General features: G+C 67.2%; 46 protein-coding genes and 1 pseudogene (2 of these 47 running past the window's edge). 22 read left to right on the top strand and 25 right to left on the bottom strand.

All coding sequences use genetic code 11. The annotated features are described in order from the left end of the window. From ABE464_RS04635 to ABE464_RS04625, 3 genes are all read right to left on the bottom strand, one after another. On the bottom strand, positions 1 to 409 hold the start of the coding sequence (locus ABE464_RS04635) for a sorbosone dehydrogenase family protein (RefSeq protein ID WP_346470952.1). 899 nt of this gene lie to the left of the window's left edge; only the first 409 of its 1,308 coding nucleotides appear in the window; the start codon lies at positions 407 to 409; its stop codon lies beyond the left edge, outside the window. Next, positions 406 to 822 (bottom strand): DUF2231 domain-containing protein, encoded by a 417-nt coding sequence (locus ABE464_RS04630; protein ID WP_346470951.1) that lies wholly within the window; start codon positions 820 to 822, stop codon positions 406 to 408. Before ABE464_RS04630 ends, ABE464_RS04635 begins: the two co-directional genes overlap by 4 nt. A gap of 71 nt (positions 823 to 893) precedes the next feature. Further along, positions 894 to 1,823, bottom strand: a complete 930-nt coding sequence (locus tag ABE464_RS04625) for a LysR family transcriptional regulator (RefSeq protein WP_346470950.1) — start codon at positions 1,821 to 1,823, stop codon at positions 894 to 896. A gap of 147 nt (positions 1,824 to 1,970) precedes the next feature. On the opposite strand from ABE464_RS04625, the gene ABE464_RS04620 reads away from it, so the two are divergent. Next, entirely contained in the window at positions 1,971 to 3,128 is a 1,158-nt protein-coding gene (locus ABE464_RS04620; protein WP_346470949.1) for an alkene reductase, read from the top strand. Between the two features lie 20 nt (positions 3,129 to 3,148). On the opposite strand, the gene ABE464_RS04615 is transcribed toward ABE464_RS04620, so the two are convergent. Then, a complete protein-coding gene (locus ABE464_RS04615; RefSeq protein ID WP_346470948.1) occupies positions 3,149 to 7,927 on the bottom strand; it encodes an ATP-dependent helicase in 4,779 nt (1,592 codons plus the stop codon). Between the two features lie 249 nt (positions 7,928 to 8,176). Here ABE464_RS04615 and ABE464_RS04610 point away from each other — a divergent pair, with 249 nt between their 5' ends. After that, on the top strand, positions 8,177 to 9,964 hold the full coding sequence (locus tag ABE464_RS04610; RefSeq protein WP_346470947.1) for an FAD-binding protein: 1,788 nt from the start codon (positions 8,177 to 8,179) through the stop codon (positions 9,962 to 9,964). Between the two features lie 18 nt (positions 9,965 to 9,982). Here the strand turns inward: ABE464_RS04610 and ABE464_RS04605 are convergent, their stop codons facing one another. From ABE464_RS04605 to ABE464_RS04595, 3 genes are read right to left on the bottom strand one after another with little or no spacing between them, the layout of a single operon-like run. Next, complete coding sequence (locus ABE464_RS04605; RefSeq protein ID WP_346470946.1) at positions 9,983 to 11,191, bottom strand: histidinol-phosphate transaminase; 1,209 nt, start codon at positions 11,189 to 11,191, stop codon at positions 9,983 to 9,985. Continuing rightward, positions 11,188 to 11,997: a TonB-dependent receptor gene (locus ABE464_RS04600; RefSeq protein ID WP_346471128.1), complete on the bottom strand. Its 810-nt coding sequence runs from the start codon at positions 11,995 to 11,997 to the stop codon at positions 11,188 to 11,190. The genes ABE464_RS04605 and ABE464_RS04600 overlap by 4 nt, the downstream gene beginning before the upstream one ends. Positions 11,998 to 12,005: 8 nt before the next feature. Then, positions 12,006 to 13,862, bottom strand: coding sequence for a TonB-dependent receptor (locus ABE464_RS04595; protein ID WP_346470945.1), 1,857 nt, complete (start codon positions 13,860 to 13,862; stop codon positions 12,006 to 12,008). Between the two features lie 426 nt (positions 13,863 to 14,288). Here ABE464_RS04595 and ABE464_RS04590 point away from each other — a divergent pair, with 426 nt between their 5' ends. Next, on the top strand, positions 14,289 to 16,199 hold the full coding sequence (locus tag ABE464_RS04590; RefSeq protein ID WP_346470944.1) for a DUF885 domain-containing protein: 1,911 nt from the start codon (positions 14,289 to 14,291) through the stop codon (positions 16,197 to 16,199). Between the two features lie 182 nt (positions 16,200 to 16,381). Continuing rightward, the gene (locus ABE464_RS04585; RefSeq protein WP_346471127.1) at positions 16,382 to 16,879 is read left to right on the top strand and encodes a fasciclin domain-containing protein; all 498 of its coding nucleotides are present in this window, start codon (positions 16,382 to 16,384) and stop codon (positions 16,877 to 16,879) included. Positions 16,880 to 17,077: 198 nt separating this feature from the next. Here ABE464_RS04585 and ABE464_RS04580 read toward each other — a convergent pair whose 3' ends face one another. From ABE464_RS04580 to ABE464_RS04570, 3 genes are all read right to left on the bottom strand, one after another. Beyond that, positions 17,078 to 17,929, bottom strand: a complete 852-nt coding sequence (locus ABE464_RS04580; RefSeq protein ID WP_346470943.1) for an OmpA family protein — start codon at positions 17,927 to 17,929, stop codon at positions 17,078 to 17,080. A gap of 71 nt (positions 17,930 to 18,000) precedes the next feature. After that, on the bottom strand, positions 18,001 to 22,206 hold the full coding sequence (locus ABE464_RS04575; RefSeq protein WP_346470942.1) for a YadA-like family protein: 4,206 nt from the start codon (positions 22,204 to 22,206) through the stop codon (positions 18,001 to 18,003). Between the two features lie 228 nt (positions 22,207 to 22,434). Then, positions 22,435 to 23,424, bottom strand: a complete 990-nt coding sequence (locus ABE464_RS04570; RefSeq protein ID WP_346470941.1) for a helix-turn-helix domain-containing protein — start codon at positions 23,422 to 23,424, stop codon at positions 22,435 to 22,437. 800 nt (positions 23,425 to 24,224) lie between these two features. Here ABE464_RS04570 and ABE464_RS04565 point away from each other — a divergent pair. The 14 genes from ABE464_RS04565 to ABE464_RS04500 all read left to right on the top strand — a co-directional run bounded on the left by ABE464_RS04565 (position 24,225) and on the right by ABE464_RS04500 (position 38,379). Continuing rightward, positions 24,225 to 24,413, top strand: coding sequence for a Flp family type IVb pilin (locus ABE464_RS04565; protein ID WP_346470940.1), 189 nt, complete (start codon positions 24,225 to 24,227; stop codon positions 24,411 to 24,413). Positions 24,414 to 24,513: 100 nt separating this feature from the next. Beyond that, the gene (locus ABE464_RS04560; RefSeq protein WP_346470939.1) at positions 24,514 to 25,056 is read left to right on the top strand and encodes a prepilin peptidase; all 543 of its coding nucleotides are present in this window, start codon (positions 24,514 to 24,516) and stop codon (positions 25,054 to 25,056) included. Continuing rightward, entirely contained in the window at positions 25,053 to 25,541 is a 489-nt protein-coding gene (locus ABE464_RS04555) for a pilus assembly protein (protein ID WP_346470938.1), read from the top strand. Before ABE464_RS04560 ends, ABE464_RS04555 begins: the two co-directional genes overlap by 4 nt. 19 nt (positions 25,542 to 25,560) lie before the next feature. Further along, entirely contained in the window at positions 25,561 to 26,595 is a 1,035-nt protein-coding gene (cpaB, locus tag ABE464_RS04550) for a Flp pilus assembly protein CpaB (protein WP_346470937.1), read from the top strand. A gap of 19 nt (positions 26,596 to 26,614) precedes the next feature. After that, the gene (locus tag ABE464_RS04545; RefSeq protein ID WP_346470936.1) at positions 26,615 to 27,979 is read left to right on the top strand and encodes a type II and III secretion system protein family protein; all 1,365 of its coding nucleotides are present in this window, start codon (positions 26,615 to 26,617) and stop codon (positions 27,977 to 27,979) included. A gap of 25 nt (positions 27,980 to 28,004) precedes the next feature. Beyond that, complete coding sequence (locus ABE464_RS04540) at positions 28,005 to 29,282, top strand: fimbrial protein (RefSeq protein ID WP_346470935.1); 1,278 nt, start codon at positions 28,005 to 28,007, stop codon at positions 29,280 to 29,282. Further along, a complete protein-coding gene (locus tag ABE464_RS04535) occupies positions 29,267 to 30,619 on the top strand; it encodes a CpaF family protein (protein ID WP_346470934.1) in 1,353 nt (450 codons plus the stop codon). The genes ABE464_RS04540 and ABE464_RS04535 overlap by 16 nt, the downstream gene beginning before the upstream one ends. Positions 30,620 to 30,627: 8 nt before the next feature. After that, on the top strand, positions 30,628 to 31,563 hold the full coding sequence (locus ABE464_RS04530; RefSeq protein ID WP_346470933.1) for a type II secretion system F family protein: 936 nt from the start codon (positions 30,628 to 30,630) through the stop codon (positions 31,561 to 31,563). A gap of 37 nt (positions 31,564 to 31,600) precedes the next feature. Then, a complete protein-coding gene (locus tag ABE464_RS04525; protein WP_346470932.1) occupies positions 31,601 to 32,551 on the top strand; it encodes a type II secretion system F family protein in 951 nt (316 codons plus the stop codon). A 5-nt stretch (positions 32,552 to 32,556) separates the two neighbouring features. After that, entirely contained in the window at positions 32,557 to 33,447 is an 891-nt protein-coding gene (locus ABE464_RS04520; RefSeq protein WP_346470931.1) for a Flp pilus assembly protein TadD, read from the top strand. Then, positions 33,444 to 33,881, top strand: coding sequence for a DUF3613 domain-containing protein (locus tag ABE464_RS04515; protein WP_346470930.1), 438 nt, complete (start codon positions 33,444 to 33,446; stop codon positions 33,879 to 33,881). The genes ABE464_RS04520 and ABE464_RS04515 overlap by 4 nt, the downstream gene beginning before the upstream one ends. A 13-nt stretch (positions 33,882 to 33,894) precedes the next feature. Then, the gene (locus tag ABE464_RS04510) at positions 33,895 to 36,066 is read left to right on the top strand and encodes a TadG family pilus assembly protein (protein ID WP_346470929.1); all 2,172 of its coding nucleotides are present in this window, start codon (positions 33,895 to 33,897) and stop codon (positions 36,064 to 36,066) included. 93 nt (positions 36,067 to 36,159) lie between these two features. Beyond that, complete coding sequence (locus ABE464_RS04505) at positions 36,160 to 36,879, top strand: DUF2968 domain-containing protein (RefSeq protein WP_346470928.1); 720 nt, start codon at positions 36,160 to 36,162, stop codon at positions 36,877 to 36,879. Between the two features lie 120 nt (positions 36,880 to 36,999). Continuing rightward, a complete protein-coding gene (locus ABE464_RS04500; RefSeq protein WP_346470927.1) occupies positions 37,000 to 38,379 on the top strand; it encodes a serine hydrolase in 1,380 nt (459 codons plus the stop codon). Between the two features lie 75 nt (positions 38,380 to 38,454). On the opposite strand, the gene ABE464_RS04495 is transcribed toward ABE464_RS04500, so the two are convergent. The 3 genes and pseudogenes from ABE464_RS04495 to ABE464_RS04485 all read right to left on the bottom strand — a co-directional run bounded on the left by ABE464_RS04495 (position 38,455) and on the right by ABE464_RS04485 (position 42,315). Continuing rightward, positions 38,455 to 38,889: a hypothetical protein gene (locus ABE464_RS04495; RefSeq protein ID WP_346470926.1), complete on the bottom strand. Its 435-nt coding sequence runs from the start codon at positions 38,887 to 38,889 to the stop codon at positions 38,455 to 38,457. Positions 38,890 to 39,017: 128 nt separating this feature from the next. Further along, a pseudogene (locus ABE464_RS04490) lies at positions 39,018 to 39,485 on the bottom strand (GNAT family N-acetyltransferase). Positions 39,486 to 39,591: 106 nt separating this feature from the next. Then, positions 39,592 to 42,315, bottom strand: a complete 2,724-nt coding sequence (locus ABE464_RS04485; protein WP_346470925.1) for a TonB-dependent receptor — start codon at positions 42,313 to 42,315, stop codon at positions 39,592 to 39,594. A gap of 163 nt (positions 42,316 to 42,478) precedes the next feature. Here ABE464_RS04485 and ABE464_RS04480 point away from each other — a divergent pair, with 163 nt between their 5' ends. After that, a complete protein-coding gene (locus ABE464_RS04480; RefSeq protein ID WP_346470924.1) occupies positions 42,479 to 43,195 on the top strand; it encodes an MgtC/SapB family protein in 717 nt (238 codons plus the stop codon). Between the two features lie 74 nt (positions 43,196 to 43,269). Here ABE464_RS04480 and ABE464_RS04475 read toward each other — a convergent pair whose 3' ends face one another. The 4 genes from ABE464_RS04475 to ABE464_RS04460 form a co-directional block, all read right to left on the bottom strand. Beyond that, complete coding sequence (locus ABE464_RS04475; protein ID WP_346470923.1) at positions 43,270 to 44,037, bottom strand: SapC family protein; 768 nt, start codon at positions 44,035 to 44,037, stop codon at positions 43,270 to 43,272. 83 nt (positions 44,038 to 44,120) lie between these two features. Then, positions 44,121 to 44,897: a CDP-diacylglycerol diphosphatase gene (locus ABE464_RS04470; RefSeq protein ID WP_346470922.1), complete on the bottom strand. Its 777-nt coding sequence runs from the start codon at positions 44,895 to 44,897 to the stop codon at positions 44,121 to 44,123. Positions 44,898 to 44,996: 99 nt separating this feature from the next. After that, positions 44,997 to 45,623, bottom strand: a complete 627-nt coding sequence (locus ABE464_RS04465; protein ID WP_346470921.1) for a decarboxylase — start codon at positions 45,621 to 45,623, stop codon at positions 44,997 to 44,999. Between the two features lie 100 nt (positions 45,624 to 45,723). Further along, positions 45,724 to 46,203, bottom strand: coding sequence for a DUF1543 domain-containing protein (locus ABE464_RS04460; protein WP_346471126.1), 480 nt, complete (start codon positions 46,201 to 46,203; stop codon positions 45,724 to 45,726). 189 nt (positions 46,204 to 46,392) lie between these two features. On the opposite strand from ABE464_RS04460, the gene ABE464_RS04455 reads away from it, so the two are divergent. Continuing rightward, complete coding sequence (locus ABE464_RS04455) at positions 46,393 to 46,698, top strand: hypothetical protein (protein WP_346470920.1); 306 nt, start codon at positions 46,393 to 46,395, stop codon at positions 46,696 to 46,698. 39 nt (positions 46,699 to 46,737) lie between these two features. Here ABE464_RS04455 and lldD read toward each other — a convergent pair whose 3' ends face one another. The 4 genes from lldD to ABE464_RS04435 form a co-directional block, all read right to left on the bottom strand. Then, positions 46,738 to 47,937, bottom strand: a complete 1,200-nt coding sequence (lldD, locus tag ABE464_RS04450; RefSeq protein WP_346470919.1) for an FMN-dependent L-lactate dehydrogenase LldD — start codon at positions 47,935 to 47,937, stop codon at positions 46,738 to 46,740. A gap of 98 nt (positions 47,938 to 48,035) precedes the next feature. Beyond that, entirely contained in the window at positions 48,036 to 48,467 is a 432-nt protein-coding gene (locus ABE464_RS04445; protein WP_346470918.1) for a VOC family protein, read from the bottom strand. Next, entirely contained in the window at positions 48,464 to 48,925 is a 462-nt protein-coding gene (locus ABE464_RS04440; protein ID WP_346470917.1) for an MgtC/SapB family protein, read from the bottom strand. Before ABE464_RS04440 ends, ABE464_RS04445 begins: the two co-directional genes overlap by 4 nt. A 99-nt stretch (positions 48,926 to 49,024) precedes the next feature. Then, on the bottom strand, positions 49,025 to 49,783 hold the full coding sequence (locus ABE464_RS04435) for an SDR family NAD(P)-dependent oxidoreductase (RefSeq protein WP_346470916.1): 759 nt from the start codon (positions 49,781 to 49,783) through the stop codon (positions 49,025 to 49,027). 207 nt (positions 49,784 to 49,990) lie between these two features. Here ABE464_RS04435 and ABE464_RS04430 point away from each other — a divergent pair, with 207 nt between their 5' ends. After that, positions 49,991 to 51,085, top strand: a complete 1,095-nt coding sequence (locus ABE464_RS04430; protein ID WP_346470915.1) for an alkene reductase — start codon at positions 49,991 to 49,993, stop codon at positions 51,083 to 51,085. 11 nt (positions 51,086 to 51,096) lie between these two features. On the opposite strand, the gene ABE464_RS04425 is transcribed toward ABE464_RS04430, so the two are convergent. The 4 genes from ABE464_RS04425 to ABE464_RS04410 all read right to left on the bottom strand — a co-directional run bounded on the left by ABE464_RS04425 (position 51,097) and on the right by ABE464_RS04410 (position 56,834). Next, entirely contained in the window at positions 51,097 to 52,968 is a 1,872-nt protein-coding gene (locus ABE464_RS04425) for a hypothetical protein (RefSeq protein WP_346470914.1), read from the bottom strand. A gap of 123 nt (positions 52,969 to 53,091) precedes the next feature. Beyond that, positions 53,092 to 54,981 carry a CocE/NonD family hydrolase gene (locus ABE464_RS04420; RefSeq protein ID WP_346471125.1) on the bottom strand — a complete coding sequence of 630 codons (1,890 nt, stop codon included), beginning with the start codon at positions 54,979 to 54,981 and terminating at the stop codon, positions 53,092 to 53,094. 105 nt (positions 54,982 to 55,086) lie between these two features. Continuing rightward, positions 55,087 to 55,482, bottom strand: a complete 396-nt coding sequence (locus ABE464_RS04415) for a hypothetical protein (protein ID WP_346470913.1) — start codon at positions 55,480 to 55,482, stop codon at positions 55,087 to 55,089. Then, positions 55,479 to 56,834: an MFS transporter gene (locus tag ABE464_RS04410; protein WP_346470912.1), complete on the bottom strand. Its 1,356-nt coding sequence runs from the start codon at positions 56,832 to 56,834 to the stop codon at positions 55,479 to 55,481. The genes ABE464_RS04415 and ABE464_RS04410 overlap by 4 nt, the downstream gene beginning before the upstream one ends. A gap of 106 nt (positions 56,835 to 56,940) precedes the next feature. Here ABE464_RS04410 and ABE464_RS04405 point away from each other — a divergent pair, with 106 nt between their 5' ends. Next, positions 56,941 to 57,671, top strand: partial view of a LysR family transcriptional regulator gene (locus ABE464_RS04405; protein WP_346470911.1) — the 5' portion only. Its footprint extends 166 nt past the window's final position; only the first 731 of its 897 coding nucleotides appear in the window; its start codon is at positions 56,941 to 56,943; its stop codon lies beyond the right edge, outside the window.

Below are 57,671 nucleotides of genomic sequence, written 5' to 3'. Positions count from 1 at the left end.
CCCCATCGGCATCGCGCAGCAGCGTCAGGCGGTTGCCACTCTTGACCGAGGTGTTGCCCTTGGCCTTGATCTTGCCGGCGATGACATCCTTCGGCTTGAGCGCGGGCGCGCTGCCACCACGCCCTTCGGCCACCAGGATGTCGCCATTGGGCAGCATCAGGGTCTGCCGCGGAATATTCAGATCGGTGGCGATCGCCGAAATGCGGTAGCCCTTGGGCACCGTGGGAAGCGTATCGCCCCATTGCGCGGGCTTGGCGATGGTCATGTCCGGCATGAGACCACGATGCGGCTTGGGCATCTCCGGGCTGCCACCATATTGATCAAGCTGGGGCGCCTTGCCACTGCAGGCCGCCAGGGCAACCGCCAATGCGGACACCGAGAGAATCCGGAGCGTCGTCTGGCGGCTCATCGCACACCTCCCACGCGCAGGCTGGACAGACCCACCCAGGTGGCGATCAGCGCCAGCACCGTCAGGATCACCGAGAGCACCAGGCCCGCCGGCATCACCGCCCACGCATCGCGCGCATGGTGCAGGCAGTTGATGAAGCCCACGCCCCACGTCACGGCAAGGATCACCACATACGCCAGGTTGCGACTGCGACGAACCAGGCCGACGATCCCGCACAGCAGCGCCAATGTGGTCATCACCATCGCTCCGATCAGCAGCCAGGAGGCGAAGTTGGCCCATTGGATCTCATACGAGCTCCAGTAAGCGTAGTCCGCCAGCAGCGCGCCGAGGAACAGCGGCAGCACGCCACCCAGTACAGCGGCGTGGAACGGATGGATGACCCATGATCGGGTCAGGACAACGGTCGAAGCCATGGTGGTCTCCTGATGAGGGGGCGAATCTCTCTCGATCCTGCCACCCCCGGTGTGATGGGGGTGCCCATGGCTCACCGATCAGAAAGGTCCCAGTACGGCGGCGATCCGATCGCCTCGGTGAGGAAGGCCGACACCTCGCGGACCTTGCGTGAGCGCAGTCTGTTTTCCGGCGAGAGCAGCTGCAGATACACCCGTTCGGACTGTGGGGAGAACTCCCAGTCGCCGAGCAGCGTGACCATGCTGCCGCCCCTCAGCGTTTCCGCGTTGAACAGCCAGGTGGGGAACAGCACCACGCCACGCCCTGCAATGGCCGCCGCCAGCAGCGCTTCGGCATTGTTGCTGCGCAGGGGGCCGGTCACGTTCACCGCTTTGAACGGCACCTCCGGCGATGAACGGAAATACCACTTCTGGATGCCGAGCTGCCCTTTGTAGACCAGGCATTGATGCTGCAGCAGATCCTCCGGCACAACCGGCGTGCCATGCGCGGCAAGATAGGCCGGGCTGGCGGCGAGGATGTTGCGGTGGGGCGCGATGACCTTGCCGATCAGGCCCGAATCCATCAGCAGCCCGACGCGGATGATGATATCCACGCCTTCCTGGACGGGATCGATCAGCGTGTCGGTCAGGGTCAGCTCGACGATCAGCTCGGGATACCGCGCCTGCAACGTGTTGACGATGTGTGCGATGTGCAGCCGCCCCAGCGACTCGGGGGCGTTGATGCGGATCAGGCCCCGCAGCTCGGCGTCGCGGCCTTCCAACTGCCCGACCCCGTCATCGAGCAGGTCCACAGCGTCTCGCACCTGCTGATGGAACTGCTCCCCCGCTTCGGTCAACCGGACTGCCCGGGTGCTTCGGTAGAACAGCTGGTGCCCCACGTCCTGTTCAAGCGCCGCGATGAAGCGCGACACGGATGAGGCTGGCACCCGGTACTGGCGCGCCGTGGCCAGGAAGCTGCCGGTGGCGGCGACGGTAAGGAAATAGCGGAGGGCTTTGAGCTGCATCGTGGGCACCTTTGGAACCTGATTGCTGTTTCAGCAATAGTCATTTGCCGAATCACCGCATTGTGGCCGATATCGCACGCCGATACGATGAAGTGAAGCGCATGGCGGACCCGCCACGCCCTCCCCCTCGCACCCTCAGGAACCCCCATGAGCTCCCTGTTCAATACGTTCGACCTCGCGGGCATCCCGCTGCGCAACCGCGTGGTCATGGCCCCGCTGACCCGTGCACGCGCTCCGCAGGATGCCGCCGATGAGCGAACCGCCCTGTACTACGCCCAGCGTGCCACCGCCGGCCTGATCGTCAGCGAAGGCACGCCCATTTCCCGCGAGGGCCAGGGCTATCTGTTCAATCCCGGCATCTTCACGGCCGAGCAGATCGCCGGCTGGCGCCTGACCACCGATTCGGTCCATGCGCTGGGCAGCCGGATGTTCGCGCAGATCTGGCATGTCGGTCGCGTCTCGCACCCCACCATCCAGGCCAACGATGCGCGTCCGGTCAGTGCCAGTTCGAAGCTGCCGGTCGGCGCCCAGGCATTCGGCTACAACGAGCAGGGCCAACCCGCGCTGGTCGCCGCCCCGGCGCCGCGCCAGCTGGAGACCGAAGAGATTCCGCGCATCGTGGGAGAGTTCGCGCAGGCGGCAGCCAATGCCATCGAGGCCGGCTTCGACGGCGTGGAAATCCACGGGGCCAACGGCTACCTGCATGAGCAGTTCATCAATCCGCAGGTGAATGACCGCAGCGACCAGTACGGCCCGCAGTCGCTGGACAACCGCCTGCGCTTCACGCTGGAGGTGATCGACGCCGTGGTCGACCGTATCGGCGCCGCACGGACCGCCATCCGGCTCTCGCCCTATGGCCAGTTGTTCGACATGCCGCACTACCCGGAAATCGACGCCACCTATACCGCACTGATCCAGGCGATCGGGCAGCGTGGCCTGGCCTACGTGCACCTCATGGACCAGTCCGGTTTCAAGGTCGGCCAAAAATCGGTCGATGGCGCGGGCGATTCGGGCTTCGGTGGTCTGTTGCGCACGTTGAAGCCGCACCTGCCCGGGACCGCCCTCATCCTTGCCGGCGGCATGACCCGTGAGCGGGCCGAGCAGCTGATCGATGCGGGCCTGATCGACCTGGCGGCCTTCGGCACCCCGTTCATCAGCAACCCGGATCTGGTGGCGCGCCTGCAGAACGGCTGGCCGCTGGCGCCCGCCGATCGGGACACGTTCTATGGTGGTGGCGCCACCGGGTATATCGATTACCCGGCATACGCCCCGACCCACGAACAGGCAGCCTCCGAGGCCGCCTGACGGAATTCGCCTCCCCCTGCTCATCCCTCCCAGCTGATGCCTTTGGGCGCGCTGGAGAACCCGGCGGCCCGGAGCGCGTCCATCAGGCCATCGCGTCGCGCCGGCGCATCGTCGATCAGTTCCACGGTGAACGAGGTGCGCCGGCCCCGCCGCAGTGCGCCGGCCAGCGCCTTCGCCGCGGCAGCTGTCGTGCCAGCCAGGGACACATCGTCCGCATCGAAGAACGTCAGCAGCTGGCGCCCCCCCTGGCCCAGGTACATCAACAGACGCCCACCACCGATCACCACCACGGCGCCGGCACGTCGCACCGGCCGGACCGCAGAGCCGTGCACCGGCCAGGGCAGCACGGTGCCGAACGGATTGGCCGGGTCCACTGCGGACACCCCGACAGCGACCGCCACAGCCTCGGGGCGCAGGGCATCGGCGATCCCGCGCAGGTGATCCACGATCAGCCTATCGGCGAACTGCGCACCGCCCAGCCCGTCCACGAAACGGCCGCGGAGTACACGCCCGGCATCCTCCATGCCGCGATACACCTGCTGCAGTGCCGGGAAGCCGCCAGCGATTCCTTCGGACATGGCCGCACCACGGGTCACGATGCCATGCCGGTCCAGCAGACCGTCGGCCAGGGCCACCGCGCGTACCGTATCGCTGATCACTTCGCGTTGCAGCAGTGACCAGCGCCCGGCCAGGGCGGGCGCGGCGAAGCTGGCGATCACCGTCGGTGTGCCGTCCGCCAAGGGGGTGTCGTGCATGGGAATGCCACGGAAGCCCCGGCTGCGTCGTGATGCACGCGCCACCCGCGGCCGTGGCGCGCGGGTCGCGTGTATGCCGCGCAGCGGCGCCCACAGATCGGTAGTCAGATAGCCCGACCAGGCCAGGTCCCACAGCGCGACATGCAACTGTTCGGCGGTGATGTCGATCGCCGGACGCCCGGCACGGGCCCAATGACTGCCGATCGCGGTGACCAGCTGCCGCGCGAAATACGCACCGCCGTCGGCCAGGACCTGCAGCAGTGCCTCCTGCAGCGGCGACAACTCGGCCGCGGCCGGGAGAGCAGGCAGCGTCTCGGCGGCGACGTCCTGCAGGTGCAGCGACACCAGGCCATCCTCCTCGCCAAGCCGCCCGTGCCCGGCCCAGACCACGGTACCGGTCGCGAGCAGCTCATCGAGCAAGGCCGGTGCGTAGTCGACCACGCGTGCCGGCAGCACCTGCTGTTCCCAGATCGAGGCCGGCAGCGCCACCCCGGCCAGCAGTTCCACCACGCGCAGCACGCCGTCGATGCCTTCCAGTGCGCCTGGACCGCGGGTCGTGATGCCACGTGCGGCCTGCTCGGCGTCGGCGAGCAACCCATGGCGCTCCTGCAAAAGCAAGACATAGGTGGCGCGTGTGACTGGCCGGGTCGCCTCGCGTGCCTGCTGCAGCGAGCGCACCCGCAGCCGACGAAACACCGCCTCGCCCACCCATTCATGGCGTGCCAATGGCGCCGGTTCGGCAGCGGCGTCGACCGGCTCCGCGTCGCGGCGGGACACGCCGAAGCTGCCTTTGAGCAGCTTGCCCTGGACTTCCAGCTGCGCCAGTGCGGCATCAGCCACCGCCACGCCCAATCCGAACGCGGCGGCCACCTGTGCGGTGGTGAACGGCGCATGGGTCCGCGCGTACCGACCCAGCAGCTCGCCCAGCGGGTCCGACGAGGCCTGCAGGAAGGCGGCCGGCACGCCCGGCGGAAGGGGGACGCCCAAGGCATCACGCAGACGCGCAGCATCCTCGATGGCGGCCCAATGTACGCGGCCGGCGATCCGGACCTGGATCGCACGCCGCTCGGCGGTGAGTGAGGCCAGATCGCCAGCGGAATCGTCCTCCACGAGCCGTAGCGCAAGCGCGTCATCGGTGAGCGGCCCCAGCTCCCTCAGCAGGTCCGCGATCCCTTCTTTACCGTGCGCGCGACGGTCGGGCGCCAGGCGCTGCAGCTCGCGGTCCACCTGCTCCACCACGGCGGCGTCGAGCAGTTCGCCCAGATCGACCTGGCCAAGCAGATCGCCGAGCAGACCGCTGTCGAGCGAGAGGACCGAGGCGCGGCGTTCGGCCAGCGGTACATCGGTGCCGTACATGAACTCGGCCACATAGCCGAACAGCAGGTTCGCCGCGAAGGGCGATGGCACCTCGGTGGTGACGTCGGCGATCACCACGCGGCCCTGGGCCAGCCGCTGCATCAGCGCATTCAGTGCATCGAGATCATAGACGTCCTGCAGGCACTCACGGGCGGTCTCGATCAGGATGGGGAACTCTGGATACGCCTGGGCGATGGCCAGCAGCTCACCGGCCCGCAGGCGCTGCTGCCACAGCGGTGAGCGGCGGCCCGGCGTGCGCCGTGGCAGCAACAGCGCGCGTGCGGCACATTCGCGGAAGCGCGCGGCAAACAGGGCCGAGCCGCCCACGGCGCGCGTGACCTCACTGCGCAGCCGCGCCGGCTCGAACAGGAACAGCTCCGCGCCCGGCAAGCGCCCTTGCGCGTCGGGCAGCCGCGCGATGATGCCGTCGTCGCTGGCCACCACCGCCGGATCCACACCCCAGCGTTCGCGGATGCGCGCGGCCACCGCCAGCGCCCACGGATCGTGCACCCGGCGCCCATAGGGCGAATGCAGCATCAGCCGCCAATCACCCGCCTCGTCGCGGCAGCGCTCCAGCACCAGGGTGCGATCGGTGGGCAGCAGGCCGGTGGCCTCGCGCTGTTCGGCCAGCAGGCCGGCGATGTTGGTGATGGCGTTGTCCGCCAATCCGGCCGCCTGCAGGCGGTCGCGCAGTGCGGGCGACGGGCCCGCTTCGGCCGCGGCAGCATCCAGCGCGCCGATGAAGGCGCCGACCGCCTCACCCAGCTCCGCCGGCCGGCCGACGCCCTCGCCCCGCCAGAACGGCAAGCGCGCCGAGCGCCCCGGCGCCGGGGTCACCACGACCTGATCGTGGGTGATCTGTTCAATCCGCCAGGAGCTGGCGCCCAGCGTGATCACATCGTTGACCCGCGATTCGTGGACCATCTCCTCATCGAGCTCCCCGACCCGGCGCGAACCGGCGCGCTCCTCACCTTCGGGCAGGATCACGCTGAACATGCCGCGGTCCGGGATGGTGCCCCCGCTGGTAACGGCCAACTGCTTCGCACCTGGCCGGGCACTCAGTTCGCCGGTGTCGCGGTTCCAGACCAGCCGCGGCCGGAAGCCGGCGAAATCATCGGAGGGATAGCGCCCGGCCAGCATGTCCAACGTGGCATCGAATGCGTTGCGGGGCAGCGAGCGGTAGGGCGCCGCGCGGCGCACGCGCGCATACCACGCCTCCACGTCCAGCGTATCCATCGCGGCAGCGGCCACCGTCTGCTGGGCCAGCACGTCCAGCGGGTTGCGCGGCGGATCGATGGCTTCGATCTCACCAGCCAGCATGCGCTCCACCGCCACGGACGCATCGATCAGATCGCGCCGCGTGCGCGGGTAGACCAGGCCGGTGGAGATGCCCCCGACCTGATGGCTGGCCCGCCCCACCCGCTGCAGCGCGCTGGCGACCGAAGGCGGCGCGGCGACCTGGATCACCAGATCGACCAGCCCCATGTCGATGCCCAGCTCCAGGCTGGAGGTGGCCACGACACAGCGCAGCTCACCGGACTTGAGCGCCTGTTCGATCTCACGGCGCTGTTCCTTGGAGACGGAGCCATGGTGCGAGCGGGCGATCAGCGCTTCCGCGCCGGCCGCACGCCCTGTGGTGCCACCATTGAATGACCCATAGTGCTCGGGCGCGGGCGCAGCCGTTGGCGCCGATGCCGGGAGCTGGCCACGGGCGACACGGTCCGCATGCAGTTCATTCAACCGGGCAGTCAGCTTTTCGGCCACGCCCCGTGAGTTGGCGAACACGATCGTCGAACGCCGCGCCAGCACCTGGTCCAGGATGCTGGCCTCCACATGCGGCCAGATCGAGCCGAGCCGCGCGGAAGACGGCGGTGCATCGACCGCACCGGGATGCGGCGGAATGTCCGCCATGTCCTCCACCGGCACCACGATCCGGACATCCAGCGCCCGCTGCGCAGGCGGATGGACCACGGTGACCGGGCGGTCGCCGCCGAGGAACCGCGCGACCTCCTCCACCGGGCGCACCGTGGCCGAGAGCCCGATGCGCTGTGCGGGCACCTGCAGCAGGGCATCCAAGCGCTCCAGGCTCAACGCCAGGTGGGTGCCGCGCTTGCTGCCGGCCACCGCGTGGATCTCATCGATGATCACGGTATGCACGTCGCGCAACGTCTCGCGCGCCTGTGAGGTGAGCATCAGGAACAGCGATTCGGGCGTCGTGATCAGGATGTCGGGCGGACGCCGCAGCAGCCGCGCCCGCTCCGCCGGGGTGGTATCACCGGTACGGATCGCGACGGACAGGGTGACCGCTGGATCGCCACGACGCGCACGCTCGGCACTGACGCCCTCCAACGGGATCTGCAGGTTGCGCTCGACATCGGCGCCAAGCGCCTTGATCGGTGACAGGTACAGCACGCCGGTGCCGCGCCTCTTCGTTGTAGGCGCATCCACCGGCGCCTCGCCCGATCGCGCTCCGCTGCGGAACAGCTGGTCGATCGCGTGCAGGAACGCGGCAAGGGTCTTGCCCGAGCCGGTCGGCGCGATGACCAGCGTGTGCTGGCCAGCGCTGATCGCCGCCCAGGCGTGATCCTGCACTGGCGTGGGCGCTGTGAAGGCTGCCGTGAACCAGTCACGCGTGGCCGGGGTGAAGCTGGCCAGTGCGTCGGGAAGGAGATCGTTCGGGGTGGGCATGGATCCGGATGGGTTGGGACACTCGAAGGGCGTCGGCCGCGAGCGCAGGGGAACCAGACTAGGGTATGCCGCGTCGGGCATGCGTCAACCGCGCCGATACGCCTGGCATCTGCTTGGCGCCGGTCGCCCCCGCTTGGCCACCACTCGTCCCTCCTCCCCCGACATCCGGCCCCAGGCCAGTGCCGGCAGGCCTCTCCGGGGCCACACTCAGTGACATCGAACACAACGCCCGCCGCAGGAAGAACCTTCATGAAACGACGCGATTGCCTCAAGGCCGGTCTGGCCCTGCCGCTGCTGCCGATGCTGCTCAAGGCCGGCCCTGCCATCGCCGCCAATGGCGCACGGGTGCGACCGGGCAGCGCGGGGTGGCCCGTCGCCGCCGAATGGGATCAGCTGGCCCGTGCGGTCGGCGGTCGCCTGTCGGTACCGCAGTCACCCTTCCTTGGCGATGCCGCCACCCGTGCCGCCGCACTGGAGCAGTTGCAGAACCCCTTCTATATCGGCGACCAGCCCGCCCTGACCCAGACCAGCGGCTACTTCGGGGCGTGGCGTTCGGTACCCAGTGCGAAGGCGGTGGCCGCTGCCAACAGCGCCGATGTGGCCGCAGCGGTGAACTTCGCCCGCACCCATCGCCTGCGGCTGGTGGTCAAAGGCGGCGGCCACAGCTATCACGGCACCTCCTGCGCGCCGGATTCGCTGCTGGTCTGGACCCGCGCGATGAACCAGGTTGAGCTGCACGATGCGTTCGTCGCCCACAACGCCCGCCCGGGCACCGCACCGCAGCCGGCGGTCAGCGTGGGCGCCGGGGCAATGTGGATCGATGCCTACGACGCGGTCACCACCCGCGGCGGGCGCTACGTCCAGGGCGGTGGCTGCACCTCGGTGGGCGTGACCGGCCTGGTCACCGGCGGTGGCTTCGGCAGTTTCTCCAAGGCCCATGGCACCGCTGCGGCCAGTCTGCTCGAAGCCGAGATCGTCACCGCCGACGGGCAGATCCGCATCGTCAACGCCGACAACGACGCGGACCTGTTCTGGGCCTTGAAGGGCGGCTGCGCGGCAAGTTTCGGGATCGTCACTCGGATGACGCTGCGCACCCATGCCCTGCCCGACACCTTCGGCGGCGTGTCCTGCCAGATCCAGGCCAGCGACGACGCAAGCTGGCAGGCCCTGGCGGCGGAGATGCTGCGCTTCTACCGCGACACGCTGTGCAACCCGCACTGGGGCGAACAGTTCACCTTCAAGGACGAGCGCCGTCTGTCAGTCTCGATGGTGTTCCAAGGCCTGTCGCGCGACGCCGCCGAAGCGACGTGGGCGCCCTTCCTGGACTGGGTCCGCGCCCGGCCGGCCTATGCGATCATCGAGCCGCTGCAGGCGCTGGCAATGCCTGCCCGCGATTTCTGGGATGCGGATTTCTTCCGGCAGCATGCGCCTGGCCTGATCGCCGAGGACACCCGCGAGGGCGCGCCCTCCCGCCACATGCTGTGGAAGGGCGACCAGGGCCAGGTCGGCTGGTTCCTGCACGGTTATGCCTCGGCGTGGCTGCCCTCGTCCCTGCTGGACGATGCACAGCGTGACCGGGCTGCCGCGGCAATCTGCGCAGCGGCGGACCACATGGATGTCGGTATGCACTGCAACAAAGGCTTGTTCGGTGCGCCGGCAGCGGCGCTGGCGGCCAGCCGCGATACGGCCACCCATCCGGCGGTGCTCGATGCTTTCGCGCTGGCGATCATCGGCAACGCCAGCGGACCCGTGTATCCGGGCTTGGGCCTGAACGTGGATGAGCCCCGCGCACGCCGGGGCGCGCTGAACGTGGCGCGTGCGTACCAGGCACTGAGCGTGGTGGCGCCGTCTGCCCCGGCCTATGTCTCGGAGAGCGACTACTTCCAGAAAGACTGGCAGCAGGCGTTCTGGGGGCCGAACTATCCACGGCTGCAGGCTGCCAAGCGCCGCTACGATCCGCAGGGCCTGTTCGTGATCCATCACGGCGTGGGCAGCGAGGACTGGAGCGCGGACGGGTTCGAGCGCGTCGGCAGCTGACGGCGCGACGGGCAGCGTCTACGCCCCCACGTCGCCCCCGGCCTTGCCCGGCTGGCCCAGCACGCTGCGCAACGCCTGCTGCGCACGCCGGTTTTCCGCCGGCGCGCCGATGGTGATCCGCACCCAGGTGTCATACGGGGCGAACACCCGGGCGATGCGTACGCCCTGTTTCAGCAACCCGGCGGCGACGACTGCGTGCGGATGCCCCGTGTCGACGAACACGAAATTGCCGGCTGCCTCGGTGGACCGCAGGCGCAGCTCGGCCAGCAGCTGCTGCCAGCGCTGCCGCTCGGCCGCCACGGTGCGCCGGACCTGGGCCACGTGGCCGGTATCGGCAAGCGCGGCCGAGGCAGCGGCCAGCGACAGCTGGTTCTGCGCGTGGGCGCCGCCGACGCCGCGCTGGCGCAATGCGTCGGCCAGCTGCGTCGGCACCAGCGCGTAGCCGACCTGCAGTCCGGCCAGCGCATGGATCTTGCCCAGCGTACGAAACACCACCACGTTCTGGCCTTGCCGCAGCAGACGCACGGCGCTCAGGGCGGCGACATCCTCCCGGTAGTCCAGATAGGCTTCGTCCACGATCACGAGGGTGCGCGCCTGCGCGGCGGTCACGAAACGATCGAACTCCGCCCCGGGGCTGAGCGTGCCGGAGGGATTGTGCGGGTTGACCACGAACAGCGCGCGCGTGTCGGGTGCGATCGCGGCCAACAGCGCAGGCAGATCATTCTCCAGACGAGCGTTCAAGGGCACTTCCACCGCCCGACCGCCAAACGGCTTTGCCGCATCCACCAGGGCGCCATAGCCCGGCACCGAGTAGACGAAGTCGCCCGCCCCTTGGCTCAGCGCCAGATGCTGGCCGAGTGCTTCCAGCACTTCACCGACGATGACCTGCGCAGGCGTGACCCCTTCCAGCGTGGCGATCTGCACCTGCAGGGCCTGCAGCTGGCCGGCACTCACATAGCGTGGCGCCTCCACGAGCGCGCGCTGCACCGCGGGGCCGACCTGCGGCGCGGGGCCGAAGCTGCTTTCGTTGAGGTCCAGCCGCAGCAGATCAGTGGTGATGCCCGGAGCGGTCGCGGGCGAGGTCGGCGCAGACGGCGCGGCCGATCCTGCAACCGGTGCCAGCGCGGCCACCGCGGCACTGGCCAGCCCGGCGCGCAGCCAGAGGCGGCGCTGCGGATCGGCAGGCAATGTGACAGGCAGCGGGGATGGTTGGGCAGGATGGGTCATCGGAAACGGGTCTCCAGGCGCGCGTAGTAGTAGGTGCCACTCCAGCCAAACGGCGACAGCTCGCTGTACGGGAACACGCCAAAGGTATCCGCACCGGAGACCTGCGGGGTGGTCGCGATGTTGCGCGTCGGATAAGTGTTGAACAGATTGTTCGCGCCCAGCACGAGGGTGACCGTGTCGGTGGCGCGGAAGGCGAAGTCCAGATCGGTGACCCAGCGCGCCTCCAGCTTCTGGATCACGTCGACATTGCCAGCACTACCCGCTTCGGTCGGCAGCGTGCGGAAACGGGTCGAGCCCTGCGCAAAGGCGGCGACATTGGCCGCGCCCTGGTTGGTTGCCGCCACGCCTTCGATCTCACCGTAGCGGTGCGTGCCGAGGTGGATGCCCCAGCGGCCGACATCCCAGCCCAGCGCGAGCGTCAGGTTGTCGCGCGGCTGGCCTTTCTCCACGCGGGTGCGCTCGGTGACATCGAACAACGGCGTGCGCACGCCGAGCACGGTGAGCTGCGCCGGGGTCGAGGCGACATGGGTCAACTCGGTCTTGTTGCGGTTGTAGGCGACGGTCGCAGTGAGCCGGCCATAGTCCGCCAGCTCCCAGCGGTAGCGCGCCGAGGCGTCCACGCCGGTGGTACGGGTATCGGCGGCATTGCTGAAGTAGCGCACGCTGGTCACGCCCGGCGAGCCCAGGGCGGCCAGGTAAGAGCGGATGGCGGTCGACCCGGCCGCATCGACGAAGTTGCTGGAAAGGAATATCCGGTCATCGATGTCGATCCGGTACACATCCAGCGATGCGCTGAGCCCGCCAATACCCCAGGTCAGACCAGCGGTGAGGTTGGTGGCCTGCTCCGGCTCAGCGAGCGCGCCCCCAGTGCACGGGCCTCCACCGTATCCACCGGCGCGGTGCGTACCAGCACGTACTCGGGCACGCCGGTCACCGCGTTGTTGAGCGTGCGGCTGCTGGTCGAACTGAAGTACTGCTGGGCCAGCGCAGGCGCATGGAAGCCGGTGCTGACCGACGCGCGCAACGCCACACCGCCGTCGAGCTGGTAGCGCAATGCGAGTTTGCCATTGGTCGTGCTGCCGAAATCGCTGTAGTCCTCCCAGCGCCCGGCCAGCGAGACCAGGAAGCGGTCGGTGACGTCGGTTTCGGCTTCCGCATAGGCCGAGACGTTGTGACGGTGATGATTGCCGGCATCGGCCGGCTGGATACCGGCAAACCCCTGCGAGCCGATCGTGGGCACGGCGCCGGCGGAGGGGCCATCAAGCACGCGCGCCGGGCCCCACACGTATGAGTTCAGTTCACCGGGCGAGATGCCGTAGGTGTCGCGGCGGAACTCCGCCCCGATCGCCAGCCGCAGGGGCGCATGCCAACCCAGCTCGATACTGTTGTTGGCATCCAGATTGGTGGTCCACTGCGAGGCCTCCAGCGCACCGTTGTAGAAGGCTGTCGGGCTGTCCGCGCCCAGTGTGGCGTTGAGCGTGTTGCGGGTGCGGTAAACCAGCTTGTTGCGGCCGTACACGCTGCTCAGGTCCCAATGCCAGTCACCCAGCAGGCCTTTGATGCCCGCGCCAAGCGAGGCGTTGGTGCTCTGCGTATCCACCCACGGCAGAAACCCGTCCGGATAGATCGCCCGCACGTTTTCGACCTGGCCGGCGCGGCGCAGGGACGCATTGGAACTGCCCTCGCTCACCCCATAGCCACCAAACGCATACGCCTCCAGCCCCTCCGCCCAGACCAGCGGTTTACGCAGGTTGCCGAACACGGTTTTTTCCACGGTGTCGGCCGAGTCGGCGAAGCGCCACAGGGCATCGCGGTCGAGGGTGGCTTCGCGTGGGTCGGCCACGGCACCCGACGCCGCGCCGCCGATCGGTGCCAGTCCTGTGCCGGAGCCGAACGTGCCCGATGGCGCCACCGGCGCCCCGTTGCGGCCGATCCCGAAGTACTGCTGCCGGGTATCGGGCAAGGCGCGGTTGGCGGCCTTGCGGTCACGATAATCCCAGGTGAGGTGCAGGCCGCCGCCGTCGGCAAAGGCCACGCCGGTGTCCAGGGCGACGGCCGTAGTGCCACCACCGCCGTCGCGGGTGGTGCCGCGGCTGACCCGCCCTTCGAAGCCCGCATCCTCGCGCAGCACGATGTTGATCACCCCGGCAATCGCATCGGAACCGTACTGGGCTGACGCGCCATCACGCAGCACTTCGATCCGCTCGATCGCACTCACCGGAATCGCATTGAGATCGGTCGAGACCGCGCCCTTGCCCACCGTGCCGCCGGTGTTGACCCAGGCACTGGCATGCCGGCGCTTGCCGTTCACCAGCACCAGGGTCTGATCCGGCGAGAGCCCGCGCAATGTCGCCGAACGGATGTGGGTGTTGCCGTCCGGCGTGGTCGGGTGCGGGAAATTGAACGAGGGCAGCAGCGACTGCAGAATCTGGCTGATGTCGGTGTACCCACTGCTGCGGATGTCCTGCGCGCCCAGCACATCGATCGGCACCGGCGACTCCAGCACGGTGCGTGCCTGGGTGCGGTTGCCGAGGACGGTGAGCTGGTCGAGCTGGGTGACCGCCGGCGTACTTGCTGCGGTTTGAGCATGGACCGGAACGGCGGTGAGCAGACTGGCAAGCACGGCGACGGACAGGCGGCGACGTCGCAGCACGGTGGCGCGAGGATTCATGGTGGTTTCCGCAGAGGTCAGGCATTACGCCCGAAGAAGACGATGAGGCGGCGCAGGCGGTACGTCAGCGGCGACATCGCCGTGGCAGGTACGGAGCAGGCAAGGCAGGTTCCCCCAGGTGACCTGGAGGCACTTGTTGCAAACTTGTTGCAGAGCGTCAATCCACGGCGGGGCGTGCCCCCGCGCGGGTGGAATGGCGTGCAGGGCCGCCACCGATCAAGTGCTTGATTTGATTCACTGCGGACTGTCTTTTTACGGAGAGCGCCCCTACAAACGGGCATATCCACATAGCCAACGGTGCTCGGACAACGCACTGGAACGCAGGATGCATCCAGCCGGCTGCGCACGCGTGATGATCGGATACGTGCGCTGGCGTACGTGCTGGCGTAGCCTGCCCGCAGCCTGCCCGCCAACGGAGATCGCCCTGTGATTCCGACCACGCCCGCCCGCCGATTCCCCGCCCTGCTCGCACTCGCCATCGCCGGGACCCTCACGCTTGCATCCGCTGGGGCACATGCACAGGCGCCGACCACGGCAGATGCGCCCGCTGCCGCCGGTTTCAATGCGCTGCTCGATGCGCAGACGATGGAGGCCATCAATGCCGACCCGGAGCTGCGCACGATGCTTGGGATCAGCGGCGATGCCGCCGGTGATCTGTCCGGCCAACTGACCGACGTCTCGCTGGCCCGGCGCGAGATCAACCGCCGCTTTCTTGTCGACAACCTGGCACAGATCCGCGCATGGAAAGGCGCACCGCTGGATCCGCAGCAACGCCTCAGCGACGGGCTGGCGCGCTGGTTCTACCAGACCCAGATCGATCTGATGGCCGTGCCATGGGCCGCGGCCTGGTTGCCGGTGGGCGGCAGCACCTACGCCATCGATCAGCTGTTCAGCCTGCCGGTCAACCTGCCGCAGTTCATGGACAACCAGCATGCGGTAACCGACGAGACGAGCGCCCGCCGCTACATTGAACGGCTGCAGGCGATGGGCACCAAGCTGGACCAGGTCCGGGCGAACGTGGACATGCAGGCCCGCCAGGGCGTGGTGCCGCCGGAGGTGGCGCTGGAAGGCGCCGCCAACCAGTACCGTGCCCTGCTGAAGCCGGCGCCGCAGGACAGCCTATGGGTGCAGTCCTTGCAGCGCAAGCTGGACAACGTGCCGTCGATCCCGACGGCCCGGCGCGCGGAACTGGTCGCGCAGGCCACCGCTGCGGTGCGTGACGCGGTGAACCCGGGCTACCAACGCCTGCTCGACAACGTGCAGGCCACGCTGGCGACCCACCCCGGCAACAAAGGCGTCTGGGCGCTGCCGGAGGGCAAGGCGTACTACGACGCGGCACTGCGCTGGTACACCAGCACCGATCTGGATGCCGATGCGATCCACCAGATCGGGCTGCGCGAAGTGGCCCGGCTGGACAAGACGATGGATGAACGCCTGACGCAGCTGGGCCTGCGCGAGGGCGGCGTGGCCGCCCGTATCGAGCAACTGCGCAAGGACCCACGCTACCTTTACGCAGACAGCGACGCCGGCCGCAGGCAGTTGATCGGCGATATCCAACAGCGCCTGCGCGCTCTCGATCCGATCCTGCCAACCTACTTCGGCCATCTGCCGACGCAGAAGCTGCTGGTGCAGCCGGTACCCACGCACATGCAGGCCACCTCACCGGGCGGCTACTACTACCCACCGGCCATGGACGGCTCGCGGCCGGGTACGTTCTTCATCAACCTGGGCGACATCACCTCCAATACGCGCTGGAGCATTCCCACCCTCACCTATCACGAGGGATCGCCGGGCCATCACTTCCAGATTTCGATCGGCCAGACCCTGAACGATCTGCCGATGCTGCGCCGCAGTCTCAACCCGAGTGCCTTCAGCGAAGGCTGGGCGCTGTATGCCGAGCAGCTGATGGCCGAGACCGGTGTGTACCGCGATGACCCGGCCGGAGATCTGGGCCGTCTGCAGGCCGAGATGTTCCGCTCGGTGCGGCTGGTGGTCGACACCGGCCTGCATCGCAAACAGTGGACACCCGAGCAGGCCATCGCCTACATGCAGGACAAGACCGGCATGACCCCGGCCGATGTGCGCATCGAGGTCTACCGCTACCTGGTGCAGCCGGGTCAGGCCGCCTCCTACAAGATGGGCCAACTGCGGCTGCTGGAACTGCGTGAGCAGGCACGTCGGGAACTGGGCGAGCGTTTCGACATCCGTGCCTTCCACGACCTGATCCTGGGCAACGGGGCTCTGCCGATGACGGTGGTCACCCAGGCGGTGGAGGCATGGATCGCAGCGGGTGGGGCGTCTTCGCGCGGCATGGACGCCACCATCACCAAGCGCTGACAGGTAAAAATAAATGGATTGCACTGCATCCGCCGCCCCACTCCCGCCGTAATTGAAGGTGCGTCATACCGGCGCATCCATTTGGGAGTTTGGTCATGAAGATCCAGTTTGCAGGCCTTGTACTGATCGGCTGTCTTGCTGCTACCGCATCCCCGCTCGTCTTCGCGCAGGCCCCTGCCCCCATGATGGGCGCCCAGCACAGCAACCCGATGGTGGGCGGCGCAGCGATGTACGCCAACAAGGACATCATCGACAACGCCGTCAATTCGAAGGACCACACCACCTTGGTGGCTGCGGTCAAGGCAGCCGGCCTGGTTGAGACGCTCAAGGGCCCCGGCCCGTTCACGGTGTTTGCCCCGACCAATGCGGCATTTGCCGCCCTTCCCAAGGGCACGGTGGAAGGCTTGCTGAAGCCTGAGAAGAAGGCCGACCTGACCAAGATCCTGACCTATCACGTGGTGCCGGGCGCGGTCACCAGCACCGACCTGGTGGCCAAGATCAAGCAGGGCGGCGGTAAAGCCAGCCTCACCACCGTTGAAGGTGAAGCGCTGACGGCCCGTGTGGTCGGCAAGGGCATCACCCTGACCGACAGCAAGGGTCAGGTGGCCAACGTCACTATTGCCGATGTGAAGCAGAGCAACGGCGTGATCCACGTCATCAACAAAGTCCTGATGCCGTAACCGGATACGGCGGCCGCAGCATGCCTGCGGCCGCTCCGGGTGGGAGGAAAAGATGACCTGGCGCGCCGTCTTCAGAACGATGACGGGGGAGACATCACGCCGTGCGAACGGCGCGCCAGGTCAAGACGGTCCCTCGCCGGCGCACGTTTGCGCCGACGGGGTGGGCGGGAATGCGGTCGTCTGTCGTGACGCCGCAGGTCAGCGCGGCAGTGCCCTGCCCGATAGTTCGACACGGCGATTGGGTGCCAGGCAGACAATCAACGCTTGGCGCTGCGTCTGCTCGCACTGCACCAGCGGGTCTGCCTTGCCGCGTCCTTCGGCGACGATGGCCGTTGCCGGCACGCCGCCGGCGATCAGCGCATTGCGCACCGCTTCAGCGCGTCGCTGCGACAGCACGAGGTTGTAACGGTCGCTGCCGATCCGGTCGGTGTAGCCGATCACCTGGATGGTCTGCACCCGACTGGCATCACGCACCTGCTGCAGCAGTGCAGTGACGTTGTCGCGCCCTTCGGTTGTGAGCACGGCACTGTCGAAGGCAAACATCGCATCGGCGGACAGGCGCAGTGGCTCAGCGGGCATCGGTGCAGGCGCAGCAGGTGCGGGTGGGCGTGGCGGTTCAAGCACGGCCGCGCAGGCCTGCGGCTTCCAGTGCGCCGCCTGGGCGATGCCCTTGCTGTCGAAATCGACCTTGAACTGGCAGGTGAAGTAGTCGCCGCCCGGGCTGCTGCGGAAGTTGAACAGGTAATTCCATTCGCGCACGCCCCACATGCCCTCACCGAAGTGCGGCGTGCCCAGCAGTGCGTACAGCTGGCGTTTGCTCATGCCACGGGCGAACAGGCGCAGGTTGTCGACGTCCACGAACAGTCCCTCCTTCAAGCTGGCTTTGCCCGGATCCGGGAAGTTGGCTGCGTCGGCATCAACGGCCTTGCCGGGCGATGCGGGACGCGGGTCGCCGTGGCTGGCACAGGCACTCAGCAGCAGTGCGGCCAGGCTCAGGCCCAGTGAGCGCATCAGCGGCTGCTGGGCGGTGAATCCGGGTTGCGTGGACATGGTCTTCCCCCTGTAGGCGTTGAATGCGGACCACGCGTCCAGTGCCGGTGGCTGGCCGGCACCGGACGCGCTCACCACTGGATGCCGGCACCTACCGCGACGCCACCATCGCCGCGGCTGTTGGTTGAACCGCTGAACTTGTAGATCCAGCGGCCGCCCTCGGAGACTCCCGAAATGCCCACCGCGACGCCGGATTCACCGTTGAAGCTGCCTGCGGCAAGCGAGGCCATGCTGCGGCCAGCCTCATAGGGTTGCGGCAAGGCCGCCACCGCCATCGCCGAGGCGACGCCGGCCGAGGCGCGGTTGTCAGTCTTCTGCAGGTTGCGATCGAACGAATCCATGCGTTCGTCGGTGTAGGCCTTGGACCAGTCCAGGGTCTGGGCCATGCCGCTGCGCAGCTGGTCGACGTTGACGGCATCGGTACCGGCCGTGCCTGCGGCGACATTGCGCACCGTGGTCGGGCCGGTGGCGGTGCTGCCCAAGGTCACGCTGTTGAGGTTGGTGGTGCCGTTGATGTTGCTGTCATAGCGGATCGTGCCCTGCTGCGAGGCCTGCAGCTGGCGGACGTTGACCGCGTCGGTGGCCTGGCTGCCATCGGCAACGTTGGCGATCTGCCTCTCCGCGCCACTGCTGCCCACCGAAACCGTGTTGGCACGGTTGGCCACCGAACCGGCTCCCAGCGCGACGCTGTTGCTGCCCTGCGCGCTGGCACCGTTGCCCAGTGCGGTCGCGTTGCTGCCCGCCGCCGCAGCGCCGGCACCGCCGGCCACCGCGTTGTCACCGCTCGCCGCCGGCGCGGCCAGATTCTGCGTGTTGTTGACCTGGAACATGCCGGACGTGCCGTTGTTGATGTTGTTGATCTGCGTATCGGTGTAGGTCCTGGACTCGCTGATGGCGTAGTTCACGCCGTTCTGCAGCTGCCCGACATTGACCGCGTCATAGCGCTCCGAGCCATCGGCCACGTGGGTGACCTTGCGCTCAGCCCCGCTGCTGCCAACGGCCACTTCACCCACCGAGTTGCTGGCCCCGGCCTGGCCGTAAGCACCTGTGTAACCACTCTGCGCCCCCACGCTCGCCACCGAACCGGCGCCCAGGGCGACGCTGTTGTCCGCGCTGGCCGTGGCACCGTCGCCGATGGCCGCACTGCCGCTGCCCGCCGCGCTGGCCAGCGGCCCGATCGCGATGCTGTCGGCGCCGCCTGCGCTGGCCGCGCCCTTGGACGAGTTGACCTGCACGTACTGGCTGTTGCCGCCCGGCTGCATCTGGTCGATGCGGGTGTTGAGCGTGGTCAGCGAGGCATCCACCGCCGAGAACGCCACGGTGACGTCGCTGTAGTCGTTGGCGATCACGCTGCCATCGGTGGCGATGGAGGAGATGCGGAAGGTCGGCGCGGTCCAGATACCGGTGCTGCCGTCGAAGTTGGTGGTGCCACCAAAGTAGCCGACCAGCGCGTTGTTGGTCTGGAACAGCTGGTTGCCGTTGACCGCCTCGAGGCTGCCGGCCAGCACGCGGCCATCGGCCAGATTGGCCAGGGTCACGGCCGCACCGCTGGCGTCCCCAGCCAGGGTGATGGTGTTGGTAGCGTTGCCACTGAGGTCGGCGTCGTACTTCACCGCCAGCCGATCCACAGCGCCGGCCTGGTCAGCGACGTTGGCCAGCGAGCTGCTGACCGCATCGAAGGCACTGCCGACGTTGTCGTAGGTTCCCGACGTGACCTGGCCATCAGTGGCCACGCTGTTGAGGGTGTACGTCGGCGCGGTGACCTGGCCATTGGCATCCAGCGCGGCGCCGCCGCCGAGATGGGTGGCCACGGCCTGGTTCGCGCTGAGCAGCTGACCGAGGTTGACCGCGTCGGTCGCCAGGGTGCCGGCAGCAACGTTGACGATTTGGCGCTCTGCACCGATCGCACCCACGGACACCGTGTCCTCCCGATCGGCGATTGCGCCGGCACCGACCGCGACGCTGTTGGCCGCCACCGCACTTGCCCCGGTGCCCACCGCGATGCTGTCCAGTCCGGCAGCAGCGGCGTCTGTGCCGGTCGAATTGATCTTCAGAAAGCGGCTGCCGGCACCGTTGCGGATGTCGGTGATCTGCGTATTGAGGTTGACCAGCGAGCCGTCGACAGCGGAGAAGGCATCGCTTGCGTTGTCGTAGATGCCCTGGGCGACCGTACCGCCGGTGGACACCGTGGAGATCTGGAAGCTCGGCGCGGTCCACGCACCGGTACCCGGATCGTAGGCGGTGACACCCCCGAAGTAGTCGACGATCGCGCTGTTCGTATCGAACAGCTGGGCACCGTTGATCGCCTCGGTACTGGTCGCATCCACCGCGCCGCTGGCGAGGTTGGCGACGGTGGTGGTCCCGGTACCGCCGCCGAGGGTGATGCGCCGGAAGTCGGCCGCGCCCGTGCCGTCGTCGTCATAGGTCACCGCCAGCGTGCCGACCGCGTCGATCTGCGCGAGCGCGCCCTGCAACTGGGCGACATTCACCGCATCGTTGGCCGCGCTGCCCGCAGCAACATGGCTGATCTGGCGTTCGCCACCGGCGAAGCCGACCGAGACTTCACCGGCCGACACCTGCGTGCCACTCAGGCCGAAGGCGGTGTAGCTGGCCTGCGCACCACGGTTGGCCGCCGATCGGTAGCCCAAGGCGACGCTGTTGGCTTGGCTCGAGGTGGCCTCCGCGCCCAGGATGGTCTGGCCGTTGGCGGTGCCCAAGGCACTGTCACCGACGATCACGGAATGCCCCATGCGCGCGGCATAGTCCGCCGTCGGCACGCCCGTTGGATCACCGGCGTGGTTCAGACCCGCGCCCGGGAACGCCACATTCGCGTCCTGCCGGGGCAGCTCATGACGCGCATTGGCACCGATCACCACCTCCTTGGAACCATTGGCATACGCGCCGTCGCCTACCAGCACCTGATAGTCCTGGGCCGCATTGACCGCCCAGCAGTCAACGCTGGCAACGAGCGCATTGACGCAGGTGTTCGACCAGGCTGGCGAGCCATCGGGCAACAGCAGGCCCAGCAGGCCATTCGGGTTGCCGTTGTTGATGTTGTAGATGTAGCTGTCGGAGGTGACACCACCAATCAGGGTCAGGTGCGAGCTGCCCCCCGTGCTCGCGTTGCCCAGGCCATCCAGCAGCGTACCGACAGGCGTCAGGTTCACGGTCGGGATGCCCAGTACATTGGTCACCGCGTACGTCTGCATGACGTTGGCGCTGCTGACGGCCAGGTTACCGTTGCGCACATATCCATCGCCGCCCAGCAATCCCTGCCCGGTTGGGCCCACCAGCTGGGACAGGGAGCCGACCAGACCACCGGTGCCGATGATCAGCCCCGCATTTGGGTCGGCTGCCGCCGGGGCCTTGGGGTGTCCCGGCGGCAACGAGGTCGGCGGCGGAAGCACCGTGCCGATGATCGGCGTGGTGATCGTGCCCACCGCCCCGAGGACCGGCGAGGTGATCGCGCCCACCGTGCTGCCGACACCATCGAGCAGGCCGCCCACAGCGCCACCCACGCCATTGAGCAGGCCGCCCAGTGCGTTGCCCAGCCCATTGGGTGCCAGCGCCATTGAGCTGGTCTGCACGGCAGTGATGCCGGCATCGACCAGCTTGGGATTGCGGTCGGCCGCGTCGACCACATGGCCGAGCGCATCCACGCGCACACGGCCGGCGACGTTGCTGACCAGCGATGCGTTCACTGCGTCTGGTGCATCCGGCGTGACCGTCGCTTCGGCGATGAGCGCGGCCGTCGCGGCCACATCGACGTTGGTAGGCAGGGCAGCCTTGAGCGCGGACGGTGACGCCGCCACGGCGACGTTGGCGTTCGTGCGCACCTGCGCCCGCACCGCGGGTGCGGCAACGCGCTTTGGCGGCGCCACGCTTGCCTGCGCTGCAGTGTTCACCTGCAGCGCCGGTCGGCTGGCGGGCGGTGTGCCGAGCGTGAGGTTGATGTTGGCATCGGCACTCAGCAGCGGCGCGGTGCCACGGTCCCGTGCGGCCGCCGCTAGGGCAACCTCGGCGTCCAGCTTGACCGGCAACGGCGCGGTGTACTTCGCCGCCAGTGCCTGGAGGTCAGTGAGCGTCTGGTTTTCTCCCGCCCATGCACTGCCAGTGCACAGCGCCAGCGACAAGCCAAGCGACAGGACCGACATCGGCACCTTCAGGTGCACCACCACCGGACCGGCGGCCAGGCTGCCGCGCGCGGTGGCGATTTCGGAGACGACCACCAGGGCATTCAGCCGGTGGCTCCACACCAATCGAAAGATACGGTTCATCAGGTATTCCCCCGTGTACGAACGCATTGAACATCACCGGTGCCTGAGGGCACGTGGATGTCATTACAGACGAGGGGTCAAACCGCGGGCACTTCATTCCGGCAGCACGAACGTGCGTTCCGGCAAGACGACGGGTAAAACCGGCACCGGGATATGCAATTCCGGCAGGTTGCCGAATATGTGCACGCCCGTCTCGGCGCGGCGGAGGAAACAATCAAACGCAGGCGGTCAGGCCGGGCTGCCCATCTGCGCGGGCGCGCGCATCAAGGTATCCCGCGGCAGTTCACCGAATACCCGGCGATAGTTGTCGGCAAAGCGCGACAGATCCCACAGGCCGCAGCTCAGCGCGATGGCCTTGACCGATTTCCGGCTTGAATCGGCCATGGACAGGCCGCGACACGCAGCGCACAGGCGCAGCATCGACAGATAGCGGTTCGGCGAGGTTCCGAAAAGATCTTCGAATGCATAGCGCAGCGCCCGCTCACTGACACCGGCGGCATCGCAGATTTCATTCATGTAAATATAGCGACGCAGATTCAGTCGCATGAAATTCTCGGCGCGCTGCGCGATCAGATAGTGCGTCCGCCTGCCCCGGCTGCAGACGGGGTGGTCATCCCCACCGGCGCTAAGCAGTGCCTGGATGTGGTCGTGCAGCAGCGCGTCCACGGCATCGGTGGCGAGCGGTTCCTGCTGCACGGCCAGGGAGTGGTGAAGTGCTGTATACCGTTCCCGTAACCGGATACCGCCAGGCCCACCACCGGTCTGGAACAATGAGAGGCCTTGGCCGGAAGGCAATGTATTACGCAGGCTGAGTTCGGTCAGCTTGCGTTGCACGCGCTGCACCGGGGCCAACAGCAGGGTCAGATGGGTACCGGCACTGAGCGTGAACTCGCTGATGCCTTCCGGCAACACGGTCAAGGCCATGCCTGCCGCCAGCGGCATGCCGTGGCACCAGCTGATCGCCTCGTCGGTGTCATGGATCATGCCCAGCAGGCACCAGTCCTGGGGCAGCATGAAGCGGCCGCGGAAATGGAACCCGCTGGTTGCAGTGCAGAACAGCGCCTGATCGTGCACCTGCGATTCAATCGACGCGCGCGGTCCGTTCCCGTCCAGCAGCACCATTTCCAGATCGCAGACACGCAGCACGCCGCTGAGCGTGGCCAGGTCGAATGGCCTCAACTCGCGCTCGATCCGGTCGTCCACTACACCATCTACCATGACAGTGATGCCCCCTCTGGCCTGGATCCCCGGCGTCGCTGCTGCCCGCCCACCGGGTTCGCACTCCTGCGTTTCCTGTTGCGCATTGTGTTACGGCGCACCTGCCACGACGGTGCCCATCCGCACCGCCTTCTAAATCATTCAGCGACTCTGACTAAATGACCCGGTCTCGTTTCCGCCGGATGCCAGATAGATTATCCCTGCGCATTTCCGGCAAGTATGCCCGAACTGGACGCAGCATAAACAGAATCACGCTGCACGTCACAAATGTGGCCTGAAACCGCGAAACCCCGCGTTTATGCGGCTTATAACCCCGCCAATTAATTGACATCACGCAGCCATCACATTCTGTACACCTGACGTTTACTTTGCGGCGCTTACATGGAGCCACACCTATAGCGACAGTGCGGCGTGCAGATTCACTCAAGTTGATGCCACCACTGCCGATTTTGTGCATTGGATACCGCGTTATTCACCGAGCATCCCATCAGGACGCCCGGCTGCACCGAAGCGGTCACCGCGACGTAGAGAAACAAGGGGGAACGCCATGGACAGCAACCTTCACCGCGACTGCCTTCACTGCCGACGCAGCACGCCGGCACCAGTGACCGCACTGTCCAACGCGATCTGCCACCAATGACGTCGGCCGGGCATTGCCCGGGCGATAGCGCAGGCCAGTAATGGCCGCACCACGCAGGACGCGTGGTCGGGATGGCAGTCCTGGCGGAGCCAGGCAACACCATCGGCACAGGGGCTGTATCCGCCCGTTCGGGCTCTGATTGGGAAAGGGAGAAACCGTCATGAATGCATCCGTTCGCAAGTTCCTCGTGGAAGAAGATGGTGTGACCGCACTCGAGTACGGCCTGCTGGCCGCGGTGATCGCGGGCATTCTGGTCGCGGTGGGCAAAGACCAGATCACGGACTTCTTCGAGAATCTGTTCGATAAGCTCGGCAAAGTCGTCGACGACGCTACGGCGGAAGCCGCCTGATCCAGCGATGTTGACTGCGAGCCTGTCGCCCGGCGTTGCCGCGGCGACAGCGCGGCGTGGGCCGGAACGTCGCACGACCGATTCGGGGGACTCAACGCATATGGAACTTCTTCCCCTGGTGACACTGTTGCTCGGCGTGCAGGTAGTCATCAACGACCTGTACGCCCGGCGTGTGTCCAACCGCGGGTTGCTGATTGCTTCGGCGGTCGCGCTGATCGGCCTGGCCTGGCAGTGGCTTGGCGCTGCTCGCGGTTTTCCAGCCATGCACCTGATCGGCTTCGCGCTGGGCCTGCTGTCGCTGTTGCCGTTCTACGCGATCGGCTGGATGGGCGCGGGGGATGTGAAGTACTTCGCCGTGCTCGGGCTGCTGCTCGGGGCCGGCCCGTTGCTGCCAATCTGGATCGTCGCCAGTCTGCTCGCCGGTGCCCACGCGGTATGCGTGATCGTGGCGCGTCGCTGGGCCCCGCGCCTGGCGGGCCTGCCACTTGCCGATCCGAGCGGCCCGGTGACGCGTCGGCTGCAGCCGGTCATCGCCCAGTGGCGTCAGGCTCGCCAGGGACGCGTTGGCATTCCGTATGCCGCCTACCTTGCGCTTGGCAGCATGGGGTGGGTGGTGCAGCAGTACCTGGGAGCGCCCAGATGAAGACCGCCTTCGCGCGCACCGGAACGACTCGACGCCAACGCGGCATCGCCACGCTCGAGTTCGCCTTGATGCTGATGTTCGGCCTGTTGCCCTTGCTGCTGGTGATGTACTCCGGCGTGATGATCATGGCCGTGCAACAGACGCTCTCGGCGGCTTCCGCCGAGGGCGCACGTGCAGCCTTCCGGCATGCGACGCCCACAGAACGGCGCACCGCGGCCTGCCTGGCGGCACGCCGCTCGATGCAGTGGCTGCTCACCTATGCCAAGCAGACGCCAAGCTGCACCACACCGGGCGCAGCACCGATCCATGTCTCGGCCCCTGCACCGTGCGCGGACCTGCCCAGCGCGCAGTGCATCAGCGTGCAGGTGAGCTACGACTACCGCACGCACCCCTTCCTGCCCGGTACCGGGCGTGTCTATGGCTGGGTGATGCGCACGCCCCTGCGCAGCACGGCCGTGTCGCAGCTGGATCTGGGTGGCAATTGATGATTTTCCGGAGAACCCCATGCTCAAGTTGACCCGCGTCGCCGCGATACTGCTGATCGGCCTGGCCGTGATCCTGGCGATCGTTGCCTTCGGGATCAGCCGGCGCGCCGCACCGGTGGCACCGGGCATCCCGGCCACGGCCAGTGCGCCGGCGCAGCCTGCCACCTGGCCGGTGGTCGAGGCGGCCGTCGCGCTGCCGGCAGGACGCCCCATCGAAGCGGGGGATCTGCGTGTCGCCGGCCATCCCGAACAATCCACGGGAGGCTATACGTCAATCAACGCGTTGGTCGGTGCCGTGCCCACGCAGGACATCGCCGTGGGAGCCCGTATCAGTGCCTCCCAGATCGCCCAAGGCTTCTCGCTGCGCCTGAACCCGGGCGAGCGTGCGCTGGCGGTGCCGGTCGATGAACTGGCCGCGGCGGGCAACCGCATTCAGCCCGGCGACTTCGTGGATGTGTTCCTCAACCTGCGTGCCTCCGGGGGGCTGCGCAACGATGGCGACGCCCAGACGCGGCTGCTGTTGTCGCGCCTGCGTGTGCTCAGCTACGGCGCCCACGACCTGCAGACCGTGACCGACGCGGCCGCTGATGTTGGCCAACCATCCCCTGACAGCCGCGCACAGGACATCACCGGCAGCGGCGACGCGGGCAGCAGTTCGCGCAGTGACGCGACCACTGCCCCTGCACGCAGCGCCGTGCTGGCCGTGCCGGTCGCCGAGGCGAACCGGCTCCTGCTCGGCGCGCAGCAGGGCAAGCTGTTCCTGGCGCTGCGCAATCCCGCCGACATCGGCCTGCCCGACCACGCCTTGTTCGCCACCCCGGGCGGCGTACTCAGCCCGCGCCGCGAACTGTCCGCCGAGGAACGGTTGGCGCTGCAGCGACCGGAGAACGATGCGTATGCCGGGCTGGACAGCGATGCGCTGGCCGGACGTGGGCGCAGCAGCATGGCCACACTGCCGGCGCCAACCAGCACGCCACGCCGCGCATCCCCGCGCGCGGATCGCGGCATCGAGATCATCCGTGGCGACATTTCCTCCCACAGCGGGTCGCGTTGAGCCCATGCCGAGACAGCCCATGACTGAACACCCCACTCCCGCGCATCGCCTCCGCCATGTCCTGCCACGCTGCCTGCTGGTGGCCATGCTGATCGGCAGCCCGTTGCTGGCCAGCGCCGATGCCGAGCTGGTGCTGCAGACGCGCGAACAGCGTCCGTGGTCATTGCCGGCCAATCTGGAGCGGGTGGCGATCGCCGACCCCAGCGTGGCCGACGTGGTCATGCTGCGCGGCCGCGAGGCCCTGCTGGTCGGCAAAGCCCCGGGGAGCACCACGCTGCTGCTGTGGCGCAACGGCACCCGCGAGCCGGAGCGGCTGCAGATCGAGGTGCGCAGCGCGGTACAGGGCGCGCTGACCGCGCAGGGCGGCGGCGCCGGGCTGATCGTGCAGGATGGTCAGGGCCTGCTGCAGGGCTTGAGCCCGTCGCTGCTGGACCACCAGAACAGCATCAAGGCCGCCACGATGGCGGTGGGCAAGGAAGGCCAACTGGCCGACATCTCGACCATCGCCAGCGGCGGCGTGGTTCAGGTGGAGGTGAAGATCGTGGAGTTCAACAAGTCGGTGCTGCGCCAGATCGGCATGAGCTTCGGCAACAAGAACTTCAACGGCAACAACGGCTTCTATTACGGCATCACCCGCCCCGGCGCCACCCTGCCCGGCGTGCTGCCCGTCGGGGAATCGGCAGGCGATGACCTGGTTGTCACCAACCCGCTTTCCTCCGCGTTCGGGCTGGTGTTCAAATCCCTCACGCACGGCTGGGATGCCAACATCGAGCTGCTGCAGAGCAATGGCATGGCCCGCGTGCTGGCCGAACCGACCCTGGTCGCGCTTTCCGGGCAGAGCGCGAGCTTCCTGGCCGGCGGTGAGCTTCCGATCCTGGAACCGCAGGGACTGGGCACCACCACGGTGACCTTCAAACCGTTCGGCATCGGCCTCACCGTGACCCCGACCGTGCTCGGCCCCAACCGCATCGCCCTGAAGGTCGCCCCCGAAGCGAGCGATCTGAACTATGCCGCCGGCATCACCTACAACAACGTGCAGGTCCCATCGATCACCACGCGCCGCGCCGATACCACCGTGGAGCTTGGCGATGGCGAGACGTTCGTGATCGGCGGCCTGGTCAGCAACAACGTCTCGTCCAACGTGGACAAGGTGCCGCTGCTCGGCGATCTTCCGATCATCGGCTCGTTCTTCCGCACGCTCAACTACAAGAAAGAGGAAAAAGAGCTCGTCATCATCGTCACGCCGCGGCTGGTGCAGCCGCTGGCCCAGGGTACGGAAGTTCCGTTGCCGGGCCAGCGCGAGGCATCGCCGAACCTGCCGGTCTGGGGCGCCTGGCTGCTGAGCCCGGCGTCTTCGGACCAGCTGCCCGGGTTCTCGCGCTGAACCCGATGCCAGGAACCCGCCCGTCATGTCCACCGCCCTGCAGCTTGTCCACCCCCGGGATGCGTCGATGAAACTCGTGCTGTTCGCGCCGGACCGCGAGCTGGCCACGCTGTTGTCGGCGTTGCTGCCGTCGCTGGGCGTGCAGTGGCTGGACAGCGCGGCACCGGCGTCGGCGCTGGAACCGCTGCGTGACACCGGCTGCGTGGTGCTGCTCGATTTCCGTCATCAGCACGCGGCATTTTCCGCGGCCCTGACTCGTCAGCTGCAGGCGCAGGCACCGGAGCTGCCATTGGTGGCCATCGGATCCACCCATGCCGACCACATGGATGGCGTGGTCGCCGCGCTGCGCGCCGGGCTGCGCGATCTGCTGGACCTGGACGGGGCACCGCAGGAAATGGAAGCGGTACTGCGCCGCGCCGCTGCGCTGGCCCTGCGCGGAGAGAGCGCTGCCACGGCTTCACTTCCGGCACCGGCCAAGGCGCGGATGGTGCTGCTTCTCGGGGCTCGCCCCGGCGTGGGCAGCAGTACGCTGGCCGCGCACCTGGGGGTACTGGACCAGCAACTGGCCGCCAGCCAGACCCCGCCCCCCGAGGCCGCCCAGCCTGGCAACCATCTGCTGCTGTTGGATCTGGGCCAGCCGACCGGCGATGTGGCGCTGTACCTCAATCTCGACCCGAGCTTCCACTACGAAGATGCGCTGCGCAATGTGGGGCGGATCGATGCCACCCTCACCCGCACCGCCATGGCGCAGCATCCCACCGGGCTTACCCTGCTGGGGCAGCCGCCGGGCATGGAAGGCACTGCACTGGCCGACCCGGGCATGCTCATGCAGCGCCTGCGTGGCGTCTTCCATACCGTGCTGTGTGATCTCGGCGGGATCTGCCCGCGCCAGTTGCCGATCTCCCTGCTCAACAGCGCCGACGAGATCTGGCTCATCGCCGATCAATCGATCGGCACGCTGGTCTCGCTGGATCAGTTGCTGCGCCACCTGGAGCAGGTCGGTGCACGCGACGCACGCCTGCAGCTGGTGATCAACCGCCACGATGATGCCAGCGGACTCAGCCCGGACCAGATCGCCGCGCGCTTCGCGCTGCCGTTGCTGGCCACCCTGCCCGACCGCGCCGCCCTGCGCTCCAGCGCCAGCCATGGCCGCCTGTTGTTGCAGGACGCCCCCCGTGACCCGTATGTGCGTGCCCTTGCCCCGCTGCTGTCGCACCTGGATCCGGCGGCTCCCGCGCCGGCCAAGGGCTGGCGGGAACACCTTGCCCTTCGCCTGAGTGGTTCCCCATGGAAGACAAAGTGACCCCGTTCCCTTCCAGCGCTGCGCGTACCGATGCCGGTCCCGACCCGGACGGCCAACCGGCCTCGTTCGAGCAGTCCGAGCAGTACCAGAAGGTGCTGATCGCCGCGCATGAGCACCTGCTCAACAGCATCGAGGACGAGCGCATCGACATCGATGCATGGGCGCCGGATACCGTGTCGCGCTACGTGCATGCGCAGACCGCCGGCTTCGTGCACGAGTGGCGCATTCCGATCAACGAGGCCGAGAAGGACATTGTCGCCAATGCGCTGGTCAAGGAGCTGACCGGCTTCGGCCCTCTCGATGATCTGCTGCACGATCCGGAGATCGAGGACATCCTGATCAACGGCTACAAGGACATCCATGTCTCCCAGGGCGGCATGCTCAAGCGCGCCCCGCAGCGCTTCAGCGATGACAGCCACCTGCTGCGCATCCTGCGTCGCATCCTGGCCCCGCTTGGGCGCCGCCTGGACGAATCCAATCCGATGGTGGATGCGCGCCTGCCCAACGGCGGCCGCCTCAACGCCATCATCTCGCCGCTGGCCGTGGATGGGCCGATGGTCTCCATCCGCAAATTCCGCAAAGACCCGTTCACGCCGGACGAACTGCTGCGCATGGGCACCTTCGACCGGCCGATGCAGGCACTGCTGCACGCGATGGTCCTGGGCCGCTGCAACATTCTCGTCTCCGGTGGCACCAGTTCGGGCAAGACCTCGCTGCTCAATGCGCTGGCCAACTACATTCCGGCCAATGAACGGGTGATCACCGTCGAAGACACCGCCGAGCTCTCGCTCAATCACCCGCACGTGGTGCGCCTGGAAAGCCGCATCGGTGGCGCCGACGGCAACGGCGCGATCAGCATCCGTGACCTGGTACGCAACAGTCTGCGCATGCGCCCGGATCGGATCGTGGTCGGCGAAGTGCGTGGCGCCGAAGTGCTGGAAATGCTGCAGGCGATGAACACCGGCCATGACGGATCGATGGCGACCATCCACGCCAATTCGCCGCGCGACTGCCTCTACCGGATCGAGATGCTGGCCGGCTTCGCCGGCTTCCAGGGCAGCGAGGACAGCCTGCGCCGGCAGATCGCCAGCGCGATCGACTTCATCGTGCAGATTTCGCGGCTGGGCAGTGGCCGCCGGGTGCTGGTCTCGATCACGGAAATCACCGGCGTCACCGACAACATGATCGCCACCCAGGAGATGTTCCGCCACGAAGTGCAGCTCGATGCCGACGGCAAAGAGTACGACCGCTGGGTCGGGCTGGGCTTCCAGCCGCATTCGCACAAGCTTGAACCGTTCCGTCGTCAGTTGCGCGAAGCGCTTGGTGGAGGCTTCTGAGCGTGGTCATGGTCCTGCTCCTGTGCAGTGCGGCCCTGGTGCTGGTGGCGCTTGCCGTCGGCCTGTGGAGCAGTGCCAATGCACGCGAACAGCACCGGCTGTCCACGCAGCATGCCGAGCAGCGCCTGACCAGGCCCGACCACGCGCCACGGCTGGCCGGGCCGGGCGACGGTCCCGCCCCCATGCCGATCAGCAACGCCGTGCCTGCAGGCCTGCCGTGGGACGCGGTGATGCGTCGTGCAGCGCTGCCGACCGGCTGGCGGGTACCGCTGCTGATCCTTGCGGGCGCCCTTTTGCTCGCCTGGATCACCGCCGCGCGCCTGGGCACGGTGTGGGCGGTGCCGATCGTCTTGGTGCTCAGCGCACTGGCAGGTGGGTTCTGGATATCGCGACGGATCTCCCGCCTGCAGTCCAGGCTGTTGCGCCAGTTGCCGGACTTCCTGGACAACCTGGTGCGCCTGGCGGCCCTCGGCAACAGCCTGCAGATGGCCTTCCAGACCTCGGCCGCGCAGATGCCGATGCCGTTGCGCGGCTTGCTCGACACAACGTTGTCCTACACCCGCAGCGGGCTGGACCTGGACCGCGCCCTGGCGCAGGCTGCCCAGCCCTATCGGCTCGAAGCCCTGAACGTTCTGTCGGTCGTGCTCGGCGTCAGCGTGCGCATCGGTGGGCGGGCCGATCAGATCCTGCAGCGCATGGCCGATTTCATGCGCGACCTGGACCAGGCCCAGCAGGAGCTCATGGCCACCACCTCCGAGACACGGATGTCGGCCTGGGTGCTCGGCCTGCTGCCACCGATCAGCGCGGTGCTCATGGCGATCACCAGTCCCGACTTCTTCCAGCCCATCATCCACGAGCCGCTCGGCCACAAGCTGCTGCTGTGGGCATTGGGGCTGGAACTGATCGGTGGCTTCCTGCTCTACCGTCTGGCCAAATCGATATGACACGCCGCCACCCCGCGTCCGCCCAAGGAGGCCATCGATGAGCGCCGATCACTGGTGGATCGCGGCCCTGTTGGCCCTCGCTGCCGGCATTGCCCTGCTGGGCCTGCGCGGCTGGGTGTTGAGCAGCCGTGATCAACGCAGCCAGCAGGCCCTGCAGTCCGCACTGCGCCCGCGCGATGCTGCCGCCACACCCGCAGCGCCGGCCGCACCCAGACGTACCCTGCGGCAGCTCTGGCTCGATGCCATCGCCGCGTTCGGCGAGCGCTTCAACGGCGGGCGCATCGAGGCGGCCCTGCTCGCCCCGGAAGACCGTCTGCTGCTCGACCAGGCCGGATGGAACACGCAGGCCGGTACCGCCATCTTCCTGGGCCTGCGTGTATTGATCGCGGTCGCCACCGTTCTGCTGGTGCTGGCCTTCAATCACAGCACCGGCTTCAGCCGCGCCATGGTGATCTTCGGTGCGCTGGCCTTCGGAATCCTGTTGCCCAAGTTCGCCCTGCGCGCGTGGGCCACGCGCCTGCGCAGGCAGGTCACGGCCGAACTGCCGCTGCTGATCGATCTGCTGCGCCTGCTGCAGGGCGTCGGCTTCAGCATGGACCAGAGCCTGCAGACACTCGGCGACAAGCTGCGCAACGCCGTACCGGTGCTTGGGCGTGAGATCCACCAGGCCAATCTGGCCTACATGCACGGCCGCAGCCGCGAGCAGTCGCTGCGCCGGCTGGGTGAATCGTTCGACGACGAGGATCTGCGCAGCCTGGTGCAGCTCATCCTGCAGGTCCACGCCCACGGCGGCGCGGTACAGGAGCCGCTGCGCCAGTTCAGCCTCCGCCTGCGCGAGCAGCGCCGGTCCACCCTGAAGGAGAAGGTCGGCAAGCTCTCGGTAAAGATGACCGTCGTGATGATGTTGACGCTGTTGCCGGCGCTGATGCTGGTGCTGGCCGGCCCGGCCATCATCGCCCTTGCCTCCGCCCTGACCAAACTGGATTGACCACCATGCGCCATGCCGTGCTGTCCCGCGTCTGCCTGCTGCTCGCCGCCACCGCCGTGTGCGCCGCGTGTTCGAACATGCGCAACGGCTATCGCCAGGATCCGATGGCGCTTGCCTCACCCGAGGTGCAACCGCAGGACGACAAACAGCTGTATGCCGAGCTGATCGCCAAAATGCAGCAGCAGGGCGCTTACTACGCCTCGCTGGCGCATGTGGACGCCTACCGCCAGCGCTACGGCGACAGCCCGCAGCTGCGCCTGTTGAATGCCGATGCGCTGCGTGAGACCGGCCAGCGCGAGGCTGCCATGACGATGTACAACAGCCTCACCAGCGGGCCGCAGGCAGCGGCGGCCTGGCACGGACTTGGCCTGATCGCTGCACGCGACGGTGACGCCGCCCGCGCCGAACAGGCCCTGGCCCGTGCCGTGCAACTGCAACCGCTCAACACGGGCTACCTGGGCGATCTCGGGTTTGCGCGGCTGCGCGCGGGCGACTGGTCGCGCGCGCAGGAGCCGCTGGCCAAAGCCGCCGAACTGTCGCCCGGCAGCGCCAAGGCAAATGCGAACCTGGCGGTATGGGCCCTGCTGCGGGGCCAGAACGAGATGGCCGAGACGATCATGCGCAATGCACGGCTGACCGATGCCGCACAGGCCGAGGTCCGTCGCCTGGCCGACCAGCTCCGCCAGCAGGCCGCCCCGGCCCCCTCGATACAGCGCGCCCCCGCCCGCGTGGCGGCAACAGAGGTCACACCAAGACCACGCGCCACGCGAGTACCCGCATCAGCACGACGCGTGGCGGTCGATACCGAACGCCGTACCGGCGCCGACGCGCGGCTTGCGCCGTCCATGCTCGAGCGCTTTGGCGCCTCCACCCCTGCCAGCGAGATCACCCCATGACCCGGTTGCCACGCCTTTCTGCTCCGCTGCGGCGCGTCGGGACGGCCACGCTGCTCCTGGTCGCGACGCTGCCCGCGTTCGCGGCTGCACAGCAGGCCCCGCTGACGGGCCAGATGCTGGGCGGGCAGGACGCCGCTCCGGCCACCCCTGCGGTGCCCGCTGTCGCGCCGCCGGCAGTAACTGACCCGCTCCCCACGGCGCGCGCGCCGGTCGAGCGGTACGCGCCTCCGCCACCGCCGCCACGTACCGAAATCGGCCAGACCACCAGCGATCTGCTGCGTATGCAAGCCGCAGGAACACACGCCGGCCCGCGCCTTCCGATCCTGGGCGATCAGGCCGCCGCCAGCTACCAGCGCTACCTGAAGAGCTTCGAGCATGAGATCCCGGAGTTCCTCAAAACCAGCGTGAAGAAGGACGTCAGCGGGACCAACTAAGGAGGTTGAGGCCATGTACCAGTCCAGCGCACGTGCGCCGCGCCCCTCCAGGCAACGGCTGCGCGGCGGGATGTCGGTGACGATGATGCTGCTGTTGCTTGGCCTGGTCGGCATGCTCGGCCTGGTGGAAGTGGGTTATCTGTACTGGGCCAAGCGCGATGCACAGAAGGTCGTGGACCTTGCCGCACTTGCCGGCGCCCAGCGGTTGGACCTGTGCGCCGCAGACAACCGCGACAACCGTGCCGCGCGTGGCAACGCAGAGGGCGACAATGGCTTTGCGGGCACGTTGGCGATCCAGTGCGGCAACTGGAATCCCGCGCACACCACCCCTGATCATTTCAGCGTGACGCTGGATGCAGCCAACCCGCTCAATGCGGTCAAGGTCGAGGCGACCCGCTCGATCGTGCCGTTCTTCGGCCAGAACTCGCGTCTGCCGACGATCCGCGCGCAGGCCGTGGCGACGCGCGCTCCCCCCATGGCCGTGTTCTCGGTGGGCTCGCAGCTGCTGCGGGTCAATGGCAGCACGCCGCTGGGCAACGTGCTCAATCTGGTCGGGGTCGATCTGGACCAGACCACCCTGCTCGGCTATGACGGACTCGCCCAGGCGACGATCACCCCCGGTGGCCTGCTGCAGGCGCTGGGCATTCCGGTCAAGGCGGATATCGGCGTCGCCGAGTTCAACGCGCTGCTTGCCGCGAACCGGGTTTCGCTCGGGCAACTGCTCGATGCCACCGCCACCGTGCTGACCAATAGCGGGGTCGCCCATGTGGATCTGACCGCGCTGCGCACTGCGCTCGCAGCGCGGATGGATCTCAACCAGCTCAACGTGCAGCTCGGCAGCACCGACAGCGCGGGCGGCCTGTTCGCGCGCGTCGTGGCCCCCGAGGGCCTTGCATCGCCCGCCCTGCAGGCCGACGTCAGTGCGCTGGACCTGATCACCACCAGCATCAGCATCGCCAGCGGCGGCAACGGCGTTGCAGTGAACAATCTCAACATCCTGGGCCTGGTGCAGACCCGCGCGGCGATCATCGAGCCGCCCTCTATCGCCATCGGCGGCGTAGGCACCCGTGCCTACAACGCGCAGGTGCGGCTGAAGATCAACATCGATACTGCCGGGCTGGCGCTGCTCGGCCCGATCCTCAGCGGTCTGGGCATCCGGCTCAATCTGCCGATCCATGCCGACGTGGCCAACGCGATGGGCACGCTGGAATCGCTGCAGTGCGGCGCCACCCCGCCCACCGCGACAGTGCGTGTGCAGTCCTCGTTGCTGCGCGCATGTGTCGGCAAGGTCGCCGAAGCGAATCAGTTCTCCCAACGCAACGTCTGCGATGCCGGGCTGCAGAACGAACAGCTGCTCACCCTGCTCGGCGCCCCACTGGTGACCGACAAGATCATGCTCGATACGTTGACGCACACCGAGCGTGTCACCCTGGCCGCTGGCGAAACCGCCTCCACCCGTTTCAACCAGGCGCAGGTAGGCTCGGCGGTGTCCGGGCTGGTGAGCGAGCTGCTGCGCGTGCTGAGCAATGTGGTCACCCCGGGCAAGCAGGGCACTACCGATGCGGCCACGGCCGCGCGGCTGGCGGATCAGTATCTCAAGGCGGCCAATCCGGGTAACGGCTTCTACGATGCAAAGAAAACCATCGAGCTGCTGCGCCATGGCGATCCGGCCCGTGGCATCGGTGCGTTGGGTGACTGGGAAGTACCCAACGGCGTCCCCTATCCCTGCGGCCTTCTGAATCTAGATACCTGTTTCAAGCCGGGTTCGGTCTGGGTCGGTTACAACGCTACGGTCACCGGTGAAGGTATGGGCGGACTCAGCGGCGTGCTTGGCCCCATTCTCGGCGGACTGCTGATCAACCGCTGCAACAGCCTGGTCAGCACGCTGCTCAACTACAACAACTGCGTAAAATCCAATCTGACCTCGTACCTGCAGACCCGGCCCGGAGGCCTGCAGGATATCGGCGGGGGCAGCGGCGTTTCCGAGCCCGGCACCGACCAGGTCCGCTGCAGCGGCCTGCTGTGCCTGGCCCTGACCCCTGTGCTGGAAACCCTGAAGCCGCTGCTCAATGGCGTGGGCACCCTGCTCTCGCAGACCCTCGGGCAGATACTCGGCATGGAGCTGGGGCGGACCGACGTGCACATGCAATCGATTCAATGCACGCCGGCACAGTTGGTTTATTGACGCTGCCGTGGAATGCAGACCGGGGGAACGTGCATGCTAGACTCCGGCTGGGGACATTACTTCACTGATAATCCACTTGTGGATGGCCTGAATATGCGAGAGAGAAAAGGGATTGGTTCCATCGTCACGCACACGCTGACCGGTGGGATCGTATTGCTGCTGTCGTTGAGCCTTGTGCCGCAGGCAATGGCCGCACGCACGCCGCGTGCCGAGCCGGCGGTGGATGCTGACGCGCGGCAGGCGCCGGTGGTGCGCAATACCGTGGACGAACTGCGCCAGCTGGTGGATTCCAAACAGCTGACCGAACTGCGCACCACGTATAACGGCAGTTACGGTGCCAGCCTGCTGTTCAATACCAGCACGCTCAATTACTACGTGGCGCTGTTCCACGAGAAAGACTTCTGGCGCGTGATCAAGACCGATTCGGTGGACAACGCCGAGAAGGTCTACCGCACGTTCGTCGAGCAGACCGAGCAGCTGGCCCAGGTGTATATCGACACCACCCGCCTGCAGGCCGGCAAGCGCTATACGGAAAATCTGGTCGCCTACAACGAAGAGCGCCTGCGCAGCCTGCAGCAGGAAGCGGATCTGCAGCGCCAGCAGTCGCTGCATGTCAGTGCCGCACTGGAACAGGCCAAGCAGCAGGCGGTCAGCCTGAGCACGGACCTGCGCAGCAGCCACAGCGAACTGGACGCGCTCAATCAGCGCATCCAGACCCTGCAGGCGCAGCAGCTGAACCCGGCGCTGTCGCTGCCGTCGGCCGAGGCGGCCACGCCGCAGCCGGCGTCTCAGGGCACCCCCGGCAGCCCGTGAGGGCATGATGCGCCCTGCTTCGGCAGGGCCTGCCACTGACGGCGCCGATGGCGCCGTCTTTGTTTCGGGTGCAGTACCCTTGGGGGCGCAGACGTACTGCGACTCAGCAAGGAGTGCACCATGCACGTTCAGCGCCCACGCATCGCCCTGTCACGGCTTCGTGCCGCCCTGGCCTCATCGCATGCCCGGCTGGCCGCGATGCTGGTTGCCGTGCTGGCCCTTCCGGGCGCCGCGACTGCCGCGCCGGCATCCTCGGCATCACCCCCGCTCTCGGCGGAAGCCTCCGACCCGAAGCTGCTGGGCTGGATGCAGGGCGCGCCGCCGCCGGAAGACAAGCGTATCCGCTACACCGACGACGACTACTTCAGCTTTCCCAAGCTGCGCTGGACAGCCTGCCACTTCCGTCAGTTGATGCCCACCGTGGGCGTCAGCCGTGGGACCGCCGCTGCCCGTGCGCTGCCGCGTCGACTGGACGCCGCGATCGATGCGCTCTCGTTCACCCCGACCGGCAGCAGCACCGGCATGACCTGGGCGCAGTCGCTGTCCGCCAACTACACCGATGGCATCGTCGTACTGCATGACGGCGTAGTGGTATACGAACGTTACAGCGGCTGCCTGGACGAACAGGGTCAGCACGGCGCGATGTCCGTCACCAAATCGATCACCGGCCTGCTCGGCGAGATGCTGGTCGCGGAGGGCGTCATCGACGAAACCCAGCGTGTCGGCGCGATCATTCCCGAACTGCAGGGCAGCGCCTTCGGCGATGCCACGGTCAAGCAGATACTGGAGATGACCACGGCGCTGCGCTACAGCGAAGACTATGCCGACCCCAACGCGGAGGTCTGGAAATACTCGGCCGCCGGCAGCACCCTGCCCCCGCCCGTCGGCTACACCGGGCCGCGCAGTTACTACGAGTATCTACAGACGGTGCAGAAACACGGCCGCCACGGCGAGGCCTTCGGCTACAAGACGATCAACACCGATGCGCTGGGCTGGATCATTGCCCGCCGCACCGGCCAATCCGTGGCGCAGTTGCTTCAATCACGGATCTGGCAACGCATCGGCGCCGAGCAGGACGCCTATTACACCGTCGATTCCACCGGCACACCGTTTGCCGGTGGCGGATTCAATGCCGGCCTGCGCGATCTGGCCCGGGTTGGCCAGCTGCTGCTGGACGAGGGTAAGCTCGATGGTCAGACCATCGTGCCCGCTGCAGCGATCGCCCGCATCCGCGCGGGCGGCAGCAAGCCGGCCTTTGCCAAGGCGGGATATACACAGCTGCCGGGCTGGAGCTACCGCGGCATGTGGTGGATCTCGCACAACGACCACGGTGCCTACATGGCGCGCGGCGTGCATGGCCAGGCGCTGTACATCGATCCCACTGCACGCGTGGTGATCGCGCGGTTCGGCTCGCATCCGGTCGCGGGCAACAGCGCGAACGATCCAACCACCCTGCCGGCGTTCGATGCACTCGCACGCTACCTCATGACGCAGCGTTGATGGCTGCGTCGCCCGGTTGCCAATCAAGTGGGTACACGGGCTCTGTCGTGCCCGGTCGCGGCCGCTGACGGATGGTTATCGGCAGGCATCGTGCACCAGGTCATCCATTCGCCGGCTGACGGCCAGGCTCGGCCGGTGGCCCGCTTTGCGGTAGGTTGTCTCGCGCTGGCGGCGCGCGGCGTCGCAGCGGACCGGATCGATGTGTACAGAGATCACCGCGCCCCGGAGGGCGGGTACCGGGCGCACGTTACGTCGCTGCGTTCGGCGTGGGCGCGGCGGTGACGTCTCTACGCGCCGTTTGGCCTTGAGCTCCTGGCGAAGCGATTCGATGTACACAGCATTGGCGCGCGTATCCACCGGCGGTGGCATCTCGCGGATGCGTTGGGTCCGGCCTGTACAGGGCAAGGACTGGTACTGACGAGCACCATCCACGACACAGGTATGCACCTGCCGCGGCGCAGGCACGTTCACTACGGCGCCCACCATCATGGCGAACATCCACACAGGCATGGCTCAGCTCCATCCAGGATGGCTGCAGCATGTCCTCACACCGTGACTCATCGCCGTGACCGGCCGCACACCAGCCGTGCGATGCGCAGGATCCCGACACGGAATCACTGCCACGCCCTACGCACCTGTTACGACGTCGTGCCCACGTGCAGTTCCAGCACCTCATCGCCCAGCGCATCGATCTCGCCGGTCGGTCGCCAGCCCAGGTAGCGGTAGAACCCATGCGAGCGTACCGCCGGATTGGCCGCGCACCCCAGAATCAGACGCGCATGCCCCGCCTTCACCAGATCGGCGATGGACAGATCCAGCAAGCGCCGACCGATGCCCTGCCCTTCATACGCCGGGAGCAATGCGAGCACCACGATCTCACCGCCCTCGCGATCGCCGAAGCATTACCCGACCATACGCTCACCCTCCAGCGCGATATGTCCCGGCAGTGCGTCGTCACGGATGCCCGCCGCCCAGCTGTCTTCGGTAATGCCGAGTTCGGCGAGATCGGCCGCGGAAAAGGCGTTCTCGCGGGTGCGGCCACGGAGATCGATGCAGGCAGCGGCATCATCCGGCAGCGCGCGGCGATAGCGAATCAGGTCGGTCATACGTACATCCTTGCAATCACCGAATGCTCGGCAGCGCGCAGTATGCCGTCGCCTGCATTGAAAACCCAAACGCAGCGGGCCCGGCATTGCCGGGCCCGCGAGCGGATTACAGGAAGCGGTAATCAAACTCCAGCCACAGCTGACGGCCGTAAGGGTCGTAGTTGCCGACCGGGTAGAACGGCCAACCACCACCGTTCTTGTCTGCTGGTGGGCGGCTGTCGCGCAGGTTGTTGACGATCAGGCCGAGCGTGGCGTTGTCGTTGAGCTTGCGGTACAGGCTGGCGTTGTAGGTCATGTACGGCGCGATGCGGCCGCTGCCGTCGGTCTTCGGCAACGAGCCGTAGCGCATGCCGTACAGGGTAGCGGTCCAGTCGTTGATCGCCCAGGTCACGCTGCCGTTGACCTTGCTGCGCCACTGGTAGGAATCCAGCGAATTGCGCTGATCCTGCACGTCATCGCCGGCGAACTGGCGGTAGCTGTGATCGATCACCAACGAGTACGCCATGCGGGCGGAGAAGCGACCGTAACGGCCCGCATCCCAGCGCACCGTCGACTTCAGGTCGATACCGCGCACGGTTTCGGAGGCGGCATTGATCGGGTTGATCAGCACGCGCACCACCTGGTTGGGCTGCACGGCGGCATCGGCCGGATTGCGGATCACGCGGCGCAACGCGTCCTGGCATTGTGCCGAGCCGATATCGCGTGCGTCGCCGCCGACGGTCTGGCCAAGGCGGCAATCCGCTTCGTCCTGGAGGATGCGGGTGGCATCGAGGTTGGTGACCTCGTCGTCGATGCGGATGTCGTAGTAATCCGCGGTGAAGTCCAGATTGGCCGACGGCGACCACACAAAACCCAGTCCGTACGATTTGGCGGTTTCCGGCTGCAGCTGCGGATTGGCACCACTGGTGTAATCGATCGCCAATCCGCTGAAATCGCAGTCGTCATACGCTTGGCCGGCACTGCGGCAGCGCCAATAGTCGGTCATGCCCGGGTTGTAACCGCGCGTTTCGGTCGCGAATACATAGTTCATGTCCGGCGCACGGAAGCTGGTGGCCGCACTGGCGCGCAGCAGCAGCGTATCGAACGGACGGAACTCCAGGCCGGTGCTCCAGGTCGCCTTGCCCAGGTGATCACCGGCCGCGCGGTACTGGTCGTAGCGACCGGCCACGGTGGCGGTCAAGCGCTCCAGCAACGGCAGCTGCAGTTCCACGCCGGCCGCATAGCGGTCACGCTCCCCACCGGCCGGGACACCGGCGTTGAGGTTCCAGAACGTGCCCTGCGCCAGCGCCGGGTCCGGGCGGTTGCGGTAGCCCTGGCTGCCCGCTTCGACAACGGCTGCCAGCGCGGCACGGCCGCCGGGCAGGTCGAACAGCTGGCCGTTGACGCTGACGCTGGCGGTCTGCAGCCAGGCGGCATTGCGGCTCTCGTAGCGGTCGGACAACCCCTCGTATTCGCCCGGGGTCAGCGGCTGATACAGACGTGACGGATCCGGTGCATACACCTCCACGCCATTACGGGTGCCCAGCTGCGGGCCGAGCAGGTACGTGTTGATGCCGGCCAACAGGCCCGGGCGCTGCGTCTTGTTCTCATACCGCGAACGGCTGTAGGCCGCTTCGTAGTCCCAGTCCGAACTGCCGATGCTGCCGCGTGCGCCCACATTGAACGACCAGGACTGCTCCAGGAATCGATTGGCATTGCGTTGTACGCCGCCGATTTCTTCCGGTGCGAAACGCCGGTACCAGCTTTCCAGCTGACCGCTGTTCTGGTTGTAGAAGTAGTTGCGCGAGGATGTCCAGCTCGGTGCACGGGTGTTGTTGTAAATGCGTGCGGTGCCGATGGCCGCATCGGCGAACAGTTCCTGGCGATCATTCAGACGCCAGGTCACCGCACTGTACGCATCGATGTTGCGCTTTTCGGTCTGCACGGTCCAGAACGTGGGCGAGGCTTCATTGCTGCCGCAGTACCAGCCCTGGCGCGGATTCTGCGCGCGGAACACGCTGCCGCCGTAGAGCGCGCTGGAGGTATCGCAGCCATCGGCACCGGGATCGATGTAGTTGTTGGTGGAGGCGTTGCGGCGATACGCCACCGCCGTCGCCAGCGGCGTGACACCACGTGGGTCATCGGTCAGCGAGTCCATGAAATCGCGCTGCGAGCCGTAGATCGCCTTGCGGTTGGCGATCTCCAGGCCGAAGATCGCGTCCCACTGCTCACCCGAGCCGCCGCCGACCGCCTGCAGGCGCTGGTTGTCACCGCCGCCCTGCTCGGTGGTGCCAGCGCGCACATTGATGCCGACACCGTCATAGGTCTTCTTCAGGATGATGTTGACCACACCGGCGATTGCATCGGAGCCGTACACCGCCGAGGCGCCCCCGGCCAGTACTTCGATCCGGTCGATCAGCGCGCTCGGGATGTTGGCCAGGTTGACCACGTTGACCGAGCCTTCGTAGGCCAGCGGGTAATCGGACTGACGGCGACCGTTGACCAGCACCAGGGTGCGATTCGGGCCGAGGCCGCGCAGATTGATGGTGTTGGCGGCCGGAGTGAAGGTATTGCCGAAATCCTCGCCCTGCACGTTGCCGGTGTTCTCGGTGAGCGCGCTGAGCGCTTCGAAGGCACTGCGGTAGCCCTGCGCCTCGATCTGCGCCTGGGTGATCACGGTGACCGGGGATGGGCCTTCCACACTGGCGCGGGGGATGCGCGAGCCGGTGACCGTGACCGCATCCAGCTGGGTGGGCGGATCGGCCGCATGGGCCAGTGAACTTGCGCCAAGCAGGGGCAACAACGACAACACCAAGGCCCGCCGACGCAGCGGGCGATACAGCACAGACATGCAGATTTCCGGTCAATAAGAACGCGCCAACGCGGGCAGGCCCGCGCCGGATCGTGGTGGAGAGAGGGCCGGGATTTTGCTGAACAGGCAGGAAAGGGGGAAATGACCGGCCGGGATATGCTTATCGGGATTTCGCCTAAGCCCTGCCCTGCAAGGACTCCACATGCGCTTCATCCAGACCTTCCAGTTGTATCCCTTCCTGGACACCGTGGTCAGCCTGGCGGCCGCCTTTGTGCTGGGCACCTTGATCGGCGCCGAGCGGCAATACCGCCAACGCACCGCCGGGCTGCGCACCAATGTGCTGGTCGCGGTCGGCGCGGCGGCCTTCGTGGACCTGGGCATGCGCATCGCCGGCAGTGTCGAAGCGGTGCGGGTGATCTCCTACGTGGTCTCCGGCGTCGGCTTCCTCGGCGCGGGCGTGATCATGAAGGAAGGCATGAACGTACGCGGCCTCAACACCGCTGCGACGCTGTGGTGTTCGGCGGCGGTCGGTGCGTGTACCGGTGCGGACATGCTGGCCGAGGGCGCGCTGCTGACCGTACTGATCATCGCCGGCAATACCCTGCTGCGGCCCTTGGTCAACGCGATCAACCGCATCCCGATCAACGAAGCCGCCTCTGAGGCCACCTACGAGGTGCGCCTGACCGTGGACCCTGCCGCGACGCCCTTGGCGCGCGAGCGATTGGTCGATGCGCTGGAGGCCGCACAGTACCCGGTCAGCGACGTGCAGGTGATCGAACACGGCGACGGCCCGGTGGAGCTGGTCGCGATCCTGGTCAGTACGGCAGTCAGCGCCGACGAGCTCGATGCGGTGGTCGCGAGGCTGCAGCGTCAGCCGGGCGTGGTGCACGCCAACTGGGAAGTCAGTACCCGCGACTGATCGCGGCGGAATCCCCACAACGAAAAACGGCGGCCCTGCGGCCGCCGTTTCTGTTACTGCCTGGATACCTGGACTCAGGCGTCGGCCGGCAGCAGGCTCTGGCGGTTCACCAGCGCGCTGAAGCGTGCCAGCGAACTCAGGTGATGATGCACCAGCGCCAGCCAGCCGCTGCGGTGCCAGGCCACGACGGTCTCGTCCGGCAACGCGGCGAACTTCTCCACGTCCACCACCTGGAACCCATTGACCGACATCGTCCGGCCATCGGCCAGGGTGACATCGATGTTGCGGTCGATCAGCAGGTCGTTCTCGATCAGCGCGGCCGCAAAGCGACGGGTATGCTCGTGCTCGCGGGTGTAATCGCCGCAGAAACGCATCGCGTTGTCGATCAGCTCGGTCGCTTTGCCATCCTGGAACAGCGGCAGGCCTTCCTCGCTGTCGCCCTGGTTGACCTGCTTGGCGGCCGCGTCCACGGCGAGTACATAGTTGTCCGGCTCACCGGCCTGCATGAACACGAACGGGTAGCGACGCACGTACGCCGGCACGTAGCTCTGTTCGTCCCAGACGCCTTCGGCAACGAACAGATTGCGATGGGACAGACCCACGGCGACCAGCGGCATCGCATCCTTGCCGGTGAAGATGATGGGGTAATGCTGGGCCAGCGAGCCGAACTCACCGATCACGGCGGGGATCGCGTTGGTATCGGCCGCAAAATTCGCGGTTTCCGGCAGCAGACGCCAGTTGGCGTGCTCGTCCGAACGCAGCGGCACTGCCTGTTGGTAGAACAGCGGACCGGTGGCCTGGGACGGCGCAGCGGTGGGCGGAGTCGTGGTTTCAGCAGTCATGGAATAAGTCGTATACGACGCGCCAGTCAGCCCGGGCGCGAAAGCGGGAATCGCATTGAATAACCACTATAGCGTGCCAGGCCTCACAGCACGCCATCCAGCGGGCCTGCCGCGCCGGTGAGGGCAGCGCAGGCGTGGTCCTGCAGTTCCTCGCCGCTGGCCTTGTTGCCGGCCTCCAGATCCAGCCGCGTGGCCAGCAACACGAACCCCGGCGCGCCTGCGGCATCGGTCTGCCCGGCCACCACCAGCGACCAGTTACCGAGATCGTTGGGGTCTTCCAGATAGTCGGCAAGCAAGCGGACCGGGTTGGCCGTCAGCTCGGCACCCGGCAGGTAGCGGGCCAGATACGCATGCCCACGCAACGGCTCGGGCAGCGGCTGCCAGGCAGTGCCGATGGCAGGCTGCAGCCGGTGCAACTGCGTCATGACATCGGCGCGCAGGCAATCCACGTGGATGTGCAGCTGGTGCTGGGAGCGTCCGTGCGGTGAGTTAAGGGCCAGGCTGGCCACGTCGCGGGGTAATGGCCGGCCCAACGCCTGCTCGGTGTGGCTGCGGGCGGCCCAGGCGGCGGCGAAATAGTTCGGCGCATCGGCCCGCAGCAGCGCCGGGCTCTCAATACCCGACACCCGGTCCATCGGCAACACAAGGAACTGGTAGCGGCCGTGCGAATCCTTCAGCAGCACATCGCGCCGACGCGCCTCGGCGGACACCGCAAGGCAGCTGCCCCGAGGGGCGGCGTCGCCGGCGCAGTCGCGCTGGATGATGCCCCACAGGGCATCCGGATTGGGCAGGGGTTTGGCCGGCGGCAACACCGGCGTGGCGCAGGCGGTCAACAGCAGCAGCGCACAGAACAAGGACACTCGGGCGATCACGGACAGGCTCGTACAAGGATGCAGGCCCGGCCAGTCACTGCCGGCGGGCGCGCGCGATTGTACCGTGCCGTTTCTGTCGCTTCCGTGTCAGTAAGTGCTGTACGGCACCTCGAGCACCACCGGGGCGGCAGGCGCAGGCGGCTGCAGGGTGTAGCGATCCAGTGCGCCGTTGTCATCGGCGAACCGCTGCGACTGGATCTGCAGGCGGTAGCTGGTTGCGCCCAGCTTGATGCTGCCTCCCTCTTCCAGCGCGGCACCGGCGGGCAGCAGCAGTCCACCCAGATCGCTGTAGGCCCCCCCGGCGTCGGAGAAGACGTGATCGACCAGGGCATCTTCGCGCGTCATCGCGAACACGTGGCGGTCGCCATGACGCTGGTTGAAGTCCTCGTTGCCAAGCAGATCGGCGATCCAGACGCCGGGCAGGCGAAAGCGGGTTTCCAGCGCGATCGCATCGAGCCGTTCGCTGTCCACGACCAGGCAGCACACCGCCTGCTTGTTCTCGCGGTCCAGGACCGCAAAGCGGCTGCCCTTGGCGACGTCCCGCGGCAGGATCGCGAAAGGCAGATCCTCCAGCACGGGTGCTGCGCCATTGGCCGAATGCAGATTGCGCCACCCTCCAAACACCGGCGCCTCCGGCTCGGCGGCCATCACGCTGCCTGCCAAGGCCATTCCCACCGTCACGATCAAGGCGGCCGTGATCTTCCTGCTCTGCATGTTCTGTTTCCGTTGGTTGACCTGTCGCAGCGATACCGCCGGACCTCACAAGACCGCGACACTATGCGCCAGCAGGACCGCTGCGAGCAATCGGCGCCGCTCAGCCGATCACGATGTAGTCACTGACCAGCGTGATCCCGCGGTGTTCACCGCGCTCGAGCTGCACGTGGCGGCCCCCGACCTGATCGATGGCGATGCAGTCATCCACTTCCAGCAGCGCATCGGTATGCGGCTTGAACCAGCTGGCATCGCGCAACGTCCTGGCCTTGCGCTTGGCCTCCTCGACACCGGTGGCGACCAGCAGTTGGTAGTCATGCGCCTCACCCAGGGCGCCGGCGACATAACCGCCCAGATTGAGAAAGTACAGCCGCGGCGCACCAGCAGCCGGTGCCACATCGGCAAAGCGCACCCGGTACTCCTCCACCCCATCCACCGCGAGCCAGCCATCGACATGGAGCCCTTTACGTTCGCCGAACCAGTCCTGGCGCAGCTGCGGGTAGGCTTCCTCGATTACATCGACGTTGGCGAAAGCCACATCGTGAACCTCGATCCGGGCCCGGGCATGTCTCCCGCCAAGCATGAACACGTGCAGCACCTGCGACTCCCGGGATGACCGATGTTGAGCGGGCACCCAGTGTAACGCCAGGCCCCGCAGCGCCCTGCCCCGCGCGCGCGGCCCACGCTGCGTCGAACCGTCGCGGGGTCACCACCACACGTCCATGCGCACTGCGGTGGTATGGTCGGCGCCTGACCCCGCAGGAGCGACCCGATGGCATCCCTTTCCCGTTATCCCCTCGCCGCGATCATGCTCGCAGGCACCCTGTCACTGACCGCCTGCGTCAGCACGCCGGGGCCGGAAATCAAGGGACCGGGCCTGTGCAAGGCCGACGCGCTGGGCTGGGCCGTGGGCCAGAAGGCCGACGAAGCGAACATGCGCAAGCTGCTGGTGCAGAGCGGCGCCGGCCTGATCAATCCGATCGGCCCGGCCACGATCACCACCCGTGACCTGCGCCAGGATCGCCTGCGGGTGTTCATCGACAAGGACAACGTGATCACCGCCGTCCGCTGCGAGTGATTCCGCGGGCGTAGAGCCACCCCATGGGTGGCTGGACCACTAGATGGCAGGGTTTCCGTGCAGCCACCCATGGGGTGGTTCTACCGGTGGTTGGCGCCGTTGGGTGGCGTCCACCAGCGAATCGGCACTGATATCGGCGATGGTCTTCGCGCCGGTGAGCGTCATCGCCACGCGCATTTCCTTGGCAATGAGATCCAGCAGATTGGCCACGCCAGCCTCGCCCTGCGCGGCGAGCGCATACACGAACGCTCGACCCAGCAGCACGCTGTCCGCGCCGAGGGCGATCATGCGCACCACGTCCAGGCCGTTACGGATGCCGGAATCGGCGAGGATCTTCAGCTCGCCCTTGACCGCATCGGCGATCGCCGGCAAGGCACGTGCGGTAGAGAGCACGCCATCCAGCTGGCGCCCGCCATGGTTGGAGACCACGATGCCATCGGCCCCGAAGCGCACCGCATCGCGCGCATCCTCCGGGTCGAGAATGCCCTTGATCACCATCGGGCCGGTCCAGAACTCACGGATCCACTCCAGGTCTTTCCAGGAAATGGAGGGATCGAAGTTGGCGCCCAGCCAGCCAATGTAGTCCGCCAGCCCGGTCGGGCTGCCGCGGTAGGTGGAGATGTTGCCCAGGTCGTGCGGGCGCCCGAACAGGCCGACGTCCCACGCCCAGCGCGGGTGCGTCACCGCCTGCAGCATGCGCCGCGCCGGTGCATTCGGGCCGCTCATGCCCGAGTGCGCGTCACGATAACGCGCGCCCGGCGTGGGCATGTCCACGGTGAACACCAACGTGGTCACCCCGGCCGCCTTGGCCCGCTCCAGCGCGTTGCGCATGAAGCCGCGATCCTTGAGCACATACAGCTGGAACCACATCGGCCGATCAATGGCCGGGGCGACTTCCTCGATCGGGCAGACCGACACGGTGGACAGCGTGAACGGAATCCCCCGGCTCGCCGCTGCCCGCGCCGCCTGCACTTCACCGCGGCGCGCGTACATGCCGGTCAGCCCGACCGGGGCCAGTGCCACCGGCATCGCCAGGCGTTCCCCGAACAGCTCGGTTTCCAGGCTCAGGTCGGACATGTTGCGCAGGATGCGCTGGCGCAGCGCGATGTCCGACAGGTCGGCGACGTTGCGCTTCAACGTGTGCTCGGCATACGCGCCGCCATCGATGTAATGGAACAGGAACGGCGGCAGGCGGCGTTGTGCTGCTGCGCGATAATCGGTGGAGGCGGAAATGATCATGGGTCATCTGCGCTGGAACAGTCTCCAGTGAACCGCAGAATGCAGGGCATGCCAACTAGACCATTGGCCGAGCGCCTTTCCGGCTGCCCTGCGGGCGATCAGCCGCAGTCGCTGGAGCGACCCTTCAGTTCCACCAGATTGCCGTCGGGATCACGCAGGCGCAGCGACAGCCCATCGCCTTCCGCGCCGTAGTTGCGCTCGGCCTTCCCTTCCAGTGTGAGCTGCTGCCCCTCCAGATGCGCGCGTACGTCTGCCTCATCGAAGGGCTCCACGCGCAGGCACAGATGATCCACGTTGCGCCCTTCGCGTCCCGGCGCCGCACCGCCCTTGACGCCGAGGGGGCCGTCCACGCTGACAAGGTCGATCATCGATTCGCCCGCATGCAGATGCACCATGCCCAACGAGGGACGCTCACGGGCGACCGTGCAACCGAGAACGTCGCGGTAGAAACGTACCGCGCGGGGGAGATCCTGCACGCGCAGCACCACATGGTCGATGCGTTGGATCTGGAAGGGACGTTCGCTGCTCATGACGAGGACTCCAGTTTTTTAGCGATGCGGCTGAACACCACCAGCACGATCAGGCACAACACACTGACGCCGATGGCGATCACGTACTCACCGATGCCGACCGCGATGCCGATGGCGGCGGCCATGATCAGCGAGCTGGCGGTGGTCAGTCCGCTGACCTGATCGTCGCGCGAGCCCCGCAGGATGGTGCCGGCGGCGACGAAGCCGACGCAGGCCACCACCGCTTCGATCAGACGGACCGGATCGACCTGCAGCAGGTCGCGGTAACGCTCTTCCTGGAAGTGTTCGGCGATGCTGTCACCGAGCCCGACAATCAACGCGGCCGCGCCTGCGATCAGCATGTGCGTGCGCAGGCCAGCCGCATGCTTGCCCATCTCGCGCTCGATGCCGAGCGTGGCGCCCAGCAGCATCGCCACGGCTATGCGCAGCAGGATCGATAGATCTTGTTCCAGTCCCATCTGCGTCTCTCATCCGGCAATGGACGGAGCGTCGCAGACTGGGGCGTCTGAGCACCGTGAAGCAAACGACAGGCCTTGGTGAGCCTGCCGTCGCAGGGCTTACTGCGCCAGATAACCGCCATCGATGGCGTAATAGGTGCCGGTCGCGAAGCTGGCATCGGCACTGGCCAGCCATGCCACCAGGGCCGCGACCTCGTCCGGGGTACCGAGGCGGCCCAGCGCATGCTTGCTCTCCAGCGCCTGCTTCACCTTCGGGTCCATCTTGTCCAGCAGCGGCGTGGCGATGAAACCGGGGCCCACGGCGTTGATGCGGATCTTGTCTGCGGCGTGTTCCCACGCGGCCGTCTGGGTCAGCCCGACCACACCGTGCTTGGCAGCCGCGTAGGCGGAGGAGTTGCCGAACCCCACCTGGGCCAGAATCGAGGCCATGTTGATGATGCTGCCGCCGTTGCCCGCGCTGCGCATCGCCTGGATCTGCGCCCGCTGGCACAGGAACACGCTGTTGAGATTGACGTCGATGACGTTCTTCCAGCCATCCACGGGGTAATCGCCGCTGGCCGCCGACGGCCCGCCGATACCCGCGTTGTTCACTGCGATATCCAACCCGCCTAGTGCCTCGACGGTCTGCTTCACGGCCGCTTCAACGGCGTTCTCATCGGTCACATTCAACGCGATGCCGATCGACTTCACGCCTTTCTTCTGCAGCGCCTCAGCGGTCTTTTCCACAGCATCGGCCTTGAGGTCCCACACCGCCACCGCCGCGCCGGAATCGGCCAGCAGTTCGGCCACGGCCAGGCCGATGCCGGAGACGCCGCCGGTGACAATGGCGACCTTTCCCTTGAGTTGATAATCAATCATCGCGTTGTTCCTCGGGTTGGAAAAAGGCAGCGGGCAGTGCCTGCCCATGCCTCGACCATACGCCGCGAAAACGTTACAGAACGTGCACAGCAGGCTCCGCAACAATCCTTCCCATCGCTGCAACGCACCTGGGCCTATGCTCGGGGTCGTATGCCCACATACCTGTTTCATCCGCCGATGGCGGTCTCCCTCCCCCAAGGTAAGCCCATGACAGAGTCCAGTGACGGCCAGTTGTTCTCCCCCACCCGTCTGGGGGCCATCGAGGTCACCAACCGCATCGCGATGGCACCGCTCACCCGCAACCGCGCGATCCACGACCGCATCCCCAATCCGCTCGCGATCCAGTACTACGAGCAGCGCGCCAGTGCCGGGCTGATCATCGCCGAGGCCACCCAGATCAGCCCGATGGGCCAGGGCTATCTCGACACGCCCGGCATCTACAGCCAGGCGCAGATCGATGCCTGGAAAAAAGTCACCGATGCCGTCCATGCGCGCGGCGGAAAGATCGTGCTGCAGTTGTGGCATGTCGGCCGTATCTCGCATACCACCCTTCTGCCCGAGGGCGAGGTCCCGGTTGCGCCGAGTGCACTGCGCGCCAATGCCAAGACCTTCACCGCCAAGGGCTTTGAGGATGTCTCCGAGCCCCGCGCCCTGCGTCTGGATGAGATTCCCGGCCTGATCCAGGACTTCCGCCAGGCCGCGCGCAACGCGATCACCGCCGGCTTCGATGGCGTGGAAGTGCATGCCGCCAACGGCTACCTGATCGATCAGTTCCTGCGCGATGGCAGCAACCAGCGTACCGACGAATACGGTGGCAGCATCGAGAACCGCACCCGCCTGCTCGATGAAGTGGTCCGTGCGATCGTCTCGGAAATCGGCGCCGAGCGGACCGGCGTGCGCCTGTCGCCGGTGACGCCGGCCAACGATGCCGCCGATTCCAACCCGCAGCCCTTGTTCGAACGCGCCGTGGAGCGTCTGGATGCCATCGGCCCGCTGGCCTTCATCCATGTGATCGAAGGGGCGACCGGTGGCCCGCGCGACAACATCGCCTTCGACTATGCCGCCCTGCGCGCCAAGTTCACCGGTGCCTGGATCGCGAACAACGGCTACGACCAAGCGCGTGCTGAAGCGGCCGTCGCGTCGGGCTATGCCGACATGATCGCGTTCGGCCGCCCCTTCATCGCCAACCCGGATCTGGTCGAGCGTTTCCGTCTCGGCGTGGCGCTGTCCGATCTGGATCAGGACACGCTGTATGGCGGCGGTGCGCAGGGTTACACCGACTACCCCAGCGTTTCAGGCTGATCCGCGCGCTGTCATCGGTCGCGCATCGCGTCGGTCACATCGCCGCCGGCAAGCACCGGCAGCAGCGCCGCAGGTAACGTGCAGGGGCGCGTGGGCACACTGTCCACGCGCCACCCGCGCCCGAGCAGGACGCCCTTTCCCTTCGAGGGCGGACCATCGCCGGGTGCCGGACAGCTGATGTCACTGAGCAGCACCTGTCCGTTGCGATCCAGCCATTGCTGGACGAAGTACTCGCCATCGGCGAAGCGCATCGTACCGAGATTCAACAGCGTCAGCGGTTGCCGCTCCACATCCCCCTGCCAGGTGGACTGCAGTTCCACGCCACTGAACAGCAGACGTCGCCGCAGCAGTACCTGGTGGTTGGCGTCCAGCAGGGTCAGCGCCTCATCACCGCCGTCCAGATAGCGGCGCGTCCAGGTACGGTCCGTGCCCCAGGGCAGGATATCGAAGCTCGCTGGCGCGGCCGGTTCGCTGCCATCGGGCAGCATCATCCCCAGTTGCCCGTCCCGGCGGAACACTACCCGGCCACCATCCATGCGCACCACGCCCTCGAAAGGACGCCCCACGATGCGGCCACGCTCGAGGTTGTACAGGTGGTTGACACCGGCAGCCTGCTCCCAGAGCAACAGCAACGGTGGGCTGACGTGGTCATCGTCGATGAACATGCCGGCAGGCACGGTGTAGGCGGTGCGTCCATCCCACCACAGGCGGGGCGAGGATTCGCCGACGAACGTGCCCAGCAACCCGCCGCCAACCGGGTCGAAGCTGTCCACGTTCGACGGCGCGAACACCACCTGGCCGTGACAGTCCAGTACCGCAGCGGTATCGGTATCGGTGGCATGCCGGACGCGCCACGGCGGTGCCTGTCGCTGTTGAGCATCGGGGGCGTCGAGCACTGCTGCCAGCGCGGCCGGGGCGACGGTGGGCGGGCGGACGCCCTCCTCGTCCAGCACCTGCCACTGGCCACCGCAGTAGTCCAGGCGGACGTTGCCATGCTGCGCGGCAAACTGTCCGTCGGCCATCAGCCAGCCGGGCTCGGGCGTGTCGTCGGCGCTGCCGGTGGCATGCCGGTTGACCCGCTCGGGCCAGTCACGCCGGCCCGCAGTGCCGCCATACTGGCGATAACGGGGATACAGGCCATCCTGGTGGTAGCGCGCGCTGTCCGTCGCCCTGCCCTGTGCATCCACCCGCCGCCACAGCTCGCCCCGCCGCAGCCACCAGCCACCGTCGGTGACCGGCAGCAGTGCGTCGATGTCATCGGAAAACAGCGTCGTGCCGTCTTCACCCAGCACGTTGCAGTGCTCAGGCACCTGGACGCTGCACGCGACATACACGTGGCGGCCGGCGAACGGCCCAGCCACCCACTGGACCTGCCGCTCATCCAGCTCCATGACCACGCGCCCGTGCAGGTCATGGAAGCGCAGCGGACCACTGCGGGCGTTCCACAGCACGCGATCGGGTACCGCCAACGGCACCCATTCGCCATCCTTCAGCGCCGGAAGGCGAACCTGACCCAGCGCATCCACCACGCCCCGGCCACCGACCGCCTCACCATCGGCCTGGATGAACGCCTCCCACACAGGATCACCGGATGCGGCCTGCGGCAGCACGAACCGTTCGCGGTACTCGGTGTAACCCCGGTCCTCACGCAGCAGTCGTCCTGCATCGTCGTACCACTGCTGCGGCGTGGTGGGGCCCTGGGCGCGCATCCAGCGGTCGGCGGACAGCCGATGCATGCGCGCGCCATTGGGCGGCACCAGCAGGCGGCCATCCAGGGACACCAGCGCCTCGGCGCCGAAACTGTTGCCCAGCACGGTGAACGACTGCGCCGGCGCGCCGCCTGCCAGCGACATCAGCGCGCCTACCACGAACATCCTTTTCATCGGTCGCATCATGCAAAGTGGAGCTGCACGCTAGCGCCTGTCACCAGGCGATGCAATGTACCCGGCAATCTCCACGCGCGCGGCGTCCATGGCCGCGGCGTGGCACCGGGAACGCGTCTGCGTTCAATACACCGGCAACGAAATGAAACTGGCCTGCTGCGGCGCGTGCCAGATCTGCTGCGTCGCCTTCTGGTAATCGCCCGGCTTGGCCAGATAAATGTTCGGCACGAACGTCTGCGGATTGCGGTCGTACAGCGGGAACAAGCTCGACTGCACCTGCACCATCACCCGATGGCCCGGCTGGAACACATGGTTCGCCGTTGGTAGACCGAACGTGTAGTCCAGCACCTGGTTGCTTGCGATCGCCTTCGGGTCGCTGAAGCTCTCCCGGTACCGGCCACGGAAGATCGCCATCGAGACCGACAGCTCATAGCCGCCCATCTCCGGCGTCGACGGCATCTGGTCCGGATACACATCGATCAGCTTCACCACCCAATCGCTGTCACTGCCACTCGTGGCGGCCTGCAGATTCACCTGCGGCGCACCGCCGATCCGCAACGGGGCGGTCAACGGTTCGCTGACGAAGGTCAGCACGTCCGGGCGACCATCCACGAAGCGCTGATCCTTCACCAACCAGCTCGTCCACATATCGCGGTCGGCGAAGCGCACCGGGCGCGGCACGAATGGCACCGGCTTGGCCGGATCGGACACATACGCCTCAAAGGTCGCTTCACCGGCCTGCGGTGCCTCGAAGGAAAGCTTGCCGCCCGCCCGCAGGTACAGCGGCCTGGACTGCGCCACGCTGCGCGGCCACTGCTGCAGCCTGTCCCAGTGGTTCTCGCCGGTGTTGTAGATCAGCACCGGCGGTGTCTGCGCCTTGGGCGCGCCATCCACCAGGTACTGATCGAAGAACGGCTTGAGCACATCGCGACGGAACTGCAGCGCGGTATCGCCGTCGAACTTCAAGGCGCCCAGACTGCTGCCGTCATAGTTGACCTGGCTGTGCCGCCACGGCCCCATGACCAGATAATTCAGCGTGTTGCCGGTGTCGCGCGACTCCATCGCCGCATAGCTGTGCACCGCGCCCCACATGTCTTCCTGGTCCCACAGGCCCTGCAGCCACATCGTGGGCACCTTCAGCTCGGTCTTGGCCATGCGCGCGTCCAGCGCCTGTTCCTGCCAGAACGCGTCGTAGCTGGGGTGCTCGATCAGCTTGTGCCACCACGGCAACTGATCCAGCCCATTGGCCTTGGCGTAGTCCCCGGCCGAGCCGGCGCGCAGGAAGGTGGTGTAGTCGTCGTAGCCCACGCTGGGGATCGACGGGCCCTTGCCGCGCTTGGCCAGCTGCCCGGTGAAATAGCCGAAATTGACCTGGCGGAACGCACCGTAGTTGAGCCAGTCATCGCCCATCCAGCCATCGATCATCGGGCTCTGCGGCGCGGCCACCTTCAACGCTGGATGCGGGTTGGTCAGTGCCATCACCACGGTGAAGCCCTCGTAGGACGAGCCCAGCATGCCGACCTTGCCATTGCTCTCGGGCACATGCTTGACCAGCCAATCGATGGTGTCCCATGCGTCGGTCGCGTGGTCCACCTTCGTGGTGTTGAGCGGCCCACGCAACGGCCGGGTCATCACGTAATCGCCCTCGGAGCCGTACTTGCCGCGGATGTCCTGGAACACCCGGATATAACCGCCATCGACGAACACCTCATCGCCCTGCGGCAGGATGTCACGCATGTTCGGCGAATCCATGCGCTTGGCACGGTTGGCGGCATCATAGGGGGTGCGGGTCAGCAGGATCGGCGCGTTCCTGGCGCCCTTGGGCACCACAATCACCGTGTAGAGTTTCGTGCCATCGCGCATCGGCACCATCACCACGCGCTTGTCGTAGTTGTCCTGCGCCGTGGGCGTCAAGAACCCCTTGGCGGGAATGTCCGGGGTCATCGGCGAGGTCTGCGCCGACACACTGGCCGCCACCATCAGACTCAACAACGCAACTGGCAATACACGCATACGCATGGGCGCTCTCCCGGCAGTGATGACAACCTCCGCAGCCTAGCGCCGCGCGGCCCGCGCCGGTAGATGCCGATCGGCGCGTTTTCAGGCTGCTTCGCGCATTCAGCCGCCAACCACCGTTTCATGCAAAGCCCGCCACCGCAGCGTGCCATCGGTGCCGGTGACGAGGATGGCCAGTGCTTCGCGTCGATTGCCGGTGCCGTCCGCACCGATCTGGTCCTCGCGATAGCGCACCGCGCAGGCGGCGGGCGCTAGCGGACGGTACTGCATTGCATCGACGGTGATCCGCACTCCCGGCCGACTGCCGTGGGCAGAAGCGAAGAAACCGGCCAGCGCGGGTTTGTCCAGGCGCACGCCACGGACGCCGACCATGCTGAAGTCCTCGCTGAAGCGGGCCAGCAGTGTGTCCAGCGCAGCCACCGGCGAGCGGCCGGTGAACCAGTCTTCGATCAGCACATGCAGGGCGTGAATCTCGTTGAAGGCGAGGGTGTCGTTCATGGGGAAGCTCTCAAGACAAGGGAAGACGGCGGCAGGCGCCATAGCAGAAAGACCGGCAGCAGGCTCATGCCCGCGGCCAGGATCAGGGTGAGCGCGAACGCGTACTCCGGCGTTGCGGCCGACAACATCGCCAGCACACAGGCCAGCAAGGCGGCTGCCAGACAGAAACTGAGCTGGCGGTTGAGGTTCCACAGCGCGCTGCCCGGCAGCAGCTCCGCGTCCGCCAGCCCCTGGAAGGCGAGCGTCTGCGCGCTGCTGCTGCACAGGCTCCCGCCCAGCCCCATCAGCGCGAAGGCCAGCACGGGCAGCCAGGGCTGACCGGCCTGCACACCGATCAGCAGCACGATGCCGATGGCCTGGCACCCCATGCCGACGCTCAACAGCGGGCGTGCCCCGATCCGTGGCAGCCAGTGCCGTGTGGTGGCGATCGCGCAGGCCGAGGCGAGCGCCCACGGGAGCATGAAGCCACCGATGGCCGCCGCGCCGTAGCCCTGCCGATGCAGCAGCAGCGTCGCCACCAGTTGTGTGCCGATGAAGGTGCCCGGCACCAGCAGATAGACCAACATCGCCAGCCGCAACGAGGGATGTCGCAGCAGCGACCAGTGCAGGACCGGATGATCGGTACGGCGCGCACTGCGCGCATAGCAGGCCAGCACCAGCCCGGCGACCGCCAACAGCGCGGCGCCCAGCATCCGCTGATCCGCTTCGGCCACCAGGCTCAGCGCGACCAGCAACACGCTCAGGCCTGCGGAGCCCAGCAGCAGCCCGCGACGGTCCAGCGCAGGAACGAGCGCCGGCCGCCCCGGACGCACCCACCACGCCGCCAGCACCAAGGCCACCACGGCCAGCGGCACACTGACCAGCAGCACACCCCGCCACGAGCCCCACTCCACCAGCAGGCCGCCCAACGTCGGTGACAACGCCGGCACCAGCAGGGCCACCGCCATGATGCGGGCGGTCAGTCGCGCGCGATCGGCCGGCGGGCATTCGCGGTAGGCCATCGCCTGCCCCACCGGAATCAACAGCCCACCGCCCAGCCCCTGCAGCAGGCGCCACGCGATCAGCCACTCGATGCTCGGCGCGGTGCCTGCCAGCACAGCGCCTACGGTAAACAGGGCCAGCGAGAGGCACAGCACCCGGCGCTCGCCAAGGCGCGCGGCCAGCCAGCTGCCCAGTGGAATCACCAGGGTCAGGCCGAGCATGTAGGCGTTGCCGATCCATGCCAGCTGCGGCACGGAGGCCTGCAGGTCGGCGGCGATGGCCGGATACGCGACAGTACCGATGAACATGTTCACCAGGTCCAGCGAGAATCCCAGCAGGTACAGCGTTTCCACCTTGGCCCGGTATGTCATGCGGTGCTCCGATTGCGAGGCGGCAGCATGCGCGTTGGCGGCGGCTGGATAAACGGGCAACCGGATGCAAGACTGTCAAACCATTTTTGACAGTCAGCGCGCCGCCATGGTCAGCCTGGACCGCTTCGAGACCTTCAAAACGATTGTTGATGCCGGCAGCCTGACCGCGGCCGCGCAGCGCCTCGGCCAGAGCCGCGCGGTGGTGAGTTTCAATCTCAAGCGACTGGAGCAGGAACTCGGCGTGACCCTGCTGGTGCGCAATACCCGCAGCCTGGCGCTGACCGAGGCCGGGGAGCGCTTTTACCAGCACTGCACCGCCCTGTTGGCGACGGCCGAGCTGGCGATCGAGGAGGCACGCAGCGAACAGCTGCAGCTGCGTGGCACGCTGCGGCTGACCACCACGCCGGAATATGCGATCGCGCGGGTCGTGCCGGTGTTGGAGTCGTTCCGCGCCCTGCATCCCGAGTTGCGCCTGCACCTGTCCACCTCACCGGCGCCGGCGGACCTGATTCCCGAGCGGTTCGATCTGGCAATCCGGTTGGGGCGGCTGCAGGACTCGCAGCTGCGCGCGACCCTGCTGGACGAACACGCGCTGTGCGCGGTCGCCGCGCCGTCGTTGTTGTCCATGCTGCCGGATGATGCCGCGCGCGATGATCCGGACTGGGTCCGTACGCTGCCACGATTGGGGTATCCGCGCCTGGCGGATCTGCCGCTGGTGGCGCCCGATGGCAGCGACCAGGTGTTTGCCTGCAACCCCGCCCATGCGGTGGTTACGGTCGATAACGCCTCCACCCTGCGTGCCTTCGCGCTGGCCGGGGCCGGCGCGACCGTGTTGCC

The organism is Stenotrophomonas sp. TWI587, assembly GCF_039674145.1.
GTDB lineage: Bacteria > Pseudomonadota > Gammaproteobacteria > Xanthomonadales > Xanthomonadaceae > Stenotrophomonas > Stenotrophomonas maltophilia_AY.
This window is presented reverse-complemented; position numbering and strand designations above follow the sequence as displayed.

Excerpts from the sequence above, each read along its gene's own strand:
- ABE464_RS04630 (WP_346470951.1), bottom strand. The coding sequence starts at position 822 with ATGGCTTCGACCGTTGTCCTGACCCGATCATGGGTCATCCATCCGTTC.
- ABE464_RS04625 (WP_346470950.1), bottom strand. The coding sequence starts at position 1,823 with ATGCAGCTCAAAGCCCTCCGCTATTTCCTTACCGTCGCCGCCACCGGC.
- ABE464_RS04620 (WP_346470949.1), top strand. The coding sequence starts at position 1,971 with ATGAGCTCCCTGTTCAATACGTTCGACCTCGCGGGCATCCCGCTGCGC.
- ABE464_RS04615 (WP_346470948.1), bottom strand. The coding sequence starts at position 7,927 with ATGCCCACCCCGAACGATCTCCTTCCCGACGCACTGGCCAGCTTCACC.
- ABE464_RS04610 (WP_346470947.1), top strand. The coding sequence starts at position 8,177 with ATGAAACGACGCGATTGCCTCAAGGCCGGTCTGGCCCTGCCGCTGCTG.
- ABE464_RS04605 (WP_346470946.1), bottom strand. The coding sequence starts at position 11,191 with ATGACCCATCCTGCCCAACCATCCCCGCTGCCTGTCACATTGCCTGCC.
- ABE464_RS04595 (WP_346470945.1), bottom strand. The coding sequence starts at position 13,862 with ATGAATCCTCGCGCCACCGTGCTGCGACGTCGCCGCCTGTCCGTCGCC.
- ABE464_RS04585 (WP_346471127.1), top strand. The coding sequence starts at position 16,382 with ATGATGGGCGCCCAGCACAGCAACCCGATGGTGGGCGGCGCAGCGATG.
- ABE464_RS04580 (WP_346470943.1), bottom strand. The coding sequence starts at position 17,929 with ATGTCCACGCAACCCGGATTCACCGCCCAGCAGCCGCTGATGCGCTCA.
- ABE464_RS04575 (WP_346470942.1), bottom strand. The coding sequence starts at position 22,206 with ATGAACCGTATCTTTCGATTGGTGTGGAGCCACCGGCTGAATGCCCTG.
- ABE464_RS04570 (WP_346470941.1), bottom strand. The coding sequence starts at position 23,424 with ATGGTAGATGGTGTAGTGGACGACCGGATCGAGCGCGAGTTGAGGCCA.
- ABE464_RS04565 (WP_346470940.1), top strand. The coding sequence starts at position 24,225 with ATGAATGCATCCGTTCGCAAGTTCCTCGTGGAAGAAGATGGTGTGACC.
- ABE464_RS04560 (WP_346470939.1), top strand. The coding sequence starts at position 24,514 with ATGGAACTTCTTCCCCTGGTGACACTGTTGCTCGGCGTGCAGGTAGTC.
- ABE464_RS04555 (WP_346470938.1), top strand. The coding sequence starts at position 25,053 with ATGAAGACCGCCTTCGCGCGCACCGGAACGACTCGACGCCAACGCGGC.
- cpaB (WP_346470937.1), top strand. The coding sequence starts at position 25,561 with ATGCTCAAGTTGACCCGCGTCGCCGCGATACTGCTGATCGGCCTGGCC.
- ABE464_RS04545 (WP_346470936.1), top strand. The coding sequence starts at position 26,615 with ATGACTGAACACCCCACTCCCGCGCATCGCCTCCGCCATGTCCTGCCA.
- ABE464_RS04540 (WP_346470935.1), top strand. The coding sequence starts at position 28,005 with ATGTCCACCGCCCTGCAGCTTGTCCACCCCCGGGATGCGTCGATGAAA.
- ABE464_RS04535 (WP_346470934.1), top strand. The coding sequence starts at position 29,267 with ATGGAAGACAAAGTGACCCCGTTCCCTTCCAGCGCTGCGCGTACCGAT.
- ABE464_RS04530 (WP_346470933.1), top strand. The coding sequence starts at position 30,628 with ATGGTCCTGCTCCTGTGCAGTGCGGCCCTGGTGCTGGTGGCGCTTGCC.
- ABE464_RS04525 (WP_346470932.1), top strand. The coding sequence starts at position 31,601 with ATGAGCGCCGATCACTGGTGGATCGCGGCCCTGTTGGCCCTCGCTGCC.
- ABE464_RS04520 (WP_346470931.1), top strand. The coding sequence starts at position 32,557 with ATGCGCCATGCCGTGCTGTCCCGCGTCTGCCTGCTGCTCGCCGCCACC.
- ABE464_RS04515 (WP_346470930.1), top strand. The coding sequence starts at position 33,444 with ATGACCCGGTTGCCACGCCTTTCTGCTCCGCTGCGGCGCGTCGGGACG.
- ABE464_RS04510 (WP_346470929.1), top strand. The coding sequence starts at position 33,895 with ATGTACCAGTCCAGCGCACGTGCGCCGCGCCCCTCCAGGCAACGGCTG.
- ABE464_RS04505 (WP_346470928.1), top strand. The coding sequence starts at position 36,160 with ATGCGAGAGAGAAAAGGGATTGGTTCCATCGTCACGCACACGCTGACC.
- ABE464_RS04500 (WP_346470927.1), top strand. The coding sequence starts at position 37,000 with ATGCACGTTCAGCGCCCACGCATCGCCCTGTCACGGCTTCGTGCCGCC.
- ABE464_RS04495 (WP_346470926.1), bottom strand. The coding sequence starts at position 38,889 with ATGCCTGTGTGGATGTTCGCCATGATGGTGGGCGCCGTAGTGAACGTG.
- ABE464_RS04485 (WP_346470925.1), bottom strand. The coding sequence starts at position 42,315 with ATGTCTGTGCTGTATCGCCCGCTGCGTCGGCGGGCCTTGGTGTTGTCG.
- ABE464_RS04480 (WP_346470924.1), top strand. The coding sequence starts at position 42,479 with ATGCGCTTCATCCAGACCTTCCAGTTGTATCCCTTCCTGGACACCGTG.
- ABE464_RS04475 (WP_346470923.1), bottom strand. The coding sequence starts at position 44,037 with ATGACTGCTGAAACCACGACTCCGCCCACCGCTGCGCCGTCCCAGGCC.
- ABE464_RS04465 (WP_346470921.1), bottom strand. The coding sequence starts at position 45,623 with ATGCAGAGCAGGAAGATCACGGCCGCCTTGATCGTGACGGTGGGAATG.
- ABE464_RS04460 (WP_346471126.1), bottom strand. The coding sequence starts at position 46,203 with ATGCTTGGCGGGAGACATGCCCGGGCCCGGATCGAGGTTCACGATGTG.
- ABE464_RS04455 (WP_346470920.1), top strand. The coding sequence starts at position 46,393 with ATGGCATCCCTTTCCCGTTATCCCCTCGCCGCGATCATGCTCGCAGGC.
- lldD (WP_346470919.1), bottom strand. The coding sequence starts at position 47,937 with ATGATCATTTCCGCCTCCACCGATTATCGCGCAGCAGCACAACGCCGC.
- ABE464_RS04445 (WP_346470918.1), bottom strand. The coding sequence starts at position 48,467 with ATGAGCAGCGAACGTCCCTTCCAGATCCAACGCATCGACCATGTGGTG.
- ABE464_RS04440 (WP_346470917.1), bottom strand. The coding sequence starts at position 48,925 with ATGGGACTGGAACAAGATCTATCGATCCTGCTGCGCATAGCCGTGGCG.
- ABE464_RS04435 (WP_346470916.1), bottom strand. The coding sequence starts at position 49,783 with ATGATTGATTATCAACTCAAGGGAAAGGTCGCCATTGTCACCGGCGGC.
- ABE464_RS04430 (WP_346470915.1), top strand. The coding sequence starts at position 49,991 with ATGACAGAGTCCAGTGACGGCCAGTTGTTCTCCCCCACCCGTCTGGGG.
- ABE464_RS04425 (WP_346470914.1), bottom strand. The coding sequence starts at position 52,968 with ATGAAAAGGATGTTCGTGGTAGGCGCGCTGATGTCGCTGGCAGGCGGC.
- ABE464_RS04420 (WP_346471125.1), bottom strand. The coding sequence starts at position 54,981 with ATGCGTGTATTGCCAGTTGCGTTGTTGAGTCTGATGGTGGCGGCCAGT.
- ABE464_RS04415 (WP_346470913.1), bottom strand. The coding sequence starts at position 55,482 with ATGAACGACACCCTCGCCTTCAACGAGATTCACGCCCTGCATGTGCTG.
- ABE464_RS04410 (WP_346470912.1), bottom strand. The coding sequence starts at position 56,834 with ATGACATACCGGGCCAAGGTGGAAACGCTGTACCTGCTGGGATTCTCG.